The sequence below is a fragment of the Pseudoalteromonas sp. TB51 genome, assembly GCF_000498055.1.
GTDB classification, from domain to species: domain Bacteria; phylum Pseudomonadota; class Gammaproteobacteria; order Enterobacterales; family Alteromonadaceae; genus Pseudoalteromonas; species Pseudoalteromonas atlantica.
Window position 1 is genome coordinate 1 of sequence record NZ_AUTO01000235.1, and the last position, 57,413, is coordinate 57,413.

Annotated in this window: 55 protein-coding genes and 3 pseudogenes (1 of these 58 running past the window's edge); 27 read left to right on the plus strand and 31 right to left on the minus strand. The window is 40.5% G+C overall.

Annotated features, from left to right (window positions below):
- Window positions 1-835 (plus strand): NAD(P)-dependent alcohol dehydrogenase (locus L650_RS0113145; protein ID WP_029773404.1); only part of this gene is annotated, 835 nt, incomplete at its 5' end.
- Between the two features lie 69 nt (window positions 836-904).
- Here the strand turns inward: L650_RS0113145 and L650_RS0113150 are convergent.
- A complete protein-coding gene (locus L650_RS0113150) occupies window positions 905-2,107 on the minus strand; it encodes an MFS transporter (protein WP_029773405.1) in 1,203 nt (400 codons plus the stop codon).
- Window positions 2,108-2,477: 370 nt separating this feature from the next.
- Between L650_RS0113150 and L650_RS24855 the strand changes: the two are divergent.
- From L650_RS24855 to L650_RS0113160, 3 genes and pseudogenes are all read left to right on the plus strand, one after another.
- A pseudogene (locus L650_RS24855) lies at window positions 2,478-3,248 on the plus strand (PAS domain-containing protein); the annotation flags it as partial.
- 108 nt (window positions 3,249-3,356) lie between these two features.
- A pseudogene (locus L650_RS24860) lies at window positions 3,357-3,779 on the plus strand (methyl-accepting chemotaxis protein); the annotation flags it as partial.
- Between the two features lie 98 nt (window positions 3,780-3,877).
- Window positions 3,878-6,007 carry a TonB-dependent receptor plug domain-containing protein gene (locus tag L650_RS0113160; protein WP_029773407.1) on the plus strand — a complete coding sequence of 710 codons (2,130 nt, stop codon included), beginning with the start codon at window positions 3,878-3,880 and terminating at the stop codon, window positions 6,005-6,007.
- A 42-nt stretch (window positions 6,008-6,049) separates the two neighbouring features.
- Here L650_RS0113160 and L650_RS23830 read toward each other — a convergent pair whose 3' ends face one another.
- Entirely contained in the window at window positions 6,050-6,223 is a 174-nt protein-coding gene (locus L650_RS23830) for a DUF2986 domain-containing protein (protein ID WP_085065494.1), read from the minus strand.
- 215 nt (window positions 6,224-6,438) lie between these two features.
- On the opposite strand from L650_RS23830, the gene L650_RS0113170 reads away from it, so the two are divergent.
- Window positions 6,439-7,926 (plus strand): dipeptidase, encoded by a 1,488-nt coding sequence (locus L650_RS0113170; protein ID WP_029773408.1) that lies wholly within the window; start codon window positions 6,439-6,441, stop codon window positions 7,924-7,926.
- 74 nt (window positions 7,927-8,000) lie between these two features.
- Here L650_RS0113170 and L650_RS0113175 read toward each other — a convergent pair whose 3' ends face one another.
- Window positions 8,001-8,786 carry a putative porin gene (locus tag L650_RS0113175; RefSeq protein ID WP_029773409.1) on the minus strand — a complete coding sequence of 262 codons (786 nt, stop codon included), beginning with the start codon at window positions 8,784-8,786 and terminating at the stop codon, window positions 8,001-8,003.
- Between the two features lie 145 nt (window positions 8,787-8,931).
- Here L650_RS0113175 and L650_RS0113180 point away from each other — a divergent pair, with 145 nt between their 5' ends.
- Window positions 8,932-9,213 carry a 2TM domain-containing protein gene (locus tag L650_RS0113180; RefSeq protein WP_223230584.1) on the plus strand — a complete coding sequence of 94 codons (282 nt, stop codon included), beginning with the start codon at window positions 8,932-8,934 and terminating at the stop codon, window positions 9,211-9,213.
- A gap of 58 nt (window positions 9,214-9,271) precedes the next feature.
- Here the strand turns inward: L650_RS0113180 and L650_RS0113190 are convergent, their stop codons facing one another.
- The 3 genes from L650_RS0113190 to L650_RS0113200 all read right to left on the minus strand — a co-directional run bounded on the left by L650_RS0113190 (window position 9,272) and on the right by L650_RS0113200 (window position 11,497).
- Entirely contained in the window at window positions 9,272-9,709 is a 438-nt protein-coding gene (locus L650_RS0113190; RefSeq protein ID WP_029773410.1) for an OsmC family protein, read from the minus strand.
- 146 nt (window positions 9,710-9,855) lie between these two features.
- Window positions 9,856-9,993, minus strand: a complete 138-nt coding sequence (locus L650_RS23835) for a DUF2256 domain-containing protein (RefSeq protein WP_024034255.1) — start codon at window positions 9,991-9,993, stop codon at window positions 9,856-9,858.
- Between the two features lies 1 nt (window position 9,994).
- Window positions 9,995-11,497, minus strand: coding sequence for a cryptochrome/deoxyribodipyrimidine photo-lyase family protein (locus L650_RS0113200; protein ID WP_029773411.1), 1,503 nt, complete (start codon window positions 11,495-11,497; stop codon window positions 9,995-9,997).
- A gap of 84 nt (window positions 11,498-11,581) precedes the next feature.
- Between L650_RS0113200 and L650_RS0113205 the strand changes: the two genes are divergently transcribed.
- From L650_RS0113205 to L650_RS0113220, 4 genes are all read left to right on the plus strand, one after another.
- Window positions 11,582-12,190, plus strand: a complete 609-nt coding sequence (locus tag L650_RS0113205) for a flavin reductase family protein (protein WP_029773412.1) — start codon at window positions 11,582-11,584, stop codon at window positions 12,188-12,190.
- Between the two features lie 71 nt (window positions 12,191-12,261).
- Window positions 12,262-14,190, plus strand: coding sequence for an alpha/beta hydrolase family protein (locus L650_RS0113210; protein ID WP_029773413.1), 1,929 nt, complete (start codon window positions 12,262-12,264; stop codon window positions 14,188-14,190).
- Between the two features lie 262 nt (window positions 14,191-14,452).
- Complete coding sequence (locus L650_RS0113215) at window positions 14,453-15,907, plus strand: ATP-binding protein (protein ID WP_029773414.1); 1,455 nt, start codon at window positions 14,453-14,455, stop codon at window positions 15,905-15,907.
- A 9-nt stretch (window positions 15,908-15,916) separates the two neighbouring features.
- Window positions 15,917-16,591, plus strand: coding sequence for a response regulator (locus tag L650_RS0113220; protein WP_029773415.1), 675 nt, complete (start codon window positions 15,917-15,919; stop codon window positions 16,589-16,591).
- An 18-nt stretch (window positions 16,592-16,609) separates the two neighbouring features.
- Here L650_RS0113220 and L650_RS0113225 read toward each other — a convergent pair whose 3' ends face one another.
- Window positions 16,610-17,464, minus strand: a complete 855-nt coding sequence (locus L650_RS0113225) for a PA4780 family RIO1-like protein kinase (protein WP_024034251.1) — start codon at window positions 17,462-17,464, stop codon at window positions 16,610-16,612.
- A 254-nt stretch (window positions 17,465-17,718) separates the two neighbouring features.
- Between L650_RS0113225 and L650_RS0113230 the strand changes: the two genes are divergently transcribed.
- Window positions 17,719-17,994, plus strand: a complete 276-nt coding sequence (locus L650_RS0113230; RefSeq protein ID WP_004587403.1) for an EF-hand domain-containing protein — start codon at window positions 17,719-17,721, stop codon at window positions 17,992-17,994.
- Window positions 17,995-18,005: 11 nt separating this feature from the next.
- A complete protein-coding gene (locus L650_RS0113235; RefSeq protein ID WP_029773416.1) occupies window positions 18,006-18,449 on the plus strand; it encodes a hypothetical protein in 444 nt (147 codons plus the stop codon).
- A 128-nt stretch (window positions 18,450-18,577) separates the two neighbouring features.
- On the opposite strand, the gene L650_RS0113240 is transcribed toward L650_RS0113235, so the two are convergent.
- From L650_RS0113240 to L650_RS0113260, 5 genes are all read right to left on the minus strand, one after another.
- Window positions 18,578-19,879, minus strand: coding sequence for an MFS transporter (locus L650_RS0113240; protein ID WP_029773417.1), 1,302 nt, complete (start codon window positions 19,877-19,879; stop codon window positions 18,578-18,580).
- A gap of 4 nt (window positions 19,880-19,883) precedes the next feature.
- Window positions 19,884-21,824: a putative bifunctional diguanylate cyclase/phosphodiesterase gene (locus L650_RS0113245; RefSeq protein ID WP_029773418.1), complete on the minus strand. Its 1,941-nt coding sequence runs from the start codon at window positions 21,822-21,824 to the stop codon at window positions 19,884-19,886.
- Between the two features lie 146 nt (window positions 21,825-21,970).
- Window positions 21,971-22,810, minus strand: coding sequence for a glutathione-dependent disulfide-bond oxidoreductase (gene yghU / locus L650_RS0113250; RefSeq protein WP_004587400.1), 840 nt, complete (start codon window positions 22,808-22,810; stop codon window positions 21,971-21,973).
- A 90-nt stretch (window positions 22,811-22,900) separates the two neighbouring features.
- Complete coding sequence (locus L650_RS0113255; RefSeq protein WP_024034245.1) at window positions 22,901-23,482, minus strand: rhomboid family intramembrane serine protease; 582 nt, start codon at window positions 23,480-23,482, stop codon at window positions 22,901-22,903.
- 104 nt (window positions 23,483-23,586) lie between these two features.
- Window positions 23,587-24,270, minus strand: a complete 684-nt coding sequence (locus L650_RS0113260; protein WP_029773419.1) for a type 1 glutamine amidotransferase domain-containing protein — start codon at window positions 24,268-24,270, stop codon at window positions 23,587-23,589.
- Window positions 24,271-24,434: 164 nt separating this feature from the next.
- Between L650_RS0113260 and L650_RS0113265 the strand changes: the two genes are divergently transcribed.
- The gene (locus tag L650_RS0113265) at window positions 24,435-25,358 is read left to right on the plus strand and encodes a LysR family transcriptional regulator (RefSeq protein WP_029773420.1); all 924 of its coding nucleotides are present in this window, start codon (window positions 24,435-24,437) and stop codon (window positions 25,356-25,358) included.
- A gap of 12 nt (window positions 25,359-25,370) precedes the next feature.
- Here the strand turns inward: L650_RS0113265 and L650_RS0113270 are convergent, their stop codons facing one another.
- The 5 genes from L650_RS0113270 to L650_RS0113295 all read right to left on the minus strand — a co-directional run bounded on the left by L650_RS0113270 (window position 25,371) and on the right by L650_RS0113295 (window position 31,091).
- Window positions 25,371-26,105 (minus strand): dienelactone hydrolase family protein, encoded by a 735-nt coding sequence (locus L650_RS0113270; RefSeq protein ID WP_029773421.1) that lies wholly within the window; start codon window positions 26,103-26,105, stop codon window positions 25,371-25,373.
- Window positions 26,106-26,182: 77 nt separating this feature from the next.
- Window positions 26,183-27,514: a glycerophosphodiester phosphodiesterase family protein gene (locus L650_RS0113275; RefSeq protein WP_029773422.1), complete on the minus strand. Its 1,332-nt coding sequence runs from the start codon at window positions 27,512-27,514 to the stop codon at window positions 26,183-26,185.
- Between the two features lie 55 nt (window positions 27,515-27,569).
- Window positions 27,570-28,433: a carboxylate/amino acid/amine transporter gene (locus L650_RS0113280; RefSeq protein WP_029773423.1), complete on the minus strand. Its 864-nt coding sequence runs from the start codon at window positions 28,431-28,433 to the stop codon at window positions 27,570-27,572.
- A gap of 103 nt (window positions 28,434-28,536) precedes the next feature.
- Window positions 28,537-30,672: a M3 family metallopeptidase gene (locus L650_RS0113290; RefSeq protein WP_029773424.1), complete on the minus strand. Its 2,136-nt coding sequence runs from the start codon at window positions 30,670-30,672 to the stop codon at window positions 28,537-28,539.
- A gap of 212 nt (window positions 30,673-30,884) precedes the next feature.
- Window positions 30,885-31,091, minus strand: a complete 207-nt coding sequence (locus tag L650_RS0113295) for a hypothetical protein (protein WP_004587392.1) — start codon at window positions 31,089-31,091, stop codon at window positions 30,885-30,887.
- 197 nt (window positions 31,092-31,288) lie between these two features.
- On the opposite strand from L650_RS0113295, the gene L650_RS0113300 reads away from it, so the two are divergent.
- The 6 genes from L650_RS0113300 to yegD all read left to right on the plus strand — a co-directional run bounded on the left by L650_RS0113300 (window position 31,289) and on the right by yegD (window position 38,245).
- The gene (locus tag L650_RS0113300) at window positions 31,289-32,152 is read left to right on the plus strand and encodes a mechanosensitive ion channel family protein (protein ID WP_024034237.1); all 864 of its coding nucleotides are present in this window, start codon (window positions 31,289-31,291) and stop codon (window positions 32,150-32,152) included.
- A 410-nt stretch (window positions 32,153-32,562) separates the two neighbouring features.
- On the plus strand, window positions 32,563-34,827 hold the full coding sequence (locus L650_RS0113305; RefSeq protein WP_004587390.1) for a TonB-dependent receptor: 2,265 nt from the start codon (window positions 32,563-32,565) through the stop codon (window positions 34,825-34,827).
- A gap of 106 nt (window positions 34,828-34,933) precedes the next feature.
- The gene (locus L650_RS0113310) at window positions 34,934-35,233 is read left to right on the plus strand and encodes a hypothetical protein (RefSeq protein WP_004587389.1); all 300 of its coding nucleotides are present in this window, start codon (window positions 34,934-34,936) and stop codon (window positions 35,231-35,233) included.
- A gap of 53 nt (window positions 35,234-35,286) precedes the next feature.
- The gene (locus L650_RS0113315) at window positions 35,287-35,943 is read left to right on the plus strand and encodes an HAD family hydrolase (protein ID WP_029773425.1); all 657 of its coding nucleotides are present in this window, start codon (window positions 35,287-35,289) and stop codon (window positions 35,941-35,943) included.
- A gap of 33 nt (window positions 35,944-35,976) precedes the next feature.
- Window positions 35,977-36,819, plus strand: coding sequence for a DNA ligase (locus L650_RS0113320; RefSeq protein WP_029773426.1), 843 nt, complete (start codon window positions 35,977-35,979; stop codon window positions 36,817-36,819).
- 61 nt (window positions 36,820-36,880) lie between these two features.
- Complete coding sequence (gene yegD / locus L650_RS0113325; RefSeq protein WP_029773427.1) at window positions 36,881-38,245, plus strand: molecular chaperone; 1,365 nt, start codon at window positions 36,881-36,883, stop codon at window positions 38,243-38,245.
- A gap of 10 nt (window positions 38,246-38,255) precedes the next feature.
- Here yegD and L650_RS0113330 read toward each other — a convergent pair whose 3' ends face one another.
- From L650_RS0113330 to L650_RS0113340, 3 genes are read right to left on the minus strand one after another with little or no spacing between them, the layout of a single operon-like run.
- Window positions 38,256-38,720 carry a methylglyoxal synthase gene (locus L650_RS0113330; RefSeq protein ID WP_004587385.1) on the minus strand — a complete coding sequence of 155 codons (465 nt, stop codon included), beginning with the start codon at window positions 38,718-38,720 and terminating at the stop codon, window positions 38,256-38,258.
- A gap of 60 nt (window positions 38,721-38,780) precedes the next feature.
- Window positions 38,781-39,422: a LysE family translocator gene (locus L650_RS0113335; protein ID WP_029773428.1), complete on the minus strand. Its 642-nt coding sequence runs from the start codon at window positions 39,420-39,422 to the stop codon at window positions 38,781-38,783.
- Window positions 39,419-40,612, minus strand: coding sequence for a multidrug effflux MFS transporter (locus tag L650_RS0113340; protein WP_029773429.1), 1,194 nt, complete (start codon window positions 40,610-40,612; stop codon window positions 39,419-39,421). The genes L650_RS0113335 and L650_RS0113340 overlap by 4 nt, the downstream gene beginning before the upstream one ends.
- 183 nt (window positions 40,613-40,795) lie before the next feature.
- Between L650_RS0113340 and L650_RS0113345 the strand changes: the two genes are divergently transcribed.
- Complete coding sequence (locus L650_RS0113345) at window positions 40,796-41,269, plus strand: hotdog fold domain-containing protein (protein ID WP_029773430.1); 474 nt, start codon at window positions 40,796-40,798, stop codon at window positions 41,267-41,269.
- Between the two features lie 7 nt (window positions 41,270-41,276).
- Here the strand turns inward: L650_RS0113345 and L650_RS0113350 are convergent, their stop codons facing one another.
- From L650_RS0113350 to L650_RS0113365, 3 genes are all read right to left on the minus strand, one after another.
- A complete protein-coding gene (locus tag L650_RS0113350; RefSeq protein WP_004587381.1) occupies window positions 41,277-41,768 on the minus strand; it encodes a polymer-forming cytoskeletal protein in 492 nt (163 codons plus the stop codon).
- Window positions 41,758-42,921: a M23 family metallopeptidase gene (locus tag L650_RS0113355; RefSeq protein ID WP_029773431.1), complete on the minus strand. Its 1,164-nt coding sequence runs from the start codon at window positions 42,919-42,921 to the stop codon at window positions 41,758-41,760. Before L650_RS0113355 ends, L650_RS0113350 begins: the two co-directional genes overlap by 11 nt.
- A 138-nt stretch (window positions 42,922-43,059) precedes the next feature.
- Window positions 43,060-43,374, minus strand: a complete 315-nt coding sequence (locus L650_RS0113365; RefSeq protein WP_029773432.1) for a YebG family protein — start codon at window positions 43,372-43,374, stop codon at window positions 43,060-43,062.
- Between the two features lie 345 nt (window positions 43,375-43,719).
- Here L650_RS0113365 and L650_RS0113370 point away from each other — a divergent pair, with 345 nt between their 5' ends.
- Window positions 43,720-44,016: a ComEA family DNA-binding protein gene (locus tag L650_RS0113370; RefSeq protein WP_004587378.1), complete on the plus strand. Its 297-nt coding sequence runs from the start codon at window positions 43,720-43,722 to the stop codon at window positions 44,014-44,016.
- An 11-nt stretch (window positions 44,017-44,027) separates the two neighbouring features.
- Here the strand turns inward: L650_RS0113370 and L650_RS0113375 are convergent, their stop codons facing one another.
- A complete protein-coding gene (locus L650_RS0113375; RefSeq protein ID WP_004587377.1) occupies window positions 44,028-44,330 on the minus strand; it encodes a DUF6170 family protein in 303 nt (100 codons plus the stop codon).
- Between the two features lies 1 nt (window position 44,331).
- Window positions 44,332-44,850 (minus strand): disulfide bond formation protein DsbB, encoded by a 519-nt coding sequence (gene dsbB / locus L650_RS0113380; RefSeq protein WP_029773433.1) that lies wholly within the window; start codon window positions 44,848-44,850, stop codon window positions 44,332-44,334.
- A gap of 522 nt (window positions 44,851-45,372) precedes the next feature.
- Between dsbB and fadR the strand changes: the two genes are divergently transcribed.
- Together fadR and L650_RS0113390 are read left to right on the plus strand one after the other, a co-directional pair.
- Window positions 45,373-46,086 (plus strand): fatty acid metabolism transcriptional regulator FadR, encoded by a 714-nt coding sequence (gene fadR / locus L650_RS0113385; RefSeq protein WP_004587375.1) that lies wholly within the window; start codon window positions 45,373-45,375, stop codon window positions 46,084-46,086.
- 234 nt (window positions 46,087-46,320) lie between these two features.
- A complete protein-coding gene (locus L650_RS0113390; RefSeq protein ID WP_004587374.1) occupies window positions 46,321-46,926 on the plus strand; it encodes a peroxiredoxin in 606 nt (201 codons plus the stop codon).
- A 92-nt stretch (window positions 46,927-47,018) separates the two neighbouring features.
- Here L650_RS0113390 and L650_RS0113395 read toward each other — a convergent pair.
- Together L650_RS0113395 and smpB are read right to left on the minus strand one after the other, a co-directional pair.
- Window positions 47,019-49,622: pseudogene (locus L650_RS0113395) on the minus strand (TonB-dependent receptor).
- A gap of 378 nt (window positions 49,623-50,000) precedes the next feature.
- Entirely contained in the window at window positions 50,001-50,480 is a 480-nt protein-coding gene (smpB, locus tag L650_RS0113400) for an SsrA-binding protein SmpB (RefSeq protein ID WP_004587371.1), read from the minus strand.
- A 145-nt stretch (window positions 50,481-50,625) separates the two neighbouring features.
- Here smpB and L650_RS0113405 point away from each other — a divergent pair, with 145 nt between their 5' ends.
- Together L650_RS0113405 and L650_RS0113410 are read left to right on the plus strand one after the other, a co-directional pair.
- On the plus strand, window positions 50,626-51,063 hold the full coding sequence (locus L650_RS0113405; RefSeq protein WP_024031816.1) for a type II toxin-antitoxin system RatA family toxin: 438 nt from the start codon (window positions 50,626-50,628) through the stop codon (window positions 51,061-51,063).
- Complete coding sequence (locus L650_RS0113410; protein ID WP_029773434.1) at window positions 51,063-51,380, plus strand: RnfH family protein; 318 nt, start codon at window positions 51,063-51,065, stop codon at window positions 51,378-51,380. The genes L650_RS0113405 and L650_RS0113410 overlap by 1 nt, the downstream gene beginning before the upstream one ends.
- 64 nt (window positions 51,381-51,444) lie before the next feature.
- Here L650_RS0113410 and L650_RS0113415 read toward each other — a convergent pair whose 3' ends face one another.
- Window positions 51,445-51,804: an outer membrane protein assembly factor BamE gene (locus L650_RS0113415; protein WP_004587368.1), complete on the minus strand. Its 360-nt coding sequence runs from the start codon at window positions 51,802-51,804 to the stop codon at window positions 51,445-51,447.
- Window positions 51,805-51,911: 107 nt separating this feature from the next.
- On the opposite strand from L650_RS0113415, the gene L650_RS0113420 reads away from it, so the two are divergent.
- Window positions 51,912-52,226: a GIY-YIG nuclease family protein gene (locus L650_RS0113420; protein ID WP_004587367.1), complete on the plus strand. Its 315-nt coding sequence runs from the start codon at window positions 51,912-51,914 to the stop codon at window positions 52,224-52,226.
- On the opposite strand, the gene L650_RS0113425 is transcribed toward L650_RS0113420, so the two are convergent.
- The 3 genes from L650_RS0113425 to ilvC all read right to left on the minus strand — a co-directional run bounded on the left by L650_RS0113425 (window position 52,212) and on the right by ilvC (window position 57,027).
- Window positions 52,212-53,390 (minus strand): tetratricopeptide repeat protein, encoded by a 1,179-nt coding sequence (locus tag L650_RS0113425; protein WP_029773435.1) that lies wholly within the window; start codon window positions 53,388-53,390, stop codon window positions 52,212-52,214. The two genes, L650_RS0113420 and L650_RS0113425, sit on opposite strands and share 15 nt — an antisense overlap.
- 80 nt (window positions 53,391-53,470) lie before the next feature.
- On the minus strand, window positions 53,471-55,390 hold the full coding sequence (locus L650_RS0113430; RefSeq protein WP_024031820.1) for a methyl-accepting chemotaxis protein: 1,920 nt from the start codon (window positions 55,388-55,390) through the stop codon (window positions 53,471-53,473).
- A gap of 164 nt (window positions 55,391-55,554) precedes the next feature.
- Complete coding sequence (ilvC, locus tag L650_RS0113435; RefSeq protein WP_029773436.1) at window positions 55,555-57,027, minus strand: ketol-acid reductoisomerase; 1,473 nt, start codon at window positions 57,025-57,027, stop codon at window positions 55,555-55,557.
- A 139-nt stretch (window positions 57,028-57,166) separates the two neighbouring features.
- Here ilvC and ilvY point away from each other — a divergent pair, with 139 nt between their 5' ends.
- Window positions 57,167-57,413, plus strand: partial view of an HTH-type transcriptional activator IlvY gene (gene ilvY / locus L650_RS0113440; protein WP_029773437.1) — the beginning only. Its footprint extends 659 nt past the window's final position; 247 of the gene's 906 nt are visible here — the first part of the coding sequence; its start codon is at window positions 57,167-57,169; its stop codon lies beyond the right edge, outside the window.

The window sequence follows — 57,413 nt, forward strand, 5'->3', positions numbered from 1 at the left end:
CAGCGCTGTTAAAAACTATGAAAAAGGTGACACGGTAGCGGTAGGCTGCATGGTTGATTCATGCCAAAGCTGCAAACAGTGTGATAACGGCGAAGAGCAATTTTGCCAAGAAGGCATGGTAGGCACATACGCAGGTAAAGATAGAGTAACCGGCGAGATGACCCAAGGTGGCTATTCTAAACATATTGTTGTTCGTGAAGAATTTGTACTATCAGTCCCTGAAAATTTAGAGCTTTCGCGCGTTGCCCCTTTATTATGTGCAGGTATCACTACTTACTCTCCATTACATAAGTGGGGCGTTACAAAAGGCAGCCGTGTTGCCGTTGTAGGGCTTGGTGGCTTAGGTCACATGGCTGTTAAAAATGCCGTAGCCATGGGCGCGAGTGTAACAGTGGTTGGGCGAAGTGAGTCTAAAAAAGATGACGCAGTAAAACTTGGCGCGCAGCATTATTTAGTGTCGACTGACGAAGATGCAATGAAAGCGTCGCAGTCGACTTTTGATATTATTATTGACACCGTACCTGTTAAGCACGATTTGTCTATTTACACACCCTTATTAGACATAGATGGGACGCTAGTTATTGTTGGGCAAGTTGGCCCCGTAGAAGAGCTAAACACTGTGCCTCTTTTAATGGGTCGCCGCCGCATCGCAGGCTCACTGATTGGTGGGATAGAAGAAACCCAGCAGATGCTAGATTTTTGTGGCAAAAATAACGTATTGCCAGAGTGCGAAATGATTAATATTGACCAAATAAACACCGCGTATGAGCGAATGGAAAAATCAGACGTACGCTATCGTTTTGTTATTGATATGGCGTCGTTAGAGGCCCAGTAAGGTGGGTGATTAAATCCCCTTGTTAAAGTAAAAGAGCGGCTAATTGTATTAGCCGCTCTTTTTATATGCTTAACAGGTTTGTGCTGCGGGCTGTTGTTTATTAAGTTGCAAGTAGCTTAAAAACCACATTACTAAGCCGCCTAAAAACAACGCCGCTGCGACATAACCTGTTTGGTTAGGCGCTGCACCTTGTGCAATAACAGCCCCGCCAACCCAAGGGCCGATAGCATTTGCGGTGTTAAATGCGCATTGTACTAATGCACCAATCATTGCATGGCCCTCTGGGGCTACATCCATTAATAAAGATTGAATAAGCGTTGCCAAACCCACACTGCAACCAATAAAAAATATAACCGCATACAGCATCCAAATATTGTAACTTGCGCTAACGTAGGCAATTGCAAATACGATGGTGCACACCAGTGCAAGGCCTGTGGTTTTAATGGCAGATTTATCGGCCGCTTTACCTAATATGTAATTACCTAACGTACAACCAATACCAAACATCACCATAGCGATAGAAATAGTGTAAGGGGCTGTTTTAGTTACATCTAAAATTGTATCGGCAATGTATGTATAAATACAAAACACGCCGCCAAAGCCAATAATAACAATACCTAAAATAGACCACACCAGTTTATTTTTAAGTACGCCAAACTCATTAAGTAAGTTAGATGGCTTAGCGTTATCAATATTTGGCACTACTTTGTATACAAATATAAACGCAATAAACGCTAAAACCGCAGCGCCACCTAAGCAATAACGCCAGCTTAGGTTTTGCCCCACCAAGGTAACAATAGGCACGCCAACGATGGTCGCAATGGTTAAGCCCATAAATACTTTTGACATAAAGCTCGCGCGTTTACCCGAAGGGGCAATATCGGAGGCAAGCAAAATAGCGGCACCAAAGTATGCGCCGTGAGGTAAGCCACTTAAAAAGCGAAAAATAACGAGCTGCTCTAATGAGGTTGCTAATGCACTCAAACCATTAGAAATACACATTAGGCTTAAAAAAATCAGCAAAGCTTTGCGTTTTCGCATATTGGCCGTTGTAAGCATTAATACCGGCGCGCCTACCACGACACCAATAGCATAGGCGCTAATTGCATAGCCACTTTGCGAAGGGGTTGAGCCAAACGTTTCACTGATCAGCGGCAGCATAGGCATCATTGAAAATTCTGATAATCCTAAAATAAACGTACCTAGTGCTAACACTAATAAAATAGCAGTTTTATTTAACTGATTAGATGCCGACGCAACATCTGCACTCATAGAAGATCCTTTAACTTTGATTTTAAAAATAGTGAATAGCCACACATTAACTGTGTGGAGAGTAAACATATATTAGGTGTGGAGTGTGTCAGTGAGATGGCTATTTTAAGTTAAAAAGTGTACTACGTCATGTATAAAAAATAGTATTTTTGGCTTGTTTTACTTTTGTTAATTGCTATAAAGTGTTACTTATTAGATTAATTTATAAAAAGTTTTTACAAAGCAACTCACTAGCAAGCTTTTAATTGCTCGCAGAAAAACTAAAAAACACCTATATTTACAAAGTTGTTACATTTATTGCTAGCTTACATATTATTTTTATATTTGTTCGTTATTGTCATCCTATTATTATTCCCTAAAGGTTTAACACATGTTTGGTCTACGAAAAGATAACGCCAAAGTTGAAGAATTGGAACGTCAACTCAATGAAAGTAAATCAGTACTATCCGCTATTTATAACCATGTAGCGTATATTGAATTTACACCCGAGGGAAAAATTTTAGACGCTAATGATCTTTTTTTAGATACCGTAGGCTACAAAAGAGAAGAGGTAATAGGCAAGCACCACCGGATGTTTTGCGATTCAGACTACGCTAAGTCGAGTGAGTACAGCGAATTTTGGCAAGCGCTGCAAGGGGCAAACTCAACAAGCGGTACCTTTATGCGCTTTAACGCTAATGGCGAAAAGCTATGGCTAGAGGCTACTTATTTTCCTGTTGAAGTAAACGGGGTGGTTACTAAGGTTATTAAAATAGCGTCGGATATTACAAAAAATTATGTACAGCGAAAATCTCAAGAAGCGCTCACCGAAGCGCTTGATAAGGCGCTGGCTACAATAGAATTTAACCCCGATGGCACCATAATTAAAGCAAATCATAACTTTTTATCTACGGTGGGTTATTCACTTGCAGAAATAGTTGGCAAGCATCACAAAATGTTTTGTACTGACTCTTTTTATCAAAATAACCCTCGGTTTTGGGAAGAGCTAAGCGATGGACAGTTTAAGTCGGGTAAGTTTAAACGCATAACCTCTGATGGCTCGCAAATATGGCTAGAGGCAACTTATAACCCCATTTTAGATAATAAAGGCAAAGTGATAAAAATAGTGAAGTTTGCCTCTAATATTACCGATCGCATAAAAGACAACGAAGCCGTTAGTGAGGCCGCACAAATTGCGTATGAATCGGCGGTGTCGAGTGCGCAAACTGCAAAAACGGGCTCAGATATATTACATGATGCAATTGCAAACTCAGATGCAATTGTAAGCCAAGTACTTAAATCGGTTGATTTAATTAAAAACCTGAATGAGCAGTCAGCAGTTATCGGCTCTATTGTTTCGACCATAAGCAGTATTGCCGATCAAACTAATTTATTGGCGTTAAATGCAGCTATTGAAGCCGCCCGAGCGGGCGAGTACGGGCGCGGCTTTGCCGTGGTAGCCGATGAAGTTAGGCAGCTTGCAGCAAGCACCAGCAGTTCAACCAACGAAATTGCAACCGTAGTTAAAAACAACCAAGAGCTGACTAACGATATTTCAAAGCAAATCACCTCTGTCTCTGATTCCTCAGAGCAAGGCCGAGAGCTAATAGCGAAAGTCTCAGAAGTAATTCAAGAAATAGAACGCGGCGCAGATGCTGTTTCTGCAACAGTGTCTAAGCTTAACGCGAGTTAAGTGGCAGTAAGTTCTCAAAGTGCGACATTTTGTCGCGCTTTAAACTTGTAACTACATTATATAATTTATGCCATATATAACAGTGGCATAAATTATAAATGGCTCATATTCAACATATCCAACACACTTATTTATTCTCTCCGTTAACACTTTTATTAACTGGCCTTTTATCTCCTGCAGTATTTGCAGATGATAACACTTTAGAAATTATTGAAGTGCATGGACAGGTACACAACAAGCACTTATCGCTTGGTTCGTCAGAGGCAATGCTTAGCAATTTAGGTGTTGATTTTTCGGCTGCGGGCGGGGTGTCTAACTTACCTATTTTAAATGGTTTAATGGGCGATAGAGTAAAAGTACTGGTTGATGGCGCAGAGGTTACTGCAGCGTGCGCTAATCAGATGAACCCGCCTCTTTCTTACGTATCAGCTAATCAAGTAACGGCTTACAATGTAGTTGCTGGTGTTTCGCCAGTGAGTGCTGGTGGCGATAACATTGCAGGTGTAATAAGCGTTAACTCAATTTCACCACAATACAGCGAAAATACTGAGCTTGCATGGAACTCAGCCTATGTCTCGGCTAAGTACAGCAGTGTTGATAACGGCCAAAAGCTAGGTTTTGGAGCACGTTTAGCAAGCGATACTGTGAGCCTTAATTACCAAGGGTCGTTTAGTGATGCCAACAGCTACAAAGATGGAAAAGGTAATGTGGTACTTGATACATTATATAGGGCTCAAAACCACAGCCTAACTGGCGCGATACGTGACGATAAACAGCAAGTTGTGATAAAGCTTACGCATCAAAAAATACCGTATCAGGGTTTTGCTAACCAGTACATGGATATGACTGATAACACCAGCTATGGCGCTATTACCCAATATAAGCGCAGTTTTGAAAACAGCGAGCTAGAAGGGCAAGTTAATTGGCACAGCGTTAAACACGAAATGGGTTTTTTTAGTAAAGAAAAAACCGGCATGATGCCCATGAAAACAGATGCAAAAGACATAAGCACACAGCTTAAATGGCGCCTTACACTTGATCAAAATAGCTCATTACTACTTGGACAAGAATATTATAATTACCGCATTGATGATTGGTGGCCAGCGATTGAAGGCTCAACCATGATGGGGCCAAATGATTATATAAATATTAATAACGGTAAGCGTGAGCGTATTGCCTTATTTGCAGAATATGAAAGCCAAATCAATAACAAGCTCTGGTTAAATACGGGTATAAGGGTTGAGCGTGTTAATACACAGGTTGATGAAGTACAAGCCTATAACGATGGCATGATGAATACGGGTAGTATGAACGCAATGACAACTGCCAATAATGCGCTAGCTGCCAATGATTTTAACAATGCCGATAGAGATAAAACCGACACCTTAGTTGATGTAAATGTATTAGCTAATTATCAATTCACACTTTATGACGAGCTACAATTAGGCCTTGCCCGTAAAAACCGAGCCCCTAATTTATATGAGCGTTACAGTTGGGGTGTAAGTAATATGGCAAGCACAATGATTGGCTGGTACGGCGACGCTAATGGTTATATTGGTAATCCAGAGCTTGATGTAGAAACCGCAAATACCATTAGTGCAACGTATTCAAAAACAGCTAAAGATGATGCTTGGCGTGTAAGTGCTAATGTGTGGTACACCGATGTAAACGACTACATTGATGCAGATATTGTACGTAGTTTTAATAGTTATGGGTTAGCAAACACATCACGTAATATTTTGCAGTTTAGTAATGTTGACGCCACACTTTATGGCGCAAAGCTTGATATAAGTAAGGCACTTTATCAATCAACACAGTTTGGCGAATGGGTATTAACAGCAAACGTTACAAGTACCCGTGGTAAGCGCGACGATACTAACCAGCCGCTATATCAAATTAAGCCATTGCATACAGCGCTCTCATTAAGCCAGCAAATAGGATTATTTGAAAATGCGCTGTCGTGGGAGTGGGTGGATACAAAATCACGCGTTGATGTTAACCGCTTAGAAAACCAAACCGTTAGTTACAGCTTAGTTAATATAAGCTCTAAAGCTTCTTTTGATGCGCTTACGCTGGGTATTGAGGTGGTAAACTTATTTGATACGTTTTATCAATTACCCCTAGGCGGGGTAAGTATTGCAGCGCTTAAGCAAGGTAACAGCACGGGGTTTACTCAATTAGCTGGGCAAGGGCGCTCATTTAATATAAGTGCCAGTTACGCATTTTAAACCCATATAAAGCGTTGAGAATATGCTGCTTGGCGCTTTAGTTTAATCAGGTGTTGGCGTAACTTGCTCGGCGTTGGTTGTTTGCTGCGCCTCTAAAGCTAGTTTTTCACGCTCTGCTTTTGATACATACGCCGGTTTATTACTTTTATGCAATTTAGCATTAGCACGTTTATCTTTTTTCTGAAATTTGGTGACGATTTTTTTGCGGCGGTTCATTAGTACTAATACTCTGATTAATTAAGGTCGCGCATTATACAACCAATGCAATGTAAGCCGCTATCTAAATTTAAAGCGCGATTGTTGTAACCCTGCCGCAAAGGCCTATTTAATACTATTGCTTGGCGGTATAATTTAGCTTTAATGCCAATTTAATTATTTAAGCGATTTATTATTGCGCATTGGTAGTAATGATTCATACAAAAGGATACGTTTTGAAAAAGTTAGCTTTGCTTTGCAGTGCTTTATTTGCTTTTAGCGCACATGCACAATTACATACAAATATTGATAGTGTTGCCAATTACGCTGTTAATACTTATCAACAATCACAAATTCACACGTTAACTAATTTAGTGGCTTTTCCTACGGTAAATAAAGAGTCGATACCCGCGCCACAAAATCCTGACTTTATTAATTTTAAATCTGTATTAAAAATGAAAGCTGCAGAGCTTGGGTTTGATTACCAAGACCTAGGCTACACCGTGCTTATAGGCATGGGAGATCAAAACGAAAAGGTTACCGTTGTAACCCACGGAGACGTACAACCTGCCAATGCCAGTAAGTGGAAGCAAAGCCCATTTATTATTGATACCTCAGAGCCTGGCAAATTAGTCGGGCGGGGCACAGAAGACGACAAAGGCGCAATAGCCACCGCACTATACGCCATGAAAGCGATTAAAGATAAAGGCATAGAGCTTAATAACCGCATAGAGTTGATGATTTACCTAGCGGAGGAATCTGACTGGGGCCCGCTTACTGAATTTATGAAAACCTACGAGCAGCCAAAATACGCCGTAACCATTGATGCATCATACCCAGTTGTAGTAGCCGAGAAAGGCTGGAGCTTAATTGCTCCTACTTTTAATGCTACCTCAAAACAAACCGGTATGTATGTGAGTGATTTAGCGGGCGGCGCGTTTAAAAGCCAAATACCAGAAGATGCAAGCTTAGTGCTGCATAACGCAAGCGCTGTTGTTATTAACTCATTAAAAGCTAAAGCTAAAACACTTAGTGAAGTTGAGTTTAACTTCGAAGAGCAAGCTGAAGGCTTAAAAATAACTGTAAAAGGGGTGTCTGCGCACTCATCAGAGCCAGAGTCGGGCGTTAATGCTATTGCACACCTGAGCGAGGTATTTAAAGACGTCGCACTTGAAAATAATAGCGATGGGCAGCTTATAAAATTTGTAAATCAATTAATTGGTTTAGATATTCATGGTAAGCAATTTGGTAATATTGCCTACGAGCATGAATTCATGGGCCCAATGAGCGTAGCCCCTACCGTAATTGAACGCGATGGTAACGCACTAACGTTAGCCATTAACGCGCGCCGCCCAGTTGGTAAAGATGAAAACTTACTTAAAGCACAAATAAACAGCGCGATTAAGGAATGGGAAACTGCAAATAACGTAACGCTTACTAAAGTCGAGACCATTATTGGTACACCTATGCTGTTAGATAACGCACCGCACGCACAAAAGCTGCTCGATATTTTTAAACATTTTACAGGTGACGAACAAGCTGACTTTGTATCAATTGGCGGAGGCACTAACGCAAAATTATTTGATAATGCAGTATCGTTTGGCCCTTCAATGCCAGGCAAACGTTATACCGGCCACTCAGAGCATGAATTTATTACGCTTGAGCAATTAGCGCTTAATTTACGTATGTATACCGCAATGATGATAGAGCTAGGTAATATGTAAGCTATAGCTGTTTTAATATAAAAGCCGCCTTGTTTAACTGAAGTGACTCCAGCAAGGCGGTTTTTTTGTATTTACTAAAACTGAGCTACAAAACTGAGAGTGTATATATCGTAGCCATCGTTATCGGTGTAATTAGCTGTAAAATAGTAGTTATCGTTAATAAAGTATTTACCTTCAACAACTAAATCTGAGTCGTATAAACCAACGCCTACTGCAACATGCTTATTAAAGTAATAATTTGCCAACACATTAAAAATTGAATCATCACCAGCATCGAGATAGTCAGCATTTATAGTAAAGTAGCGTTCATCGTAAAGGTGAGCAAAGTAACGTGATGATAAGTCCCACGACTCTATTTCATCATCCGTCTCAACAGTAAAACCAATGTAGTCGGTGTCATTAATTTGGTGGTTATATTGCGCTTTAAATAAATAAACTGTGTCACCATATTCATAATCTATCATACGTGCAGATACTTTTAGCGAATCAGCAAATAAGTAACCTATGCCAAGTGAGTAGGTATCAGTATCGCCAATATTAGGCAACTCTATGGTTGCAAAAGCATTACCGTAAAAGCCTTCTCCAAAAATCCCTTTTCTACTAAAACCATCAGAATTAAAGTAATTTAAGCCTATATTACTATCTGTATCTAGGTAGCCATAATCATCCCATACTCCCGAGCTTTGTTGCTCTTCAAAGTAATAATGCGTAGATAATCCGTACACATTGTCGCTGTAATAGCGAGAATCAATTTTTGCGTAGTTAATTGTATTAAACCATTGCTTTGATGCTGATTGTTCGGCGTTTACTGATGCTGTACAGCTAAGTGCAAGCAAAGAGAGTGGCATTAAGTAGCGCATAAGTATCCTTTCTTAAAATTAAATAGGTGTATCTAGAAAAGGTATTATATTAAATACTCTTTAAAATACATTTAAATAATTGTAAGTAACTGTATGTTTGTATAAGTATTTGTAGAGATGCGCTTGAAGGGGCTGCTATAAATTGATGACTAATGTCATATTAACTGATGACAAATGGCACCTTTCAGGCTTTAAAATTAAGGCAATAATAACCTTACATTTTAAGAGGAGAGCAAACATGAATACACCAGCATTTTTTGATAATTTAAAACGTTACTTTGTGGCTTTGGTATTTTTGACCGCGATAAACTTAATTACATCGCCAAATAATTTATGGGTAGTTTGGCCTGCTTTAGGGATGGGTATAGCACTGCTAAATGAGTTATTAAACTCAAATAACTCAAAAAGGGTTAGGGATGAGTGTTAAGCCAAGTAACAGGTTACTTGGCTTAACGCGTAAAACCGTAAGGTTTAAAAATTACGTTTTATGCGGTTGAGTCGAGCGTTGCGTTTAGGGAGATTTCGGTATTAAGTAGCTTTGAAATAGGGCAGCTTTTTTTAGTTTGCTCACACAATGCCTGAAATTGCTCGTTAGCAATATCTTTAATACGTGCGTTTACTTCAAGCGCTATATGGGTGACTGCAAAGCCGTCATCAACCTCATCAAGGCTTACGGTGGCTTTAGTATCAATTTTATCGGCTTTAAAACCGGCATCGCCAAGTGCAAGCGAAAGCGCCATACTAAAGCAGGCACTGTGCGCAGCTCCCACTAATTCTTCTGGGTTAGAGCCTGGCTCGTCTTCAAAGCGAGTATTAAAACCAAATGGTTGTTTATCAAGTGCGCCGCTTTGTGTAGAAATACTGCCTTTACCTGTTTTAATATCGCCTGACCAGGTTGAGTTTGCCGTTTTTTTAATCGTCATCATCTTCTCCTTGCGTTGCATGTAAGCTTTTCAGGCTGAGTAAGTGCTATTTACATAAAACACCTAAATACAGCCTTAAAAGCCGAGTTATTCATACCATTGCAAAATAGACGCCAGCTCACGCATAGCATAAAGGATTAATACCTTTACTTTTTATTACGTTTACAACGCTCTGAGCAGTAAATAACGTTATCCCAATCGCGCTGCCACTTTTTACGCCACGCAAAAGGCTTGTTGCAAACAGGGCACATTTTTTGTGGTAAGTGGCTTTTTTTATGTGCCATATTAATTACTTTTTGCGGTGTTTTTTTGTGTGCGAGTAAGCCCTACATGCTTTTTTAATATGTTAGGAATTGCACGTTTAACATCGGCGCGCTCGCGATATTGCCATAAACGTTCGCGCGCTTGTTTGGAGGCTTGAGTTAAATCAAGCATGGGCTCGGGGTAGTCTTCACCCAGTTTAAAGTCGTTAAACAGCGCTTCCATTGGTGTTTGTTGCCAAGGCTCATGTAAATATTCTATCGGCAGCTTTTCAAGTTCGGGGCACCATTTTTTAATAAAGGCGCCGGTTGGGTCTTGATCTTCAGATTGCTTAATTGGGTTGTAATGCCTAATGGTGTTAATACCCGTAACTGAGGCCTGCATTTGTACTTGTGGGTAATGAATGCCAGGTTCAAAGTCTAAAAAGTAATTTGCCAAAGGTAAGCTTGCCTGCTGCCAGCTTATATTTAAATGATGAGTTACAAAGCTAACCAACATAGCGCGCATTCTAAAATTAATATAGCCCGTGGTTTTTAAACAGCGCATACAGGCATCAATAATGGGTATACCCGTTTGGCCTTGTGCCCAGCGCTCAATATCGTGTTGTACGTTGTCATCATTTCTATATGGGAACTGATGATACCCCGCATTGAGCGCTTTAAATTCCATCGTACTCTCACTTTCAAATTTTTGCATAAAATGGCAGTGCCAATGCAAACGCGATACAAATGCAGCAAGCGGGCGCTTCCAGCCTTTTTTGCTTGGGTGTTTTGCATGGTATGCATCAATAGCGGTTTGATAAACCTGTTTAAGGCTAATATTACCCCACGCTAAATAAGGCGAAAGCCTAGAGCAATGAATACGGCTTAAGCTGGGGCTAGATATGCCTTTTTGATATCCCTTACCGCGCTCAGCAAAAAAGCTTTGCAATATTGTGTGTGCAGTTAAAGGCCCACCTATTTGAAAGTTGTCATCATTTTGCGTGTAGCTGTCGGGCAATTTAGGTGTTTGGTAGTTATTAAGTGTAATGGTTTTTATGTTTTTCCAATTAGGAATAGCAATAGGAGCCTGCATTGTTTGTTGCCAGCGTGCGTTCCAATCTTTACGGTTTTTTTTGCCACGAATAACGCCGCCCGTTTGTGACTCAAGCCAGTTAACTTTGTTAGCTTTACACCATATAGCAACGGCTTTATCGCGCTCAAAAGTATTGTTTAAGCCAATTTCTTGATGGCTAAATATGTTTGCTATTTGGTATGTTTGATTAAGCGTGTTTAACAGTGTCAGCATGTCTTGGTTAAAAATATACAGCGTTGCTTTGTAGCGAGTTAGTTGCTGATTTATTTCGCCTATTGATTGATAAACAAAACGCCAATGGCGCGCATTATAATGTGCATCCTCAAGCATTAGTGGCTCAAAGTTGTATAGCAATAAAGTGGGTAAATCATCACTAAACGCATTTTTAAGTGGTTGATGGTCGCTAAGGCGTAAATCGCGTTTAAACCACACTATGTTTATTTTTTCGCGCATATTTAAAAAAGTGGCTGCAGTTATGAAATACTGTACGCAATACAGCGCTTTTACGATTTGCAGTACGACGTATAAAGGAAAATTATGTTTTTAGATTTAACGCAAGACACGCAGCACAATGTTTACTCGTATTTAGTGGGGGGTATTAGCCCACGGCCTATTGCTTGGGTAAGCACACTTAGTAAGGAGGGGATTGCTAATATTGCCCCTTACTCTTTTTTTACAGTGGCCAGCTGTAACCCGCCAGTGCTGAGCGTGACCCAAGTAAACCCACGCGACAAAGCCAATAAAGACACGCTTTTAAACCTTCAAGCCACTAACAACTGCGTGGTTAATATAGTCAGTGAAGAGCTAGTAGAAAAAATGAATCAAAGCTGCGCTAATTATCCACATAATGTGAGTGAATTTGAGGCGGCAAATATTGAAACAATCGCCAGTACACACGTAACATCCCTAGGCGCCGCAGCGGCTAAAGTAAGATACGAGTGCACCTTAAGAGACGTTATTCAGATAAGCGACGAACCAGGTGGCGGCAAAGTTATGCTACTCAACGTGGTGGGGATTTATATTGACGATAACGTGTTAGTGAATGGCTATATAGACCCCTCGCGTTTAAACAGCGTAGGTAAAATGGGTGGAGACTACTTTAGCTCTACTAAAGATAAATTTGTACTAAAGCGGCCACAATTGTAAAATAACAGATTAACTTTATACACTTACTGTTAACTCATTAAGCGTTACTTATAAAAACAAATGGATATTGAATGTCTAAACTTTACCTCACTTTAGTATTTGCCCTACTTAGTTTTAGCTGCCTATCAGCCTCTGATAAAAAGCTACCCATAGAAGCGTTTGCAGGCTTAAAAAGCATAAGCCAAGTTAAGCTCTCACCAGATGGAAATAACATTGCATATGTTAGAAACCTTGATGGCGATTTAGTTTTAATGGTGCAAAGCCTTACAACAGGTAAGGGCAAGCCGATTATTAAATCTGATAACCACACTGTATTTTTTGACTGGTTTAGTTGGGCAAATAATGATGTGTTGTTATTGGGCGCACGATACATTAAATATCAATTTGGTGGGGTTAAGTATGCGTCTACATTAATGTATTCGTATAATCTAAGTGATGATAAAGGAATAAAACTGGCGTTTAGAGCAAACAACACGCGTGATGAAAAGCAGCCTCAGTTTTCTGACCGAATTATTAGCTTTTTACCGGAGCAAGAAAATAAAATACTCGTGCAGGGCGATTTTAAAATAGCCAATACCCCTGCGGTGTATGAACTTGACCTAACTACCTTACGCAAAAAACAAATACAACGTGCTCGTGCAGATGTAACCAGTTGGTTTGCTGATAGACAAGGCAAGGTTCGTATTGCTAAAAAAATGGATGAAACACAATTTACTTACGAGCTGTACAACGAGCAAAATGAGTCGTGGCAAACACTATTTAGCTACGAAGTATTTAGTGAGCAAAGCATTTCGATACTTGGCTTTGATAAAGACCCTAACTTTTTATACATCACTGCGCTACATGAAGGGCGTGATGCATTATTTAAGCTTAATCTATCAACTAACAAACGTGAGCTCATTTTTAGCGACGACAAGTACGATGTCGATGGCGATATTTTTTACTCCCGTAAAACTGGCGAAGTGGCAGGCTTTACGCATTCGCATTTAGAAGATGGTATTGCGTATTGGGATGAAGACTTAGATAAGCTACATCGCTCTTTACGAGCATCACTACCTAAAGATTCATTTGAAATGGATATTGTTAGCACCAGCGACGATCAGCAAAAATATGTACTGTATGTCAGCTCAGATAAAACATCAGGCGCCTACATGTTAGGTGACAGAAAGCGAGGTGATTTAACATTTTTTGCAGACGTTTACCCACACATTAACGAAAGCGTATACGCCGGTAAAGAGCACATCAGCTATAAAGCACGTGACGGGCTTATTATAGAAGGCTACTTAACGCTGCCTGTTGGCTATGAGAAAGGCGATAAGTTACCCACTATTATATTTCCACATGGTGGGCCTATGGCGCGAGACTATGCAGGCTTTGACTATTGGACTGCGCTACTGGCATATAATGGTTATGCCGTGTTACAGCCTAACTTTCGTGGCTCAAGTGGTTATGGTTATGACTTTTTAATGCAGTCGATTCAAGGTTTTGGTTTAGCCATGCAAGATGACTTACAAGATGGAGCTAACTGGTTAATAGACCAAGGGATTGCTCAGCCAGATAAAATTTGTATTGGTGGCGCAAGCTATGGTGGATATGCCGCCTTAATGGCTGTTATTAAACACCCTGAAACATTTAAATGTGCGGCAAGTTTTGCAGGGGTAACTGACCTTGAGCATATTGTGAGTAAAGCCCGACACTTTACAAACAAAGACATAGTACGAAAACAGTTTGGAACAAATAGCGATAAGTTAGAGGCCAATTCGCCGGTCAATTTTGCTAAATCAATCAACAAACCTGTTTTACTTGTGCATGGTAGCGACGACAGTGTTGTCCCTATTTACCATAGTAGAGAAATGGAAGATGAACTAGATGACGAAGATAAAGATGTTACTTACATTGAGCTAGAAGATGGCGATCATTACTTGTCTTATCAGCCGCATAGAATTAAAACGTTACAAGCGTTTCTCGATTTTTTTGATAAGCATTTAAAAAACGATTAATAACAAAGGCGACTTAGGTCGCCTTTTTAGAGCGTAATTTTTTATATAATGCACATTGTTTGCACTTTTACTTGTTAACGTTATACGTTGTTATTAAAGGCGCTATTTATAAGTCGCTATAATAGAACACGCAATTAATACAATTGTTATTACAGGCTATTCTTAAAAGTGCTTAGAGCTTTTAATAATACGTTTTAGCAGTAAAAAAATACGCAATAAATAACAGCTCAAATGCTTTTAGAGTCAGGTTTATAAAAAATAAATGAAAATTCACAACAAACTTTTTTTAATATTATTTAGCTTCACCTTTAGCATTATTGCGGGGCTTGTTGTGCTTATTCAGTACAGTATTGGCCAAGGTATTATTGATTTTGTAAACGCCAAAGAAGTAAAAGCATTAGAGCCATTAGCGGTACAGCTGGCTAATAAATACGCGCAAACTCCCTCGTGGGATAAAATTATAGGTAACGATCAGCGCTTTTTAAGGTTGGTTGAATCGCAATTGCAATCAAGCCAGTTTTTACCTAGTTTACGCGATATGCCACAGCGCTCAGAAATTCGCGGCGAACGCAGACCCAGACCCCCACAGCATATGGCGCAACGAGATCGACGCCCACCGCCCGAGCATGCCGCGCACTATGCACTACTGGATGAAAAACAGCAGCGTATTTTTGGCAAATTATTTGAGGATTTAAAGTACATTAAAACGCCCATAGAGCTTGAAGGTAAAACAATTGCTTACCTTGCTGTTTCAAAAAGAAAAAGCCTAGCAGATGGGTACGAGTTGGATTTTTTAAAGCAACAAACTAACTATTTATGGCTTATTGCGTTAACCGCAGGGCTACTTACCTTAATGTTGTCTTTTTTACTGGCAAGGCATTTAGTTGGCCCTGTAAAGCAAATTGCCAGTGGTATGCATAAGCTAACCAAAGGGCAGTACAGCACCAAACTTTTATTAGATAGGAAAGACGAGCTGGGCCAGCTTAGTGAAGATTTTAATACCTTGGCCTTTACGCTCGCTAAAGATGAGCAAGTACGTAAACGCTGGTTAGCTAATATTTCTCATGAACTAAGAACGCCAATGAGCATTTTACTCGGTGAGCTCGAAGCTATGTTGCTTGGGATACGTGAACCAAATAATAAAAATATTAGTTCTGCTAACGATGAAGCGCTGCATTTAAAGCGCTTGATTGACGACCTACACATGTTAAACAGCGCCGAGCTAGGCGGCATGCATTACACCATGCAACCTACCGACGTAGGCTTTTTACTTAACTCCATAGAGCAAAAGTATCACGTTATTTTTGAGCAGCACGCTATTAATTTTTACCTTCTTAATAGTGCTAACAACACCACAGTAAACGCAGATAAAACACGTATACTGCAATTGCTAGATAATATCTTAATGAATGCGGTGCATTACGCCCAGTGCTCAACTATTTCTTTAAGTGCCAATAACGTAAATATTAAAGGCCAAGCCTATTTAGAGCTTATAATAGAGGACAACGGGGTAGGCGTTGAGCAAACGCATTTATCGCACTTGTTTGAATATTTATACCGTGTAGACAGCTCTCGCAATCGCCAAGAGGGAGGCTCTGGTTTAGGTTTGTCTATTTGTCAGCATATAGTTAAAGGTCATAATGGCGAAATATCAGCCGAAAAAGCCAGTATGGGCGGGCTTGGCATTGTTATTAAATTACCCTTATTAGTTCAGTAGAGGATAAGTATGAGTGAGCAAATACTCATTGTTGAAGATGAAATAAAACTTGCCAATTTAATGAGCGACTTTTTAACAAGTCATCATTATCAAACGCACCTTATTCATCATGGTGATGAAGTACTTAGCTGGCTTGAAAGTAATAAGCCAAGTGTTATTTTATTAGATATTATGTTGCCAGGGCAAAGCGGTATAGAGCTGTGCAAAGCGATAAGAAAGTTCTCTAATGTGCCCATTATTATGGTTTCGGCAAAGGTGGAGGAGATTGACCGGTTACTCGGACTTGAACTGGGCGCCGATGACTACATTTGCAAACCGTTTAGTTATGCTGAGCTGGTGGCGCGAGTTAAAGCAATTTTAAGACGTGTTAATACCACAAAAGAGCCGGTAAATAATGCCATGACACTGGATGAAAGTACTTACAGTGTAAATTATAAAAATAGCAGTATAGAACTAACTAATTTTGAATTTCAGCTATTTAAGCCTTTGTATTCTAACCCTAACAGAATCTATTCACGCGATAGCTTAATGGACACCATGTACGCAGACCAACGTATAGTTAGCCACCGAACTATAGACAGCCACATAAAAAAGTTACGTAAAAAGCTTGATGAAGTAACGCAAACCGACAGCGTTATTCAGTCGGTTTACGGTGTGGGCTATCGGTTTGTTCACCCTCAATAGCTAAACGTGAGCGCAGTTTTACTCATCGTCAGCGTTTTTAATACGCTCTAAACGGTCGAACTCTTCGTATTCGGCCGCTTGTATTTCATCGAGTACCGCATCTACGTCTGCAGATTCGTTACTGTCTTCAAATTCTCCGCTTAGCACGGTGTTTGGCGTTAAGCTGGCCTCTTCAAACAGTGCCCACATTTCTTTAGCGTAATGGGTGTTTAATAGGCTAGGTGCAAACTGCGCATAATAACGACGTATGTTGTTTACATCGCGCGTAAACATTGCTTGCGCACTGTTATTGGCTGCGGCGTTTACAGCTTGTGGAAGGTCAATAATTACAGGCCCTTTACTATCAACAAGTACGTTAAATTCTGATAAGTCACCGTGGATAATACCAGCGCACAGCATTAATTTAATATAATGAACCATCATACTGTACTGCTCAATAGCGTCTTGCTGTGTAAGGGTCACATGCCCTAACTGTGGAGCAACATCTCCGTCTTCATCACATACAAGCTCCATTAACAACACGCCATCAATACAGTAATAAGTATCAGGAACTCTGACGCCAGCGCGTGATAAACGTGAAAGCGCGTCTACTTCTGCATTTTGCCAAATTTCTTCTTCTAGTTGCCGCCCATAACTTGAGCGTTTACCCATGGCGCGGGCTTGGCGTCCGCCTCTTACTTTTCGGCCTTCTTGATACTGAGCTGCCTTTTTAAAGCTGCGTTTAACGGCATCTTTGTAGACTTTAGCACAGCGAATTTCGCCACCGCTGCGCACCACAAATACATCCGCTTCTTTACCGCTCATTAAGCGACTTATCACTTCATCAATTAGGCCATCATCAACGAGTGGCTGGAGGCGTTTAGGTATTTTCACTGCGATACAACTAGAAAAATTGGAAGATTAAACATGTATGTTAATAAGTCCTTAGTATGTTAGCTCTCAAAACAGGTGTTGAAAGTGGTTTTAAGTAATTAGTTATCACAATAACCGAAATACCGAATAAGGTAAAAATAACATGATAAAAATCGGATTTATTTTTATTTCCTTATTGTTTGCACAATGTTTGCATTTTTTAAGCGTACTTTATATTCATACCCTTTATTAATATTTAACCCAAGGTGACCACGATGAAGCATTTTTCTACTTTTGCCGTTGCTGCATTATTATCAATGGCTTTTTCAGCCAATGTTGCAGCCAGAGGCGGTGATAACCCACCACCTAAACCTGACTTTTCAAGCATAGATGCAGATGGTGACGGTGTGATTAGCCTTGCAGAATTTAGCGAAAGTGCGCCACCGCAAGGCGATGCGCAAACTATTTTTGACGAAATAGATGCCGATGGGAATGGCGAAATTAGCGAACAAGAATTAAGTGAACACAAGCCACCACGCCGTGCACGTTAAAGGAGATAAATATGATCAACAGTATTGGTAGCTCAGCGAGTTTTATGACTCAACAATCTAGCCAAGTAAGCGCTTTAACTTCAGAGCAAACTGAGTTTGTTAAAGAAACACTTGCAGAATTTGATGCACAAAACCTAAGCACGGAAGATGCGCAAAGTATTCAAGCCGCTTTTGAAGAGCAGGGGATCTCGCCTACAAAAGAGTTGGCTGATTTAATGAGCGAACTTGATTTTGACGCTAAAAGTATTGGCGATGCAGGACGCCCTGAAGGGCAGCGCCCGCCGCAAAACTCGCTAGAATCTGTTGATACTGACGAAGTGGTTAGCTACTTAGATGAGTTATTAACTGAGTATTCAAGCCAGCTATCTGATGAAGATAAAGAATCAATTCTTTCATCGGTACAAGAAAAATTTGGCTTAAGTGAAGGTGATTCACTGCTAAATGTAACTGCTTAGGTGTTATAACTTGAGGTAAAGCTGACTGTTTATCCTTAGGTCTTAAGTCCAAAGCCCGGCAATTATTTTGTTGGGCTTTTTTAATATACCAATTCGCTTAATTGATCACGTATTATTGCGCATTGGTATTACTCCGCTTGAGGCAAAAAAATCGCGCTAATAGCCCCTAACAAACCGAGCAGGCTATACAACAAAATAAGCTGTGCGGTTGATAAAAATGCTTCTAAAAGCCCTATACTGCCTAACATTAAAAGCAAAATGCCTATTACAGTATTACTAACCGACACGTAATCAGTGCGTTTATTGCCTTGTGCCATATCTACTAAATAGGTTTTACGCCCGAGCCGCACGCCTTGATGAGCAATGCAAAGCAAAAAATAAAAACCAGGTATTACCCAAGCATATTCAAACAGCTGGCTATACCATGTAGCTATTACAAACACGCTCACGCCGTTTATGGTGACAAGCAACGCACTGATCACAAGCACCTTTTGGCTAGAAAAATCGCTGAGTCTTCCCCATATTGGCCCAGAAATTAAACTTGCTAAGCCAGACACGGCTAAAAATACTGCCAATAATGAAAATTCAAACTGCTGAGAGCTTGCTAAAATAATATAAAAAGGCGCGCTTAGGGCTGAGCAAAGTAAAAAGGCGTGGGTAATTACAAAGTGTGCAAATTGTTTATCTTGATAAAGCAGCTTTAATTTACTTAGCGCATTTAAAAAGCCATTTTTACCGCCTTGCGTCGCCCCTTTGTATTCGTTTATGCGGCTATAAAAAAGTGCAGCAACAACCCACAAAACAGCGCCTAAACACAGCGCAATTAATACCGTATTTTGCTCTTTTTGCCCCGAAAAAAACCACATCATTAAACCAAAAGTGAGTGTTGCAAAGCCGGCAATACTTGCCGCCAGGCCACTAATATTGCCCCGCTTCTTTTTAGGAATAACTTTACCTAATACATCTTTAGCGGCAATAGAATTAAACCCGCGGGCGAGGCTAAAGAGCACCAGCAGAGCTAAAATTGCATAGCCAGCCTCAGCGCCTTCTAGCACAAATGAAACACCAACCATAGCGCCAATACATACCGCTTGTGCAAATGCACCGCAAACCCATACCCACTTTCTTACTGAGAGTTTACGGATAATATTGGCTATCGCTAATTGTGGTAATAAAGAGCCCGATTCTCTTATAGGCACCAGCCACGCTATAAACGCGCTTGGTACGTTTAAGCTTTGCATTAACCAAGGCAGAGTTATTTTAGGGTTGAGGAGGGCATCGGCAAATTTACTAAAAAGCTGACTTGTTAATAAAAGAATAAAATTACCGGCCACTTCTTTGCAGTCATCTTCGTTTATGTCTTTACAAGCGCGTGCGTCTTCATCGTTGTTAAGGCGTTTATAGACTTGCTCTTTAGTGAGTTTTTTCATACTGCTAGCTACACAATTTGTTTTGCTCTTTGAGGTACGAATCTACAAAGTGTTGTTCCATAGGTTTAGAAAAGTAATAGCCTTGTAGGTGAGACACACCAATTTCTTTTAGCATGTTGGCTTGCTCTAGAGTTTCTACACCTTCAGCGACTACTATAAAATCTAGTGTTGAGGCCATTTGCACAATCGCATGAATTATACTTAAGCCTCGCTTATCCATATTTTGAATGAAACTTTTATCTATTTTTACTATGTCTACACCAATATCTAACATGCTCGACAAGGATGAGTACCCAGTACCAAAGTCGTCAATAGAAATACAAAACCCTTGTTTTTGCAGCTCTTTTACTGCTGCTAAAAAGGTGAGCTTATCCTCAGCAAACACAGATTCAGTGATTTCAAGGTGCAGGTTTTCTGGCTTTACGCCGTATTGATCAACGATATTTACAACCTTAGTGACAAAATCAGGGTCTTGAAGTTGTATTACAGATACATTAACGCTAACAGCAATAGGGGGTTGTACGTTTTTAAACGTGCAAGCTTGCACACACGCTTGTTCAATCACCCATAAGCCAAGTTCGGTTATGAGGTTGTATTGCTCGGCAATGGCAATAAATTCATCAGGAAATATCGCTTCGTCATTTAATTGCCAGCGTAAAAGTGACTCAAACGAGGTCACCTTCGCTGTTTGGCTATCCACAATAGGCTGAAACACTAACCGCAAGCCGTTGTCTTTTATTGCACTTGCCAAGCGCTTACTGAGTAATTGTTCGCGCTCTTGTTGGCGCTTTAAGTCGTTGTTGTAAATATTTACGCAGCCTTTGGCAATACGTTTTTGATGGTACATGGCTAAATCTGCTGAACGAATTAACGCGCTTAAATCGCCCTCATGCTCAGGAAATAACGCTATGCCAATAGTGGCAGATACCCAGCTTTGGTATTTATATCGTTCATGCTCGGCACGAATGCTTTTAATAACCTTTTTGGCAAAATCAAATAAGTCTTGTTCATCCTCATAGGTTGTTAAAATTAAAAATTCATCTCCGCCCCAGCGGCATTTGTATAAGTGGCGGGTGCAAACGTTAGTGAGTCGCTCGGCTATTTCTTTAAGTACTTGGTCGCCAACTTTATGACCCATAGAGTCATTAATTTGCTTAAAGCCATCTAGGTCTACAAATAGTAAAGCGAGTTTTTCCTCGGGATGATCTGCCAGTTGTTTATTTGCCACTTTTAAAAAAGCGGTGCGGTTTAATAAACTTGTTAGTGGGTCAGTATTTGATAAACGGTAAATTTCTTCTGTGCGTGTTTCTACTTTGCTTTCCATTTCGTTAAGTAATTCGCGGTTTTGATTTCGTAATTTTATGGCCGTTTGGGTAAATGTGGCCGACTTATAAGAAGAGGCGACCATAATTGCCGAAAAAGTAATGCCCAAAAAGCCTAATACATAGTGGTAATAGTCATCAGATAAGGTTAGTACTATAGAGTAAGGCATTAATAAAATAATGCTGTAACACACCGAGGTAAAGCGACTACCCGAGAGCAAATTGGCTGAGCCTCCAGCAAACGCCGACAAAATAGCTATTGTGGTGGTAATTTCAACGGTGGATGAGCTTTTATGAAACCACAGTGCGTAACATGACCACGAAATCGCGGTCGCTATACACCCCACCGAAAAGCGTTTTAAAAAGCTATTTGCATTAAAAGGCTGGTTAACTTCTTTGGTGTAGTTAAAGTAAATAACATCCATTAGCCTTGCTGCTAAAACAACCAGCATAAAAAAAAGCCAAATTATTTTTTCTTGATTTGTTCTCTCATCCGTTAGGTCAAATGCAAATACAAGTACAAAGCTAACTAACGCCGAAACACCAATGCCAGATAAAGCATTAGAATATAAAAGTTTTACGGCTTCTCTGCGTTCATCACTATTTAAATTTTTATATTGCACTCATTAAAGCCTTATGAAAAGTAATGCGGGTAAAGCAGGTTACATTTTATAAAAAGACAATAATAAATATAGTTTAATGACAGGGAAAATGCAGATTTTAAATAAAAAAATGCCCATAACACAATGTCTTGTTATGGGCTGTTAGATTAAAAGTCGCTGGCGTTATGTCGTTCGCTAAGTTGCTCTTCTTCAGGGCCCCAGGTGCGATTAACACGTTGACCACGTTTAACAGCGGGGCGCTTTGCTATTTGCTCTGCCCAGCGCATTACATGAGTGTAAGAGGCAACATCTAAAAACTCAGCGGCGTCGTATAATTTTCCAAGCACCAACGAGCCATACCAAGGCCAAATGGCAATGTCGGCAATAGAATATTCACTACCCGCCATGTATTCGTTTTCACTTAAGTGGCGATTTAATACATCGAGCTGGCGTTTAGTTTCCATAGTAAAACGGTCTATTGGGTATTGCATTTTTGTTGGTGCGTAGCTATAAAAATGACCAAATCCGCCACCTAAATAAGGCGCTGAACCCATTTGCCAAAATAGCCAATTACGGCACTCGGTCTTGGCTTTAAAATCTTTTGGGATTAGCACATCAAATTTTTCTGCCAAGTATTGTAAAATTGAACCCGACTCAAAAATGCGTGTTGGTGGCGTGGTAGAGTGATCCATTAGCGCAGGAATTTTAGAGTTTGGATTAATATCAACAAAGTCTGAGCCAAATTGGTCGCCTTCGCCAATGTTAATTAAATAGGCATCGTAGTCGGCATCGGTTAGGCCAAGCTCTAATAACTCTTCAAACATAATGGTCGCTTTTTGGCCATTAGGCGTGGCTAATGAATAAAGTTGAAACGCATGCTTGCCAATGTCTAAGGTTTTGTCATGAGTGGCGCCGGCAATAGGGCGGTTAATATTAGCAAATTTACCACCACTTTCGCTGTCCCACGTCCAAACTTTAGGCGGCGTGTATTCGTGTTCATTACTCATAAATAACCTCAATTTAAAAATGTAATTAATTTATATACTCATAGATAACAAGCTGGGGGCGTAAAAAATTAATTAAAGGCAATGAAAAAATTATCGTGCTTTTAATTTATCTGCTTTGGCAAGTTTATACCCTAAAAAGAACCCACTTAACGCACCAAAAAGGTGACTTTCGAACGAGACATGAAAGCGTTGTGGTAGCACGCCCCAAATAAATCCGCTGTAAAGCACTGCCACTACTAGGGCAATAACAATAGACTTAAACGAGCGCCTAACCACGCCATAGCACAGTATAAATCCCCATAAACCATAAATAACGCCGCTTAATCCAACATGAAAACTACTTCGACCAAAGGCCCACACTAATAGCCCGCCAATTAACGCAGTAAATATAAACACGGTATAAAAGCGTTTTACACTGTATTGGCAAATTAGCCAGCTTAGTACAGCAAAAGGCAACATGTTGCTAGCAAAGTGCCACCAGCTGCCATGTAAAAATGGGGCGCATAAAATACCGATTAACCCTTGAACGCTGCGAGGGTAAATACCTAAACCATTAAGCGTAATGCCAGGTAAACTATTGATCACTTGTAGTATTAGGCATATAAAAACTACGCTAAATATTGCAAATCGCGTACTGGTTATCAGTGAAGATGATGATGGGGTAGTTGGCATATAAACGCTTTAGTAGGATTGTTTTGTACCAGTATAGGAGTATGTTTTCGCTATTAAAAGCGATTTAATAAGCGCGGCGTTATACGCCGCGCACAGGGGTTATTTTAACCTAGTTTAGTTAATAGTTTTTTCGCAGCAAGCTCTGAACTTGCTGGGTTTTGGCCTGTAATCACTAAACCATCTTCGAGCGCTAATACGCCCCAGTCGTCGGTTTTTTGATAATCGCCGCCTTTTTTAATGAGTTCATCTTCAACTAAAAATGGCACTACGTCTGTTAATTGCACGGCGGCTTCTTCTGAGTTAGTAAAGCCTGTTACTTTTTTACCAGCTACCAGCGCATTGCCCTGTGCATCTTTAACATTTAAAAAAGCGGCACTTGCGTGGCAAACAGCCGCTACTGGCTTTTGCTCTTTTACAAACTTTTCAATAAGTGAGATTGAATCGCTGTTATCTACTAAATCCCATAGTGGGCCGTGGCCGCCTGGGTAAAATACTGCGTCAAAGTCGCTGGCGTTTACTTCACTTAACTTTTTGGTGTTTGCCATAAGTGTTTGTGCTGCGCTGTCGTTGTCATAGCGCTTTGTTGCATCGGTTTCAAAGTCTGAAAGCGTGCTGGTTGGGTCAATCGGCGGTTGGCCACCCGCAGGGGATGCAAGTGTTACCTCTGCACCAGCATCAACAAATGCGTAGTAAGGTGCTGCAAATTCTTCTACCCAAAAACCTGTTTTTTCGCCTGTGTTGCCAAGCTCTGAATGTGAGGTAAGTACCATAAGTATTTTTTTAGCCATAACAATATTCCTTCGATTAGTGAGTAAATTAAAGCTTGGTGTTAACCAAGGTGCTGTAATAACTATATGCACTTAAAAGGATTTAAACAACGATGATAAATTTAACTTTATTGATTTAATTATTGATACAATTATTGGGTTGAATAATCATTGGTGGGTTTGTGATGAAAGTGTCGTTTGAGCAACTTAAAAGCATGGTGGTATTTGCGCAAATTGTCGAGCAGGGCAGTTTAACCGCGGCTGCAAAGCAGTTGGGGTTAACGCGTGCGGTGGTAAGTTATCACCTTAAAAAATTAGAAACGCAATTAGAAGTTACGCTACTAAATCGCTCAACCCGCACTATGGCGCTAACTGAGGCGGGCATTGCGTATTATGAGCGCTGTAGAGTGATCACAGAGCAAGCAAACGCAGCTAATCAGCAAATAGAAAACATTAAAAGTGAGCCACAAGGAGTATTAAAAATTAGCTGCCCTGTTAATGTAGGCATGCAACTAATTGTGTCTGCAATTAATACGTTTAAACGCCAATACCCCAAAATTGAAATAGACCTGCAACTAACCGATGATGTGGTTGATATAATAAAAAACGGCTTTGATATTGCTATCCGTGGGGTCGCTTTAAGTGACTCAAACTTACAAGCCACTAAACTAACAACCATGAGTACCTGTATTTGTGGCTCAGCTGAGTATTTTGAACACTTTGGCAAACCTAAAACGCCAGCTGAATTAGCCTTGCATAAATGGGTGGTGTACCAGCTTAGCAGTAAAACATTAACCCTTAGCAAAGAGGGCAAAAAATACGATGTAATACTTCAAGGCGGTATTAGCACCAATAATGCCGCGGCGCGTACCGCGTTTGTAGAGGCCGGACACGGGCTTGGGCGCATTCCGTTGTATGATGCGTGGCCTAAAGTGCAAGCAGGGCTGTTAGAAATAATTCTAGATGATTATAAAACAAAAGATATTGAGCTTTATGGCGTGTTTCCACCTGGGGCGGCAGGCTCCAAAAAGCTCAGGTTGTTTATTGATTATTTAAAAGCATATTTTGTTAAACAACATACTGCACTGGGCATGCTAAAAAGCACGTAAAACCGCACTTAATTACAAAGTACGATTAAATAATGCAACCGCTTGCTGGTACATAGTAATTGCAAGCGCGGCATCGTAACGCTCGCCCTCATCACGCATAAACGCATGCTGTGCGTTTACTTCTTGCCAGTGATAGTTAATACCCGTGGCTACACATTGCTGGTAAATTTTACTTCGGCCTTGTTGCGGTACATGCGGGTCTTGCTTACCCCAAATAAAGTGTATTTCACCTTGAATATCAGCCATGCGTTCAAACGAATTGTTACCTGCATTAGCCGTTAAGGTATCACTATGAATATCGGTGGCGTATAAACAAAATGCGGCTTTTATGTGTGGGTTTAATGCGGCTCTGTAAGCTAAATGCCCACCAATGCACACACCCATGGCGCCTACTGTGCCAGTGCAGTAATCTTGGCTTTGTACAAAGTCGATGAGTGCTTGTGTGTCGCTGTCGTGGTGCTCAAGTGGCTTTTGCCATTTATCGGCATTGCCTTTATCTTTACCCGCGTCATCGTACGCAAGTACAGTACCAATCGGGTTTAGCTCATGAAATACCTCAGGCACTAACACAACAAAACCATGGCTTGCTAAAATAGCAGCGCTGCGCGCAATAGGTGCGGTTTGCTGAAAAATTTCAGAGTAAAAAATAATACTTGGATATTGGCCAGCTGCTTGTGGGCGGTAAACGGTAGTACGCATTAAGCCTGTTGGGGTGGGTAGGTCGGTATTATGGTGTTGGATTATCATAAAAGCGCTCAGTTAAATAATTAATAAGGTTATGGTAACTGAGCGCAAAAAAATAAACGACCACTGATACTGGTTTTTTAAATGCTTGCAGGCATTTTATTACAACTTGCGTAGTAGCTTACGGTCGCGGGCCAATCCGAAAATATACCCATAACCCCAACATCCTGCGCGAGTACATCAACCACCGTCATCATGTCGCCATCGTTATCGATAACATCGGCGATTGATTGATAGTAGTAGCCACCGCCCTCGTTAAGAGGCCCCGAGCGCTCAAGGCTCCATGCTATCAGTTCAAGCCCTGCAGCTTTTGCGTCAATGGCGTATTGTGAGGGGACAATATTACTTTCGTTGTCTATGGTGAGCATCATCCAAATAGGGGGCGCTAATATTTTAACGCCATCGGCTACTAGCTCTTCCATACTTGGTTGCCATGTTGCAGGGTTACTTGGATCAAAGCCCGCTTCGCTGTCACGGCCATCTAAATATACGCTTTGATTTGCAAAGTCGGGGTTGTTATTTATCCAATATTTCACATCATCGAGATTAAACGATTGCGGGTACACATCACTGCTTGGTACGTCCAATTGCGTGTACTCATCAAGCATTTTTTGCGCGTATTGCTGTTGTGTCATTCCCTCAAAAGGCATGCTCACTTGCGGAGATTTTAGCTCTGGGGTCATTTTTACACCCAAGCTTTTAAATAACTCAATACTTTGTTTATGAGTTACTAATGTTCCACTTGTGGCGTATAAATCGGTGCGCCAGCTGGGCGTGCCCTGCATATATTCACCAACAGTAGTGGCTTGGGTGTTGGCGCCATCCATTTTACCTTCAAGCGTTAAAAATTCGCTCAGGCTGATATCACTTGTGCAGCATTTAGCGGTGGCAGGCGTGCCACTGGCCGCGTTAGCTGGAGTAAAAGGCACACTGCATTTAGCGGCAAGTTCAGGAATGGCTAATATATTGGTGGTGGTGTGCAAATCGCACTGAGAGTGGCGACACACGAGCTCTTTGTCGCTGGTAAAGGTTACATCGCACTCGACAATACCTGCGCCCATACGCGCCGCAGCTATATAAGACTCCTTGGTATGCTCAGGGTATTGCATTGGCGCACCACGATGACCAATAGAAAAATCTGTACGGTAAAATGGCCCATCCGTACACGATTCTAATTTTGTTTTTAAATCGCTCTGTGCCATATCGTTAATAAGGTAGTCGGGACGAGTACCTAATTGAATATCAGGCGCCTCGCCTTTTGCAACTTCAACAATTACAGGCGTCGGTACTTCAACAACCTCAACGGTGGTATTGGTAACGACTACGTCTTTTTCTACAATTTCGACATCGTCGTCGCAGCCGCTCAGTAGTGCAAGTATTACTGAGCTTGTTATTAGGGTGAGATGTTTCATGTTTGTTCCTTAACGTTATTTTATTCAACCCTAATCGCATTCAATGACAAATTAGCTACAAGGATGTGACGTTCTGTTTATTTGTCCCTATTTGATTAATTACCAGTGCTGCTAACATGATTGCACCCCCCATACTTAAGCGCATAATGTCGGCATTTTTATTCCATATAAGCACGTTAACAATAATACCGGCAGGAATAAGCACGTTGTTCATAACGGCTAATGCTCCCACATTTACTTTTGTTGCTCCTTTGTTCCATAAAAAGTAACCAAGGCCCGAGGCAACAATACCTAAATATATTAAAATACCCCACTGGGTAGGTGTACTCGGCAATTTGCTTGTATTGCCAAATAAAGCGTAGCAAGCACTCGCCACCACTAAGGCGCCAATAAAAAACCAACCAAATACGGTTTTGTCATCCAACTGATTAGTGGCCATTAAACGTTTATAAGTTACTTGTCCGGTGGCAAAACTAATATTGGCACCCTGAACCAGTAATAAACCGATGATGAAATGACTATTGAGGCTTTCCCAGCGAATAGTTACCGCGCCCAGTACGGCAATAAGCGCAACCGCAAAAAAGCGAGGGTTAAAATGCTTATTAAATGCATCGTTTAAAAGCGTTATATAAAGCGGCGTCATAACGGTAAAGAGCAACACTTCGGGTACGCTTAAAAATAAAAAGGAGTGGTAGTAAAAGCTGTACATAACACCTAGTTGCACAGCGCCTATCAGCATCAGCTTAAGTGCGAGTGGTTTTGAGGTAAGTTTAGGTTTTAAAAAGGGTAAAAAAACCAACGTGGCTAATGCAACTCGTATTAATACGCTAAACCACGCATCAACTTGGCCTGCTAAGTACACACCAATTAAACTAAATGAAAAAGCCCAAAGTAGGGTAACTGCAAATAAATAGCCCATAATTGTCGTTTTTTATAATTTATAGTGTGGTTAGTTTATCTGTTATAAACAATAAAAGCCCGCAAGCGGGCTTTTATAAGGTTAAAATTAATAAACGAGGTTATTAATCAACTAAACCACGGCGCTTAAGAAGTGCGTCTGTTGTTGGTTTTTGGCCTCTAAACTCAATGTAGCTTTGCATTAAGTCGCGGCTGTTACCTTTTGATAGGATTTCTTCACGGAACTTGTCACCGTTTTCACGGGTTAGGCCACCGTTATTTTCCATATGTGCAAACGCATCGGCTGCAAATACTTCAGTCCATAGGTAGGCGTAGTAACCTGCTGAGTAACCACCGGCAAAAGTATGGCTAAAGTAGTTTGATTTATAACGCGGTGGCACTGGGTAGTAATCAATACCGTGTGCTTTTAGCGCATCGCTTTCAAACTTTTGAACATCACTGATTTTTTTATCAGAACCAAATGAGTGCCATTCCATATCAAGTAAAGCAGCTGCTAAGTATTCAGTAGTACCAAAGCCTTGGTTGAATTTTTGCGATGCTAGTACTTTATCAAGTAATGCTTGTGGAATTGGCTCACCTGTTTTGTAATGCTTAGCGTAGTTAGCAAGTACCGTAGGTTCAATCATCCAGTCTTCATGTGCCTGTGAAGGAAATTCAACAAAGTCACGTGCTGTAGCAGTACCCGCTAGGCTTGGGTATTTAACATTTGAGAATAAACCGTGCGCAGCATGACCAAATTCATGGAACATAGTCGATACTTCGTCGAAGGTCATTAGCGTAGGCTCACCTTCAGCTGGTTTTGGAATGTTTTGTGCATTGTAAATAACCGGTTTAGTGCCTTTTAAGCCGCTTTGGCTTACGTATGCACTCATCCATGCACCGCCACGCTTACCTTCGCGTGCGTATGGGTCCATGTAAAATAAACCAATAGCGCTGCCATCTGCGTTAAATACTTCGTACGCTGTTACATCTTCGTGGTAAACAGGTAAGTCTTTACGCTCTTTAAAGGTGATACCGTAAAGCTTGTTCATTGCGAAGAATAACCCATCATGGATCACAGAGTTCATTTCAAAGTAAGGCTTAACTAGCGCAGGATCTAGGTCGTACTTTTCAGCACGTACTTTTTCTGCGTAAAACGCCCAGTCCCATGGCTTAAGCTCAAAGCTTTCGCCAGAATCGTTAATTACTTTTTGGATAGCGGCCGCTTCTGCTTTGGCTTTTTCAACAGCTTTTGGTGCAAGGTCATCTAAAATGCCGTACACGTTGTCGGTTGTTTGTGCCATACGCGAAGTCATTACATACGATGCCCAATCTTTAAAGCCTAACAGCTCTGCTTTTTGTGCACGCAGGTTCGTTTCTTCAATAATGATAGGGCCGTTAGTTTTAGCAGCACGGTTTGTAGAGGCTTTAAAAATTTGCTCGCGTAGTTCACGGTTTTCAAGGCTTGATAAGATAGGCTGCTGAGTGGTATTAACCAAGGTGATCATGTAGCCGTCTTTGCCTGCTTTTTTAGCTGCGGCTGCAAGGCCTGCAATTTCACCTTCAGATAGGCCAGCAAGTTTAGATTTGTCTGTAACAACAATAACGTCTTCTTTAAACGATTTTAAAATGTTTTGAGAGAACGCAGTAGATAGCTCTGCAAGCTGAGCGTTTATTTCACGCATTTTTGCTTTTTCAGCATCGCTTAACTTAGCACCGGCTTTTACAAATTGCTTGTAGTAGAAATCAACTAAGCGTTGATCTTCAGCGTTAAGCGCATCTTTATTGTCGTAAATAGTTTGTACACGCTTAAATAACGCACCATTTAGGTAAATGTCATCAGAGTGAGCAGATAATTCCGGCGCCATTTTTTTGCTTATACGTTGGTATTCGTCATCTGAAATTAAACCCGATAGGTTGTAAAAAGCAGCAGATACGCGGTTTAACAACTCACCAGACTTTTCCATCTCAACAAGTGTGTTTTCAAATGTTGCTGGTTCTGGGTTGTTTGCAATAGCTTGAACTTGCGCAGTGTGCTGAGCAATACCTGCATCAAAGCCTGCTTCGTAGTCTTTTGTACCAAACTTATCAAACTCTGGTGCCATATATTGTAATGGGCTTGGTTTGAATAATACATTGTTTGCGTTCATATCTTGCACTTGTGCTGCGCTCTCTTTAGCTGTGTTCTGAGTTTCGTTAGATGAACAAGCAGATAGGATTAGGGCACTAGCAATAGTAGTGGCGATCAGTGTTTTACGCATAATAACTCCATAAAAAGATGAGCCGAAATAGGCTTTTCGAGTCGAAAACCCAGTTAACTTATCAAATTTTGGCGTTTATACAATAAAGTTTATCGGTATTAAGCGGGATTTAAACGCAAATTAGCTACTAAAAATGCGATTTGGAGGTAAAAGTAGCCTTAAAAATAAACGTAAGGCTACTTAAATATTGTATTGTGTGTGTTTTTTAAAGGCTAGTTATAGCCAAGAACAAAGCGTTTTTCAGAACCAAAGCTATTAGATTGCTGGCCAAATTCTTTATTAATAGTAGCAAGTGTTTGTTCTTGCTCAGCAAGAAGGCACAAAATTTTATTGCGGTAATCTAGGCTGCTTTCAAACAAATTTAAATCTACCTGCGGCTGCAAAGTAGCGAGTCTTTGATTTAGAGTAAGTTGTGACATATGTAATCTCCAGTGCTTGTACACTATTTATATAGCACTCGGTGCAATAAAGAGTTAATAAATTGTTTAAACAAAAACGTTAAACCTATTAACTTAGCGTTTTAACACTATTATGCCGTGCTAAGCTTAGCGAAGACTGAACCACACTCATTTTTACTGAACAAATAACAAACAATAAATAATACTTTGGAAAATACATGACGCTCGAACACATTCAACATTATCTCAGCTTGGTTATTTTTACCTATAACGACGTACACATCACTGTGGCTAAGGTTATACAAGTTCCTTTAATTTTATTTGCTATGTGGTTTGTAGTAACGCGCATTGGCAAACTTATTAAAAAAACACTGCTGGCCAAAAAAATCAGCCAAGACGCGGTTCATCTATTTACGCGTATTTATTTTATTTTGAGTATCGCAATATTAATTTTCACCTCGTTAGAGGTTTTAAGTATTCCGCTTACGGCCTTTGCATTTGTATCAGGGGCCATAGCCATTGGGGTTGGATTTGGTGCGCAAAACATTATTAATAACTTTATTAGTGGCTGGATTTTAATGTGGGAGCGGCCAATTCGTATTGGGGACTTTTTAGAAGTAGGTAATGCAAAGGGCGTAGTAGAAACTATTAATACGCGCTCTACCCGCATTCGCCGTAACGATGGTGTGCATATGTTAATCCCTAATTCGCAACTATTAGAAAACACAGTGACTAACTGGACCTTAATAGACGGTAATGCCCGCTCCTCGGTTAGCGTAGGTGTTGCTTATGGCAGCGATGTATTGTTAGTTAAAACGTTAATTCAACAAGTGCTTGATGATCATGATGCGATACTAACAAATCCAAAAGCCTCTGTTTTATTTGACGACTTTGCTGATAGCTCACTGGTATTTAATGCAATTTTTTGGGTTTGTGCAGAGTCAGAAACCATGCTCAGAAAAGTACGTAGTGATATCCGTTTTAGTATCTATGCTGTTTTTGAAAAACATGATGTGGTGATTGCGTTTCCACAGCGCGATATTCACATTGATGGAGAAATTGCGTTAAAGCGTACTCAATGAATTTAGCCTTTAAAAATTTAGCAAGCATTAACGGGTTTTAACTGCGCGTTTCTAGTTTGGGTTTATTTGTAAAAATACGCAGTTTGCTACTTTAAAGCGGCTTTTGAAAGAAAGGACATATGTCCGCATTATTAGTCTTTTGCATCTAAAAGCGGGTAAAAAAGCTATAAAATGAGGTTAAATGTTGCAAAAAAGTTTACTTTTTTGTACATATTTATGCAGTAAATTTGTAATACGATGGTATAATCTTCATCGTTCGTTCAGCCTCATTACTCCGTTTTTGTACTCTCGGTGATGAGGTCCGCGCGCCATAAAGCTAGACGCGAAAAATTGTACGAGCCCGCAATGAATACATTGCGCAACACAAAAAACCGTTGAACAAGAGTGCATACAAAAGGTTTATACCCGACATGAAAGCAATCAAAAAAACTGCAATAGCGACCATAATTAATGCTGCTTTATTATCTGCAGCTGGTACCTCTGTTTCTACTCTTGCTGCTGAAGAAGAAACTGCAAAAAAAAATAACCAATTAGAAGTTATTCAAGTTACTGCTCGTAAACGTGTAGAAAATGCACAAGAAGTGCCTGTTGCTGTATCTGCATTACAAGGTGATAACCTTGATGCTTATAGTTCTGCTGGTATGGATATTCGCTTTATGAGTGCGAAAATCCCAAGTCTTTCAATCGAATCATCGTTTGGACGTTCTTTCCCTCGTTTTTATGTTCGTGGTTTGGGTAATACCGATTTCGATCTTAATGCTTCACAACCTGTTTCATTAGTTGTTGATGAAGTGGTTCAAGAAAATGCCATTTTAAAAGGCTTTCCAGTATTTGATGTTGAGCGTGTAGAAGTACTACGTGGTCCACAAGGTACTTTGTTTGGCCGTAATACGCCGGCTGGCCTAGTTAAATTTGATACTGTTAAACCAAGCCAAGAATTTGAAGGTTACGGTGCTGTTTCTTACGGTAGCCGTGGCGCTGTAGATACTGAGGGCGCTGTAGGTGGTGCATTAACTGACCGTTTATCTGCACGTGTTTCTTTGCTATGGCAAGATAAAGATGATTACATCGACAACCAAGCGCCTGGCTTTGAAGCGAAAGACGAGCAAGGCGGCTACACAGAAAAAGCAGCGCGTATTCAGTTTTTATACGAAGGCGATGACTTTACGGCTCTTCTAAACTACCACACGCGTGACTTAGACGGCTCACCAATTGCGTTTCGTGCAAACGTTATTGAATCAGGCTCAAACGATTTAGTAGACAACTACGAGCATGATGTTGTTTATCAAGATGCCGCTGTACGCAATACCCAGCAAGTTGAATCTGAAGGCGCAAGCTTAAAGCTTGAGTGGGATATTAGCGATGAATACACGCTAACCTCTATTTCAGGTTGGGAAAGTGCAGAAATATACTCACGTGCCGACATTGATGGTGGTTACGGTGCTGAATACATTCCTGATTACATGGGCCCAGGTTTAATTCCGTTTTCTTCAGAAAGTGCGGATGGCATTCCAGAGCAAGATCAGTTAACGCAAGAGCTTCGCCTTGCTAGTAACTTCAGTGGTGACTTAAACTACCAAGTTGGTCTTTTTTACTTTGATGAAGAGCTTACAATCGAAAACTTTAGTTACGATACGTTCTCTTCACCTGCTGGCGCTTTAAACGGTTATGTTCAGCAACAACAAGATACAACTGCATGGGCTATTTTCGGCTCAGTAGATTACATTTTCTCAGATAAATTAAAAGTAACTGCGGGTCTTCGTTACTCTGATGACGAAAAAGATTTTGTTGCAGACCGTACTATTAGCCCAATTGGCGGTGGTGCTTTATACGTAGAACGCAGTGTAAGTGACAGCCACGTAAGCTGGGATTTATCTGCAAACTACAAAGTTAATGACGATGTAAACTGGTACAGCCGTGTAGCAAACACGTTCCGCGCGCCTAGCTTACAAGGTCGTATTTTATTTGGTGATGACGTAACAACGGCTGAATCAGAAACCGTTACTTCGTTCGAAACCGGTATTAAATCAGACGTTCTTGATGGCCAAGGCCGTGTAAATGCAACGGTATTTTACTACACAATGGACGACCAACAGCTTACTGCTGTAGGTGGTGGTGCTAACTTTAACCGCTTAGTTAACGCTGATAAAACAACAGGCTACGGTTTTGAGCTAGATACAGAGTGGGTATTAAGCGATGAGTTTAATGCAACATTTAACTTAAGCTACAACAAAACTGAAATTAAAGATGATGAGTTAGCTGTAGCTACTTGTTTTCAATGTACAGTTAATGACCCTATCAACGATGCTGGTTTAGCCGTGCTAGATGGCAACAGCTTACCGCATGCGCCAGAGTGGATCTCTAACTTTACCCTTCGTTATACGAAAGAACTTGAAGATGGTAATTTCTTCGCATTAGGTGATATTTCTTACCGTAGCGAAATTAACATGTTCCTATACGATTCAGTAGAATTTGAAGGTAAAGCATTAACAGAAGTAGGTTTACGTGCAGGCTACGAGTGGGCTGAAGGTGACTACGAGTACCAAGTATCTGCATTTGTTCGTAACTTATTTGATGAGCAACAAGCAATTGGTGCGGTAGACTTCAATAACAATACGGGTATTGTTAATGAAGAGCGCTACATTGGTGCTGAATTTAAAGTTAACTTCTTCTAAAGATAACCTTAAATTTTATTAATTTTTAAAAGCCTGCCTCGTGCAGGCTTTTATGTTTTTATAAAGCTGGTAAAGTAGCGTTAATTAACTTTGATGAGATAGAAAAATGGCTGGATTTTGGAACTACCGTGTAATTTTTTGTGAAGCAACGAAAGATGAAGCAGCGCAATACCAAATACACGAAGTAGAATATAACTTAAATGGCAAAGTAACTAATTGGTCAGAAACAGGCGCAGCACCTTTTGGTACAACGCTAGATGAGTTAGCAGCTGATGCCGATCGTTTAAAAACGGCGCTAGAAAAACCAGTACTTAAGGTTGTGCGCAAAGCCCGAGGCTACGAGCTGGTTGATGTTGAAACCGGTGAGGAAGCATTTGCTGAGCCACCTGCTGGCTTAACAGCATAATATTATAAAGGCGCCTAGGCGCCTTTTTTAACGTCAAAATTTAAGGAATGAGGATGAGCTTAAACGCAGTATTGTTTGATATGGATGGCACGCTAGTTGACTCTGAAAGCATGCACTTTGAGTGCTGGAGCCAGCTGCTTGCACCCTACAATGTAAGTTATAACGAAGTGGAGTTTTGTCAGCGCTTTTCAGGGCGCCCAACGTTAGAAGCAGCAATTGATATTAAAAATGAGCATAATTTAGCCGTCAGTGCACAGTTTTTAGCAGATGAAAAATATCGATTATTTGGTGAATACGTAAAAACTAATTTACCGCCTGTTATGCCTTTTACTAAGCAAACCTTACACGCTGTTAAAAACAGTGGGCTAAAAATGGCGTTAGTTACCGGCAGTGCTCGTAGCGAAGCTATGCCTATTTTAAAAGGGCTAGGTTTTTATGAGTTATTTGATACTGTAGTGACAAAAGACGATGTAACAAATCCAAAGCCAGCAGGCGATCCTTATCTTTTAGCGCTTGAACACATACATGTAGCCCCAGAGCATGCAATTGCTGTTGAAGACACCTTTACGGGCGTTTGTGCTGCAACTAATGCACAGGTTAGAGTCGTTGCGATTGCAAATCATCATACAATTGACCATGACTTTAGTAAGGCGACGTACAAAATGGCTGACCTAGGTGAGTTTTGGCAGTGGGTCGAATCTCAACTATAGTTATAGCCTTATTTTATTTGCAGGGATGCAGTAATGGCTCAGCTAAAGTACTTACTTTTCATTGTCATCTTTATTGGCTCATCGCTTGTTTTTGCGGCGCAGCCTCAGGTGTTATTGGCAAAAGTGTATGATGAATCTAAACATGGCAATATTAGTGAATACCTCGTCAGTGAAAAATTTGATGGTGTAAGAGCAATATGGACGGGCGATAAATTTATTACCCGTAAAGGAAATGCGATTAACGCTCCGAATTGGTTTACGGCGCCATTACCAAATGTTTGGTTAGATGGGGAGCTGTGGATAGCGCGCACTCAATTTTCTTTGGTCAGTGGGATTGTAAGAACTAAACGCCCCAGTAATTCAGATTGGCACGCTATACGCTATCAAATATTTGATATGCCAGACTCAACCCTTCCTTTTAGTGCGCGTTATAAAAACTACCAAGCCTTGGTAAAACAAATCAATAAGCAGCATATAACTGCAGTTAAGCAACACCGCTTTACTAGCACAGCCCAATTAACAGCGTACTTTGAAGATTTAACTAAGCAAGGGGCTGAAGGGGTGATGCTGCATTTAGCCAATGCTAAACATAAAAGCGGGCGCAGTAATACATTATTAAAGTTAAAGCCCTATCTTGATGCTGAAGCGGTTGTGATTGCACATTTACCGGGTAAAGGAAAATACACCGGTATGTTAGGTGCATTAAAAGTAAAAACACCTCATGGGCAAATATTTAAAATAGGCACGGGCTTTAGTAATAAACAGCGCCAAACACCTCCGGCTATAGGCAGCACGGTAACGTATCGGTACCACGGGTTAACAAAGCATGGCTTACCACGTTTTGCGAGCTTTTTAAGGGTGAGGGAGGGTCATTAGCGTTTATAATTTTGGCAAAGTATGCTAAATTGCGCGGCCTTTTTCTAATGTATGGTGAAGTATGTTTGTAGGTTTTGATTACGGTAGTTCTAATTGTGCTATGGGTGTTATGGAGCAAGAGGAAGTACAGTTAGTGCCACTTGAGCAAGGAAAACATTATTTACCTTCTACTCTTTATACACACCACAGCGCATTAGTTGTCGACTTTGTGGCAAAGCATGTAAAAGGCACAGCCCACGAGCATGACTTTTTAACGAAGCGCCAAGCTTTATTAAATACACTCCCGCGTATTAAGTCAGATCTTGATTTACAACCTACAGATGAAACGCTTTTTATTGGCCGTGAAGCCATTAGTGAATATGTGCAGTTTCCTGAAGAAGGCTACTTTGTAAAATCACCTAAATCGTTTTTTGGTGCCACAGGCTTAAAGCAAGGGCAAATCAATTTTTTTGAAGATATTGCTACCGCAATGATTTTAAAAATAAAGCAACGCGCAGAGCTTTCACTTAAAACCCCACTTACGCAAACGGTTATTGGTCGTCCAGTTAACTTTCAGGCCGTTGGCGGTGAGCAGTCAAATCAGCAAGCTGTAGGTATTTTAGAGCGCGCAGCTAAGCGTGCGGGCTTTAAAGATGTGGAGTTTTTATACGAACCGCTTGCAGCAGGGATTGATTACGAAAGTAGTTTAGTGGAAGACCAAAAAGTGCTGGTTATTGATATTGGTGGTGGTACCAGCGATTGCTCGTTTGTACAAATGGGGCCAAGTTTTAGAGGTAACAGTGAGCGCGATAATGACTTTTTAGCCCACAGCGGTAAGCGAGTTGGCGGGAATGACTTAGATATAGCGCTTAGTTTTCATGGTTTAATGCCATTGCTTGGTTTAGGCAGTACCTTTAAATCGGGCCTACCTTTACCAAACCAACCTTTTTGGCAAGCCTGTAAAATTAATGATGTAAATTTACAAAGTCAGTTTTATAGTGAAAGCCACTATCGAGAACTCACTGCCCAATTACGCGATGTCAGTGCACCTGCGCTTTTCAAACGCTTAATTCATCTACAGCAAAATAAACAGGGCCATCAGTTAGTACAGCAAGGTGAGGCGGCTAAAATAGCGCTTTCATCGGCAGATGCTTTTGATTGCGATCTTCGCTTTTTAGATAATGACCTTAGTAAAAACCTATCGGTTAGCGATTTAGCGGTTGCAGTAGAAAGTAGCATTAGCCAAATAGTAACGTTAGCAAAACAAGCAATTACCGATGCAGGAACCACCCCAGACGTTATTTATTTAACAGGGGGGAGTGCGCAGTCACCACTTATTAAAGCCGCGTTAAGTGAGCATTTAGGTGATATTAAAATGCTAAATGGCGATCACTTTGGAAGTGTAACGGCTGGCCTAACAAAATGGGCCAGCATGCTTTATAAGTAGCTTAAAGGATTTAAAGACTGATTTGTCGGGTTGCGAGGTATTTTTCGTAATCTGGCAAAGTACGTTCAAGCTCAGTGTCCATTAAGGGCGAGCTTAATAACATGTCGGCGCTGACTTCATTACAGGCCACGGGAATATTCCAAACAGCAGCTAAACGCAGTAGTGCTTTAACATCAGGGTCGTGTGGTTGCGATGCCAACGGATCCCAAAAAAACACCAGTACATGAATTTCGTGCTCGGCAATTTTAGCTCCTAGCTGTTGATCGCCCCCCATAGGACCACTTAATAGCTGAATAACCTCTAGCCCGGTGGTTTTTTCGATTAAATGGCCTGTGGTGCCAGTACCGTATAAGGTGTGTCTGCTTAAGGCTTCTTTGTGTTTTTCGCACCATAATTTCAGCGCGGCTTTTTTACCATCATGCGCAACTAAGGCAATATTTTTATTAGCGGGTAGCGATTGTTTTTTTTGTTCCATGCTGCATCTTATTTTGTTGAGTAACCAAGGCTTTGGTTAAGTAATACCAATTTAGTGTAATTAGTATAATAAATTAATGGCCAGTGCAATAAATACCATGCCGGTCACTCGGTCTATCCAAAGTTGGCTATGTGGGTATTTTTTGAAAAATTGCGCTATTTTGTCGCCAAAGTAAATATACGTACAGTCAATTGGGAAAGCAAAAATAGGGTAGAGCAGGCCAAAAAATGCTAATTGAAACGTTGCCGATGATAAGCTTGGGTCTACAAACTGCGGGATAAAAGCAATAAAAAATAACGCTACTTTAGGGTTTAATACCTCGGTCATCATGGCCTGAAACATGACGTTTGGCTTTTTACTGGTGCTTACATGAGGCTTATCATCACTAGCGCAATCCACGGTCTTTGGCTGCGAAAAAGTGCTTCTAATCATCACAAACCCTAAATAGCACAAATACGCCGCGCCTAAGTACTGTACTGCGCTATAAGCGGTGGGCGAGGCTTTTAATACCGCGCTTAATCCAATAACAGCAAAAAATGTGTGTATTACTCCACCTAAAGCAAAGCCAAATGCGCTTTGCATACCTGCCGCTCTGCCATTGGCAAATGTTTGCGCCATTAAAAATGCGTTTGATGGCCCAGGGGCCACCGCCATTAAAAAGCTCGCCAGTAAAAATGATGCTAAAAAATCAGGGTTGATCATGTATTAACCGGGTGCAATGTATGGGCTTTTTTACTCATTAAAATTAGCCAAAGTGGTGCCAGTAACAATAAATGAAAAGCAATTAGCCAAGGTGTGCTAAGGCCTAAATATTGCGTTAAAAACACAAGCACACTAGCGCCACTCATTTGCATAGCACCAATTAAAGCAGAGGCTGTACCGGCTTGTTTTGGAAAGCGCGATAACGCCATACCGGCCGCAGAGCCTAAGCTCAGGGCAAAGCCAAGTGCTGCAATTAAAATAGGTAGCATAAGCGCAATGGCCGATTCTATATGGCTAAGTGCAATCATTAATATGCCAGATGACACCAATACTGTAACCCCAACGCGCAGGGCTTTTTGGCTATTACGTTTAATATAAATGGGCGTAATAAAGCTGGCTACAATACTTAATACGGCATTGAGCGTAAACCAAAAAGTAAAGTCGGCAACAGTGCCCCCTAAGTGCGTAATTATCCACCCAGGTGCCAAGGTGACATACACAAGAATTGCCGACATGGCGACCATACACAGTAAGCTATTAAATAAAAATATCGGTGTTTTTAATATTGGCACAAAGCGGCGTAAGTCCAATATATGCCCTTGGTAGTGACTATCAGCAGGGCGGGTTTCTCTAAATAAGGTGAGCGTAATGACTAGGCCCGCTAACGCAAATAAGGTTAAAAACATAAAGTTCATGCGCCAGCCAAATTGCACGGTAAGCCAAGCACCTAAAATAGGCGCAAGCGCAGGAATAAAACACACTATTCCATTTAAATAGGTAATCATTTGCCCGCTACGTTCGCTGCCGTATTTATCACGTACAATAGCAAAAGCAACAACAAACGTAGCACATGCGCCTAACCCTTGCAGAGCGCGTGCAAACATTAATACAGCAAAAGAGGGCGCCATGTAGGCAAGCAAGGCAGAGCCTGCATACAAGCTAACACCTACAACCGCTACCGGCTTTCGGCCAAACTTATCAGCAAGCGGCCCTGCAATTAATTGCCCTAAACCCACAGTAAGCATAAAAATAGCCACTGTTTGCTGAACCTGTTGTTCGGTTACGTTAAATTGCATGGCAATAGTTGGAAAAGCGGGAAGATAAATATCAATTGCCATAGGGCAAAATATTACGAGTAACGCTAAGATGAGTAATAAAATTAAGTTAGGTTTAGCGGGCTGTGTTTGCATTAGGTCTCCTTTTGCTGGCTATTTTAGGTGCCCGCATATAAAAAAGAAAGGGCTTATGAGTGAGCCACGCTTTATTGTGATAAATATTTCATGACATTAGGATTAACAGCACAGTGAATTGCGCTTTTTTTAACTGGTCTGATGTGTTAATTTGAATTTATAAACACAAAATGGGAAATAACAATGAGTAATAAATCAGCCCTTTTAAAAACCTGGCTTAAATTTAAACGCTTACCTTTTGGCAATTGGCTGTTTAGCAAAGCGGTATGCATAAAAGCCCCGTATTTTGGCTCAATGAAACCTTACGTGCTCGATTTAAGAGAAGGGCACTGTAGCGCTGTCGTAAAAAACCGCCGTAGTGTGCATAACCATATTGGGACTATTCATGCTATTGCACAATGTAACTTAGCTGAGCTGTGCGCTGGTGTAATGGTAGATGCCACCGTGCCTTATAAAACGCATCGCTGGATCCCAAAAGGAATGACGGTACACTATTTAGCAAAGGTTGATACCGATGTAACTGCTATTGCAGAAATCGACTTGCCTCGCCAATGGGTAGATAAAGAAGATTTAGTGGTGCCAGTTAAGCTTTACAATACCCGCAATGAACTGGTGTTCACTGCAGATATTACGATGTACATAACCGAAAAAAAGTAATGAGCGCTTAATTAGATTTGGCTTTATCAGCGGCTTGCTTATTAACAAATGACAAGTCGCTATCAGCATCATCAAGCAAAGTTTTTACTTCTTTAGCCGGCTTTAAATCTTCGCTAATAAGTTCCGGTTCTTCTTTTTCAAAGCGCTGTTTTAAGCTGCCTTCAATAATGGCTCCAGCATCAATACTTAGTGTATCGTGAAAAACATCGCCATGTACGTGAGCGCTGCTTTGAATATTCACTTCACTTGCGTTTAGTGAGCCAATAATTTTGCCTTTTACAATGACACTTTTAGCTTCAACCACACCTTCAACAATGCCGGTAGAGCCAATTACCAGGTGCTCTGCCTTTATATCGCCATCAATTCGGCCATCTAGCTGCACTTCGCCTTGGCTGGTAAGTGTGCCAGTTAAGCGCACATCTTCAGAAATAATAGAAGGGGTATGATTTACTCTTTTTAACGTAGTTTGACTACTTGGTTGCTTTTTTTTACCGAACACGAGAAAGCGCCTTTGTTATTTTTAGAGGATTGACATGTTTGCCATCGAGTAACACTTCATAGTGTAAGTGGGTGCTGGTACTTCTGCCAGTACTGCCCATTAATCCAATTACCTCATTTTTAGCAATTGTTTGGCCTTTTTTCACTTTAATTTTATTTAAGTGGCCAAAACGGGTGACCAAGCCATTTTTGTGCTCTAGCTCGATAAAGTTACCATAGCCGCCATTTTTACCAGCGCGCAATACACGTGCATCAGCAGGGGCAAAAATTTCGGTTTTATGCCAGCCGGCTAAATCAACACCTTTGTGAAAAGCGCGGCGGTTGTTCATCGGATCTTTACGTAACCCAAAGTTGCTCGAAATATAGTATTTAGCCGCAGGCAAGGGCAGTGAGTTAGGCAGCTCTGTTAAAAAGTTTTCAAGGTTGTTAAGTAATAATAGCTTATCAACAATGGCTAAAAACTGCCCTGGTATTTTAGTTTCGTCAAATACATCTAACGGGCCACCTTGCGCACTGGTTTGTGCGCCCAGTGCTAAATGTTGTTCAAGGGCTGATTCTAAGCCTGCGCCTTTTAACATCGCTAAAATTGCATCATGGCGTTTATTAATTTGCGCATCAATAAGCGCAAAATTATGCTCGTAGTATTTATTTAAGCGCTCGTAACGTGCGGCAAAAGTGATTGGCGTTAGAAGGCTGGCATGTTTGTCTTTCGGCTCTTCATCTACAAGTGGTTCATGAAACTCGCCTTTGTCTTGATTAACAGGCGACTCAAGTTGTTCTTCTAGTTTTATTGTCTCTTTACTAATAGATGCGGGGAGGGATTCAATCATACCTTGCAAAAGTGCTTGCTTTTGCTCTAGTACAGCAAGTTGTTCTAATTGCTTAGCGTGCAGTGCTTTTTGTTCTTGGACCTGTTTTTGCCACGCTTGTTGTTTGTCAATTTGGCTTTGTTCTATGTCGGTAATTTTATTTGTTTGGCTATAAACACGAAAACTAGAAATACCGACCCAAGTAATAGTGCCTAAAATAAGCAGTACTGTAAAAAGCTGAAACCAAGGCGCCAAAACAACATGCTTAACTTCGCCATTTTGACGAATAAGCAACTGACGGGCTGGGAAAAATTTTTGGTAAAAAGACTTAATAAATACTGACATGGCACATAAACACTCGCTATTAACCGGATTAATGTATCAATTTCAGTCTAAAAAGCCAGAGAAAATTTGTAACTGTTCAAAAATTAATAAAAAAGGGCTGCTATTTAGTAGCAGCCCTTTATTTAAAATAGTCGCAAATTAGCTAGCTTGTTGCTCGTCGTTATCTTTTATTGATGTTACGTTGTCGGCTTTTTTAGCTTTAGCTGTACTTTTTGTTGTGGGCTCTTTTGCGCCTTTTAACACCGCCATAAAGTCATCTTTACTCTTTGCAATTTCAAGCGCAAGCGATTCAACCTGTTGCTCGCTCAGTGGCACATCTACTTTTTCCAGCATTACTTCAAGCGATTCTGCTATATCGAGCATTTTGTCATAGGCATCCGCTTCTTTTTTAGTAGTAAACGTCATTCGCTCAACTCCGTTTCGTTCTACAACATATTTAACAACAACAGCCATGATCTCTCCTGCTTGATTGCGTGGTAATGTGGTTACTGACCCGTAGGTCACTGTTTTTATATACAGTAAATGTTTGTGTGTAAAATTGCAAGCATTCGGTACATTTTTAGCTTGTCATCAATTTGACAAAAAAGCGTAACTTTACTTTAGTTAAGCAATCACTTGTTGTACCAGCTGCATTTTAGGTTTTCGGATTTAGGTGATTATGCACTGGAAATAATATAAGTGATGCGCGTTGCTCCTTATTTAACATTATTTCCTCAAATAAAAATTAAGCACATGTTTAAAGCCAAATTAGCCGTTTAACTATAACGCTTTGGTATAAACAAAAATAAGGAATAACAAATGAAAAATCTATTAACGCTACTTATTATTAGCTTTTTAAGCTTTAGCGCGTTTACCCACGCTAACCCTGTTGAAGATAAGCCTATGGTTGAAATGCCGCAAGCGCCAGTTATTAATATTAATAGTGCCGACTCAGAAATGCTGGCCAAGTTGCCTGGAATTGGTAAGAAAAAAGCGCAGGCTATTGTTGATTACAGGGTTGAAAATGGCGAATTTGCCCAGCTGAGCGATTTAGCTAACGTAAAAGGAATAGGTAAAAAGCTTGTAGCTAAACTAGAAGGAAAAGTGTCTTTATAATAGGCAGGGCGCTAAGCGCCCTGTGAATACTGCTCAAGTGCTTTGGCTAAATATTTTTTAGCAAAGTTTATTTCAATCGGGGTTGTTAAAAGCGGGTAACACAGGCCACCTAAAATTAAAAAGGGAATGAGTTCCCACCCTTTAAAAACAGTAAATAATAAAAACAATGGGCTGAGCAATATCAGCTTTACTATTCTTAATAACACTCTATCGGTAGCAGGTAGCATACTTAGCGCAATAGCAACAACGGCTTGTCGCTGCCTCACTTTAAGGTGCTTTAGTTCAGGCAGCTGACTGGTAAAAAACGTAAACATATTAAATAGTCTTTTTAGTAAGTAAGCGAGTGGTAACAATTACAAAAAGCGTGATAGTAATTAACGCAAATAGTATTTCCATCCATGCTGGCATACTTAATCCCGCAAATTGCCAATCGATATTACCGCAATCCCCTGTGGCTTGAAAAAAGCTTGGGATCCATTCATGCAATGGCATAAATGAAGGAAAGTTTGGCTCAAACTCACAGCTAAATGCAAAGGGATCGGTGGTTGTTTGCATTTCAATGTGCTCACGTGCAATAAAGTAACCCCACACACTTGATACACCCCACACTAAATAAGCGATAGCGCGTACTAATTTACTTTGTGGTTTAGTTGCGCCAATAATGCCTGCCCCTAATAAGCCTAATACCGCAGTTCGCTGGTAAATACACATAATGCATGGAGCAAGGCCCATCTGGTATTGAAAAAACAGTGCGGTGACTTCTAATAAAAATACAATGCCTGTAAATAGTAGCCATGGAGTTCGTTGAGTAGGGAGTTGTGCTAGCCAGTTCATAAAAAATCCGCATTGAAATAAGACGTTGAATTATGTACTAGGATAAAGTAACGAGCAACAAAAAGGGTAAAAAAGCTACCGAAGTGGCTTTTTTTAAGATGAAATTAATAAGCGGTTATGGCCAATCCTATTTAGGGAAAGGTTAAGCTTAATTTGCTAAGTGAAGATGTAATATAAGATTGGTTCGCTAAAAAGGCTTGTTTAAACGTCACAGTGAACAGGCTCTGCTGTATGCAATATTTTGAATGTGCTTGTTGCCGCACACGGGAATTATTGTAGTAATGTAATGGTGAAGCAAAAACAGCAATAGCATTAATGTACCTACTATGAATAGGGTTAATTTATTTAGCAAATTAGACCTAATTTAAGCATGTTGAATTTTATTATTTACTATTGCGAAATTTTCAGCGGTTGGTTGGCACTTATATCAACGAGTTTACTTGTTAGTTATATTTCATCTGGTACAATCTGTCAGTTATTCGTATAAAACGATGAGTTGTGATTAATTCGAGTGGGAATTGAATGAGAATTTTTAAAGCTAAAAGCCCAGCAGGATTTGCTGAAGAGTATATAGTTGAATCTATCTGGAACGGCGATTTCCCTCCAGGTTCAATTCTACCTGCAGAGCGTGAGCTTTCTGAGTTAATTGGTGTAACCAGAACAACCTTACGTGAAGTACTGCAACGTTTAGCACGCGATGGCTGGCTAACTATTCAGCACGGCAAGCCAACCAGAGTGAATAACTTTTGGGAAACATCGGGTTTAAACATACTCGAAACGCTGGCGCGCTTAGATGAAGACAAAATGCCAGAGCTGACCGATCAGTTATTATCTGCACGTACTAATATTAGTGCTATTTATACCCGTGCAGCGATAAAGCTTAACCCTGAGCGTGTTATTGAGATTTTATCAAAAAGCGATGAACTTGAAGACACTGCGCAAGCTTTTGCAGATTACGATTACAAAGTACACCACGAATTAGCTGTCGCTGGTAATAACCGCATTTACGTACTTATACTTAACGGTTTTAGAGGGTTTTACTTTAAAATTGGTTGTCATTATTTCTCAGACGCAGGCACTCGCCAGTTAGCACGTCAATTTTATAAAGACCTAACAGTATTGGCTGAAAACCGTGAGCATGATGGCGCGATTTCAATGATGCGTAAGTTTGGCCATCAAACCGGTGAAATCTGGCAAAATATTAAAGGCGATATGCCTTCCGATATCATGGATTAGCCCATTTTTAAAACCTGCAAATGCAGGTTTTTTATAGGCGTAATAAAGTTTTAATATCTGTTCGGTATTTTCGATTGTGCACATCGCTAAATACGATTGTTCTTTTTTCCTTATTAAATTTAAAATGCCACGTAATTATGTGTTGGCGCTATTGTTTTTTAATTTTTAGCGCCCATATAAGTATCAGCATTGCGTATGCAATCGACAACAAACTCAAAATATTTGGAGAATAAAATGGGTGTATTAGTAGGCCGCCAGGCACCAGACTTTACCGCTGCAGCTGTACTAGGTAATGGTGAAATTGTAGATAGCTATAACCTTCATGAAACAATTAAAGGTAAAAAAGCAGTAATCTTCTTTTACCCACTAGATTTCACGTTTGTATGTCCTTCAGAACTTATCGCATTTGATAAGCGTTACGAAGAATTCCAAAAGCGTGGCGTAGAAGTAATTGGTGTTTCTATCGATTCACAATTCTCACACAACGCATGGCGTAATACTGCTGTAGCAGACGGCGGTATTGGTAAAGTTCAATACGCACTAGTTGCAGATGTTAAGCACGAAATTTGTAAAGCATACGATGTTGAGCACCCTGAAGCGGGCGTTGCATTTCGTGGATCTTTCCTAATCGATGAAGAAGGTAACGTACGTCACCAAGTAGTGAACGACTTACCACTTGGTCGTAACATCGACGAAATGATCCGCATGGTTGACGCGCTAGCATTTCACAGCGAAAACGGCGAAGTATGTCCTGCTGGTTGGGAAGAAGGTAAAAAAGGTATGGACGCAAGCCCTGAAGGTGTTGCTAAGTTCCTATCTGAAAACGAAGGCGAGCTATAATTTAGCCCCTACGTTTTAATAAAAAAAACCGNCCGCCATATGGCGGTTTTTTTGTTTTTAGCATAGCCCATTTAATAATGGGCTATATTAAATTAAAACGAGAAGGTTACTTTAGTGTAGAAGTAACGACCACGAGGGTTGTGTACACCCGATGCATACCCGTAAAGGTCGGCATCGCCATCACCAATGGCAAATGGTGGCTCTTCGTCGAATACGTTATTTACACCAAGCGACACTTTAGTTGCATCACTAACACGGTAAGATGTTTGTAAATCTACCAATGCTTGCGAGTCAACCATACGCGATGTATTGCTATCAAAGTCTAAATTACCGTCAAAGTCTATATCTGGGGTATCTTCAAACTCGCCTACGTAGCTAATATTTACGTTGGTATTAAATTGGCCAATTTCCCAGTTAGTAGAGAAAATCCAGCGGTGCTCTGGGTAATTGTATTCACCCGTGTAATCGCGGCCGTCTTTTTCAAACTTGTTTTGGTACGCCCATTCTAAGTTAAATTTAAGTAAGCCTAAATCATCCAGCGAATGGTTGTAATTTGCTGATAAATCAACACCTGACACTTCTTGCGAAGAGACGTTTTCAAAGGTGCTGTATATTTTTTGAATGGTGCCTAAGCTATTACCACCACTAGGTGCTAAGCGTACACACACCGTGCTATCTTGGTTATTACACTCAGAGTTATAAATTGGGCCAAATTCTTGTTCATCAATTTTATTATCTTGGGTAATACTCCACACATCTACGCTTAAACCAAACTCAGCAGAAGGTGCCCAAATAAAGCCAACGTTCCATGATTCTGACTCTTCGGCTTCTAAATCAGGGTTACCAGCAAATTCAATGTTGTAATCTAGCGCGTCACAATCAAGGCCAGTTGCTTCACAGCGATAAGTATCTACAAAAAACTGACTTTCTTGTGATGGACCTAAACCTACTTGTGCAAGCGATGGCGCTCTAAACCCTTGTGCCCACGAACCACGAATGGTTATTTCGTCGGTAGGTGCCCAGCGTAAAGCGACTTTAGGGTTTGTTGTATTACCAAAGTCGCTGTAATCATCGTAACGGCCAGCGAGTTGTAGCTCTAGGTTTTCAGCAAGTGGGATTGAAAATTCCACATAGGCTGCGTATTGGTCGCGCTCTGCTGCAGCAGACACAGACTCAGTACCAAAAATTAAACCGCGCTGAAATTGGTCATCCGGTGTATCGGTTACATCTTCTTCACGGTATTCAATACCCGCGGCCATCATAACCACATCATCACCAAAGCTAAATGCTTCACCAGAGATGTTAGCGTCGAATGAGGTCATATGAGACTCACCGCGGCGAACTAAGCTTGTGGTAATTCTGTCAATGACTTCTGGGCTGTTATAGGTGCCACCAAATGGGTTGTAGTTACCGGCATCAATTTCTTGTTGTAAAAAGTCGGTGCGAACCCAACCTTGCGAGCGATCGCCTGTTTGAAGTGATTTACTACGGCCTTTTTGAACTGCAGCTTCCCAGCTCCATTCCTTAATTTCGCCTCTTAGGCCAGCTACAAAGCGAAGTGTGTCTGATTCAATATCCCATTGGCGAGCGCCTGCATCAACCGTACGGTAACGGCCAATTTGAATATCTTCACCAAACGGGTTGTTAGGGTGGCTAGCGGGTACTGTTAAACCTGCATCTTCATCTAGTGGAGTAGGGGCACCGGCTGCAACTGAGGTATTATGCTGCACTGCCATTTCTAAAAAGCCGGTAATACCATTATCAAAATTGTATTCAAATTGAGAAATAGCACCTACGCGCTCAGACTCAGGGGCGATGTAGCCAAATGGGCCGTAATCAAATAAACAACTACCGCTTGATGTGGCGTTTTCTGCAGGACAATCTGGGTCAATTGTTTTTACACCATCAACATAAAAGTAGCCTGGAAAGCCACGAGAAGAGCGAAAGTCTTCGCCGNCCGCCATAAGGCGATTGATTAGCGGTGCCTAAGCTGCCCATTTCATCTGACGAAAGCGAGGTGTTTTTAAAGTAATCAATAATAATTGAGGCGCTGCTTTTTTCGCTAGTTGTACCCCATACTAAACTTGCTGTTGTTTCTTCGTAATTAGGGCCATCGGTACCACCGTAGCCTAAGTTTAGTTCAACGCCATCTATGTCTTTTTTCAAAATAACGTTGACTACGCCCGCTACTGCATCAGAGCCATAAATTGCTGATGCGCCATCTTTTAAAATATCAATGCGTTCAATCGCCGATACCGGAATACTATTAATATCGACAAATGAGTTTGTTATACCTTCGGCAAAGGCACTAATAGCCACACGGCGGCCGTTGATTAGTACCAATGTAGCATCAGCACCTAAACCACGTAGGCTGACCGCGGCAGATCCATTTGCAGTTGAATCTTGGTTGTTGCCGCGTGTTGAGAAAGTACCGCTGCCTGNNNNCCTGCCACAGGCATTCTTTCGAGGAGTTGTTGAAGGTTATCGTAACCCATGTTTTCGATATCTGCTCTGCCAATAGATTGTACTGGCGAAGGCCCTTCGATATCGGTGCGTTTTATGCGCGAACCTGTTACTTCAATGCGTTCTACTTTTTTTGCTTCTTCAGCAGCATAAGCTGTTGTTGTAAACCCTGCTGAAAGTGCGATTGTAGCACCTGCAATTATGCTAGGTGTAAATGCAATTGATTGCTTCATCCTTAAGTCCTTGTTGATATGTTATAAATTTAGTTGCTTAACAAGCGCTGACATTAATATCATGTAACTTAAGTGTTGTCAATCTACACCCTTTGCGATTTTAGTATGAGTTTTTGTAGAGTATTGAGGGAAAAATATTCAATAATAGAAACAACGAAAAGGGATAGACAAGGCTAAATTACTCGCTTTGTACCATAAAATTTGCGCACTAAAATGGACAGGCATCTAAAGAAATTAAAAAAATAAATAAAGTGTAATAATTTATTTATATCACGCACAGGGATGAATTAAATAAAGCTGAGGGTAATTTGATCTGGTTGTTTTAAATTTAACCGGTGAGAAATTGAAAAAAACGCCTAAATAAATTAGGCGTTGTGTTTATACTTTATGTTTCATGAGGCGTTCTTTCTCACGCGACCAATCTTTATTTTTGCCGTCTTCACGTTTGTCATGCATTTTTTTACCTTTTGCTAAGTGAAATTCAAGTTTCACCCAACATTTTTTCCAATACATGGCAGTGGCAACAAGTGAGTAGCCATCTCGTTCAGTGGCACCGACTAATCTATCAAGCTCTTTGCGGCTTAATAACAGTTTACGGTATCGCATTGGATCGCAAATAACATGAGTCGAGGCGCTATTTAAAGGCTGAATTTGACTGCCTAATAAAAAAGCTTCGCCATTTTTAAGATGAATATAAGTTTCTGAGATGTTTACCTTACCAGCTCGGATACTTTTTACTTCCCAGCCTTGTAGTTCAACACCTGCTTCAAACTTGTCGTGTAAAAAATACTCATGACGCGCTTTTTTGTTAAGCGCGATGGTATTACTGTTCGATTTTGATGATTTGTTCTTAGCCATAGTGCCCTATAATATACGTATTAAGAGATGTTTTACATCGATTTTTTATATGTGCCTTTAAAATAATCTGGTGAACTTAAGACCATGAAAATTTGGGGAAACGCGCAAAGCTTGCTAAAATTCGCCCACACAGTTGGGAGTGAGTATGCCACAAATAGAAAAAAGTGCGCTGGTTATGTACAGCACTAAAGAGATGTTTGACCTAGTTAATGATGTAGAAGCTTATCCGCAGTTTTTACCTAATTGCTCAGACTCTAAAATCGTTTCGCAGCACAATAATAACATGACCGCGAGTTTAGAAATATCCAAGGCGGGTATAAAAAAGTGGTTTACCACTGAAAACACCTTTATTGACGAGCAAACCGTGCAATTAAGGCTGGTTGATGGCCCATTTAAAACTCTTAAAGGGCGTTGGCATTTTCAAGCGTTAGATAAAAAAGCCTGTAAAGTTGAGCTTAAGCTTGAATTTGAATTCTCTAGTAAGCTTATCGAATTGGCGTTTGGTAAAATATTTAATGATGTAGCTAAAAATATGGTTAGTGCATTCACGCAACGTGCAAAAGAAGTATACGGAGCAAGATAATGATTAGCGTTGAGATAGTTTTTGCATTACCGACTAAAGCAACCACATTAACGGTGGAAGTAGCGCAAGGAACCACAGCCGAACAAGCTGTTATTCAATCTGGGATCATTGAAAAGTGCCCTGAAATAGACCCAACAGCGCTTACTTTAGGTGTATGGAATAGAACAGTGAAAGCGCATTACGAATTAAAAGATGGCGATAGAATAGAAATTTATCGTCCACTAATTGCAGACCCTAAAGATGCTCGAAGAAAGCGTGCTGAAAAAGCAAAAGAGGAAGGCCGAGCAAATAAAGTTACCGGTGGGCGTCCTTTATAAAGGTCATTAATGTAGTAAATAAAAAAGGTGAGCTATGCTCACCTTTTTTTAATAACTAAAGCGTTTACTGCTCTAGCGGAGTATCAAAGTTTTCTGGTTGATCATAATCACCCGAAACAGCAACTAGTTGATCATTTTCAAATTTAACCAGCAACTCTTTATGCTGCTCATTATCGCGGCCTTTGTTAAAGCTGTACACATAACGCCAGGTACTATTATCAAACGCATCTTCTGCTATTGGACGACCTAATACATAAATAACTTGCTCTCGTGTCATGTTTACACGAAGCTTATCTACATCTGATTGCTCTAAAAAGTTACCCTGTGGGATATTGATTCTATATACCCAGCTAGAACAACCTGCTAAAGAGCTGAATGTGAGAGCAACGATAAGCCAAAGAGAAAAAGTTTTTAACGACTGCATTGTTAGTTGTGATCCTTATTTTTTATAATCTGCATGATACCGATTAGTCACTGAAGGTAAAACCCTTTTAAGAAATTGTTTTTAGTTACGAGGGTTAGGGCAACGTTTTGACCACAAACACACAAAAAAGTTTAAGTATAAATATAAGCAAAGCACACAAAGTACCCTCAACGTGGTATTTGTATATAGTGCAAACGCGTTTAGGCCACTGGTATACAGGTATAACAACAAATGTTGATAAGCGCTTAGCCACGCATCAAGCGGGTAAAGGCGCAAAAAATTTAAAAGGCAAAGGCCCTTTAGTTTTAATTCATCAACAAAAGGTGGGCTCAAAAAGCGAAGCAAGTAAGTTAGAGTGGCAAATTAAAAAATTAAGTAGGGCCCAAAAAGAGCACTACGTACAACAGCTAATGACTAAGTGAAGCTGTGGCATTTTTTAATGCTTTTAATTTATTACGATAGCGGGCTTTGTCATAGTTAAACTCGGCGTTTATACCCGCTAAACGCATATAATGTGTTGCCTGCTTTATATTGCCGGTAAAATAATATGCTCGCGCGAGGCCAAAGTGGCTTTCGTGTAACTTAGCGTCAATTTTATAAGCGCTCTTAAAATGCTTAATCGCTTGAGAGTAATTTTTAAGTGCCAGTTCACTATTACCCAATGATATATGGTAATACGGGTTAGCTTGGCGCTTTTTATTGAGCTGTTTTAGCATTTGCTGACCTTGTTTAGTGCGGTTACTTAAGGTGTACAGCACAGCGAGATTACCTATGGCAGTATGGTTATTTTTATCAAGCAATAAAGCATAGTTATATGCCTGTTCAGCTTCTTTTAAATAATTAAGCTGCCTAAATACAATACCTAAATTTCCCCAGCCACCACTGTATAATGGGGCGGCTTCAACGGCGGCACTAAAGTAGCTATAAGCTAAATTATAATTTTTATTTACTAAAGCTTGAGCGCCTTTATTGTTATAAAACATAGCCGTAACAAACTCTTTGCTTATTGGGCTGGTTTTAAAGCGTTGTTTTCTTATATTCGGGTCGAAGTCTATGGTTAACTGTTTATCACGTTGATAAACCATTGTGGCTGGTATTGTTTGCATAAGCGCATTGTCAATTGATAAATTAATATGCCCTGTCAGTAAATTAACCCCTTTATTCATTGCCCAATATTCAGGAATATGGACTTTTTGAAAGCGCGCTTTTATACCTAAATAATCGGCTAAGCTATACGCTAATATCGATAACGACAGGCAATTAGCATTTAAATTAGCGTAGGTTTGCGATGCACTCAATGTGGCGCCACTTTGATAGGTTAACGAGTTATCGCCGTTTTTTAATAAAAAACTTAAAATACTGTTCGCTAAGTAATGCGCGCTGCGCTTACTGGTTAGGTGGGTATCAAGTTGGGAAGTGATTGTTTTGTCGAGCTTAAATATGTCTTGCTCGGTTTCAACGTTAATACGGTTAAATGTTGGATGGTTTGCAAGGGCTAGCGGTGGTGGTTCACGCACCGGGGTGTTACATGCGCTTAAATATAAGCAACTACTTAGTAATAATGTGTTAAAACAAGATATGTTCATAAACCACCTCCAACATATTACATCTATAAGTGTAGATGCAATATGTTGGAGGTGGTTTATTAAAGTGTTACAAAACGTGTTTAGTGGTGTTTTTCAAAGGTGGCGACGAGTGCATCAAGCGCTTGAGCGCTATTTGCTAAATCGCGAATTGCTTGCTCGGTGTTTATTTGCTCATTCATAGCACGGTCACTAATTTCACTTATTTGCTCAATATTACGTCCTACATCAGCAACCACGTTACTTTGCTGCTCAGTTGCGGTGGCAATTAAGGTAGCCATATCGTTTATTTGATTTGCTGTTTCGCTTATCGCATCAAGCAATTCAACAGAGCTTTGCATTGCGCCTACGCTTTGTTGGGCTTTTTGCTTAGATTGACTAATATCGTTTACTACATCTTCAGAAATAGTGGTTAGCTCTTCAATCATTGACTGAATTTCGGTGGTTGATTGCGAGGTACGATTAGCAAGCGCGCGTACTTCATCGGCCACCACTGCAAAGCCTCTACCATGCTCACCAGCCCGTGCCGATTCGATGGCTGCGTTTAAGGCCAGTAAATTAGTTTGCTCTGAAATGCCGCGAATAGAGTCAACAATACTCGCTATATCAATTGTTTTTTTAGAAAGCAGTGTTACTTGCTCGGTAATGCCGTCAATATCAGTGGCAAGCGCTGAAATTGTAGCTTGGCTTTGCAGTACTTGCTGATGGCTTTGGCTGGTGTTTTCTTGACTGCTTTGCGTTAACTTGGCTGCATTAGCCGCACTTTGTGCTATTTCTTGTACAGTTGCGCCCATTTCGTTAATGGCTGCAGCTACCGAAATGGTTTGCTCTTTTTGATTATCAATAGACTGCGAGTTGTTTTTTGCTTGTTCAAATACATGATTAGAACTTTGGCGTATTTCTGTACTTTCGTTGGCGACTTGCTTTATGGCAGTTTCAATTTTATGAATAAACTGGTTAAAGCCATGGCTTAAATTGTTTAGCTCTGGCTGATTAGACTCTGGCAAACGGTACGCTAAATTAGCATCGCCTGATCCTAAACGTGAGAACAGCTCGGCCATATCCGAAAGCGGTGACGCTAAAGAACGTGCTAATAAGTAACTTAGCATGCTAGCAACGAGGGCTATCACTAGCGTAAATGTAAATATTTGCCACTCCAATGTACCTACAGTCGCAAATACCTCACTTTTAGGTACTTGGGCTAATACGTATAAGTCGGTATTGGCTATTGGCATGGCTGCTAAAAATGTGGCTTCGTTATTAAGTGATAATTCTGTAATTGCAAAACCAGAAGGGTTATACAAAGTACTATGAACATTACTGCCATAAAGTGTGTCTATGTTTACTTTAGCCACTTTATTTGCATCTTTATGTAACTGAATTAAGCCGCTTTTATCTGCAATAAACACAAAGCCAGTTTGCTCAATTTTAAATTGTTGTAATAGCTTTTGCATGTCGGTGATGCTTTTTGCAAGCCCCGCTAATCCAAGCCCATTTGTTTGTTGATGATTTACAAACATTTTTACATCAGTCGGGGATTCTTGATAAATACTGATTGAGTACGGATTATTTGAGTTGGTAAAGCCAAAAAACCACCCATCAGCCGCGTCGTTTTTAAGCACGCGTAAAAATCCGTGTTGGTTCCAATATTGTGCTGTATCACGGTTAGCCCACGACGCCGTTGCTAAATCAAACTGCTTTGCTACGCGGTTTAATTCTTTAAGCAGTAGTGTGTCGTCTTGGTTATTTGAGCGCGCCCACTCTAAGATAAATTCATTTGATGATAGTTGCTGTGCAGCACCTAGTAGTTCGTTTATTTCGCCACCAATTTGATTACTAATACTGTGTAATTTGCTGGGTAGCTCAGATTCAATCATACGTCGTTCTATAATATCTTCAGAGCTATATAAAGACGTTAAACCAATTAATGCAGCGACACAGATTGCAATGGTACTGCCTAAAATGGTGATTTTTTGAGTGATAGTTAGGTTTTTTATCGTCATATTATTTAACTTTACAACTAGGTAGATAGCCATGTTAGCACATTATTAATTAAGCGCTAATTATTGCAATATATCTAAAAGGGTATACTCGCTTTTTATTATTACTAGCACGAAAAAGCCCACAGCGTATGCATGTGGGCTTGGTTTCTAACAAGCGAAACTAGTTATACAATTTTCTTCATAGCTGACATGTAGCCGCGTAGTCTAGCGCCAACAATTTCAACAGGGTGCTCACGTAGTGCAGTGTTAATTTGAATCAATGTTTGGTTATCTACTTGGTTACTTTGCTCATTTAAGCCTTTACCAATAACATCGGTGTCGATGTTTTTCATAAAATCGGCCAATAATGGTAAACACGCATGGTTGTATAAGTAACAGCCGTATTCTGCAGTATCAGAAATAGTACGGTTCATTTCGAATAACTTTTTACGTGCTATTGTGTTGGCAATTAACGGTGTTTCGTGTAAAGACTCATAATAAGCCGACTCGTCAATAATGCCTGCTGCAGTCATGGTTTCAAATGCAAGCTCAACGCCTGCTTTAACCATAGCAACCATTAAAATACCGTTATCGAAAAACTCTTGCTCAGAGATTTCTACATCACCAGCAGGGGTTTTTTCAAAGTTAGTTTCGGCAGTTTCTGCACGCCATTTTAGTAAGTTTGCATCGTCGTTTGCCCAATCTTCCATCATTACGCGTGAGAAAGTACCGTCGATAATGTCATCTTGGTGCTTGTTATAAAGTGGGCGCATAATAACTTTAAGTTCTTCGCTTAGTTCAAACGCTTTTACTTTTGCAGGGTTTGATAAACGGTCAAGCATGTTAGTAACGCCGCCGTATTTAAGGGCTTCGGTAATTACTTCCCAGCCGTATTGAATTAGTTTTGATGCGTAACCCGCATCAATGCCTTTTTCAATCATTTTATCAAAACATAAAATTGAACCGGTTTGTAACATGCCACAAAGAATTGTTTGCTCGCCCATTAAGTCTGATTTAACTTCAGCGATAAACGATGACTTAAGTACACCGGCACGATGACCACCGGTACCCGCAGCGTAGGCTTTAGCTTGTGCTAAGCCGTGACCTTGTGGGTCGTTTTCTGGGTGAACAGCAATAAGAGTAGGTACACCAAAGCCGCGTTTGTATTCTTCGCGAACTTCAGAGCCAGGACACTTAGGAGCAACCATGATTACCGTAATGTCTTCACGAATTTGCATGCCTTCTTCAACAATATTAAAACCGTGCGAGTAAGCAAGTGTAGAGCCTTGTTTCATTAAAGGCATAATGGCAGTTACAACGGCCGTATGTTGCTTATCTGGTGTTAGGTTTAATACTACGTCAGCGCTCGGAATTAGCTCTTCGTAGGTGCCTACAGTAAAACCGTTTTCAGATGCATTTAAGTATGACTGACGACGCTCATCAATTGCTGATTGACGTAACGTGTACGATACATCTAGGCCTGAGTCACGTAAGTTTAAACCTTGGTTAAGACCTTGTGCGCCACAGCCAACAATAACCAGCTTTTTACCTTTAAGTGCATCAACACCATCGGTAAATTCACTTGGGTCCATAAATTCACATTGCGCTAATTGAGCTAACTGCTCGCGTAAAGGTAAGGTATTAAAATAATTCGCCATGTTAGTGTCCTATAATTCGTGTTTGTTAGATGCAAAGCGTATTTGCTTTGCTTAAACACACCATAAAAAAAAACTTTGCTTGCGTAAAATGATATATTTGCACTAAAGTATTTCAAAAAATGAAACGTAGAGGCATGTAATGGATCATAAGCATTTAAATTACTTTTTAGCGTTAGCTAAAACGCTCCATTTTGCCCGTGCGAGCGAGCTGTGCCATATAAGTGCACCTACTTTAAGTCGTAATATTAAGCAGCTTGAAGATGAGGTCGGCGTTGCTTTATTTATACGCGATAACCGAAGTGTAAAATTAACTAAAGAAGGGGAGTCGTTTATTGATTACGCCACCTCTACACTGGCTAATTGGCAGCGCTTTAAAGCGAATGTGA

What these genes read in the sequence shown, in the direction of transcription:
- L650_RS0113340 (WP_029773429.1), bottom strand. Translation starts at nt 40,612, where the DNA reads ATGCAAACACAGCCCGCTAAACCTAACTTAATTTTATTACTCATCTTA.
- L650_RS0113390 (WP_004587374.1), top strand. Translation starts at nt 46,321, where the DNA reads ATGGGTGTATTAGTAGGCCGCCAGGCACCAGACTTTACCGCTGCAGCT.
- L650_RS0113235 (WP_029773416.1), top strand. Translation starts at nt 18,006, where the DNA reads ATGATCAACAGTATTGGTAGCTCAGCGAGTTTTATGACTCAACAATCT.
- L650_RS0113280 (WP_029773423.1), bottom strand. Translation starts at nt 28,433, where the DNA reads ATGGGCTATTTATTTGCAGTTACCCTACTTTGGGCTTTTTCATTTAGT.
- L650_RS0113405 (WP_024031816.1), top strand. Translation starts at nt 50,626, where the DNA reads ATGCCACAAATAGAAAAAAGTGCGCTGGTTATGTACAGCACTAAAGAG.
- L650_RS0113370 (WP_004587378.1), top strand. Translation starts at nt 43,720, where the DNA reads ATGAAAAATCTATTAACGCTACTTATTATTAGCTTTTTAAGCTTTAGC.
- L650_RS0113355 (WP_029773431.1), bottom strand. Translation starts at nt 42,921, where the DNA reads ATGTCAGTATTTATTAAGTCTTTTTACCAAAAATTTTTCCCAGCCCGT.
- fadR (WP_004587375.1), top strand. Translation starts at nt 45,373, where the DNA reads ATGAGAATTTTTAAAGCTAAAAGCCCAGCAGGATTTGCTGAAGAGTAT.
- L650_RS0113190 (WP_029773410.1), bottom strand. Translation starts at nt 9,709, where the DNA reads ATGACGATTAAAAAAACGGCAAACTCAACCTGGTCAGGCGATATTAAA.
- yegD (WP_029773427.1), top strand. Translation starts at nt 36,881, where the DNA reads ATGTTTGTAGGTTTTGATTACGGTAGTTCTAATTGTGCTATGGGTGTT.
- L650_RS0113345 (WP_029773430.1), top strand. Translation starts at nt 40,796, where the DNA reads ATGAGTAATAAATCAGCCCTTTTAAAAACCTGGCTTAAATTTAAACGC.
- L650_RS0113270 (WP_029773421.1), bottom strand. Translation starts at nt 26,105, where the DNA reads ATGATAATCCAACACCATAATACCGACCTACCCACCCCAACAGGCTTA.
- smpB (WP_004587371.1), bottom strand. Translation starts at nt 50,480, where the DNA reads ATGGCTAAGAACAAATCATCAAAATCGAACAGTAATACCATCGCGCTT.
- L650_RS0113215 (WP_029773414.1), top strand. Translation starts at nt 14,453, where the DNA reads ATGAAAATTCACAACAAACTTTTTTTAATATTATTTAGCTTCACCTTT.
- L650_RS0113240 (WP_029773417.1), bottom strand. Translation starts at nt 19,879, where the DNA reads ATGAAAAAACTCACTAAAGAGCAAGTCTATAAACGCCTTAACAACGAT.
- L650_RS0113410 (WP_029773434.1), top strand. Translation starts at nt 51,063, where the DNA reads ATGATTAGCGTTGAGATAGTTTTTGCATTACCGACTAAAGCAACCACA.
- L650_RS0113200 (WP_029773411.1), bottom strand. Translation starts at nt 11,497, where the DNA reads ATGCGCGAAAAAATAAACATAGTGTGGTTTAAACGCGATTTACGCCTT.
- L650_RS0113330 (WP_004587385.1), bottom strand. Translation starts at nt 38,720, where the DNA reads ATGGAACAAAAAAAACAATCGCTACCCGCTAATAAAAATATTGCCTTA.
- L650_RS0113210 (WP_029773413.1), top strand. Translation starts at nt 12,262, where the DNA reads ATGTCTAAACTTTACCTCACTTTAGTATTTGCCCTACTTAGTTTTAGC.
- L650_RS0113150 (WP_029773405.1), bottom strand. Translation starts at nt 2,107, where the DNA reads ATGAGTGCAGATGTTGCGTCGGCATCTAATCAGTTAAATAAAACTGCT.
- L650_RS0113375 (WP_004587377.1), bottom strand. Translation starts at nt 44,330, where the DNA reads ATGTTTACGTTTTTTACCAGTCAGCTGCCTGAACTAAAGCACCTTAAA.
- L650_RS0113160 (WP_029773407.1), top strand. Translation starts at nt 3,878, where the DNA reads ATGGCTCATATTCAACATATCCAACACACTTATTTATTCTCTCCGTTA.
- L650_RS0113305 (WP_004587390.1), top strand. Translation starts at nt 32,563, where the DNA reads ATGAAAGCAATCAAAAAAACTGCAATAGCGACCATAATTAATGCTGCT.
- L650_RS0113275 (WP_029773422.1), bottom strand. Translation starts at nt 27,514, where the DNA reads ATGAAACATCTCACCCTAATAACAAGCTCAGTAATACTTGCACTACTG.
- L650_RS0113415 (WP_004587368.1), bottom strand. Translation starts at nt 51,804, where the DNA reads ATGCAGTCGTTAAAAACTTTTTCTCTTTGGCTTATCGTTGCTCTCACA.
- L650_RS0113300 (WP_024034237.1), top strand. Translation starts at nt 31,289, where the DNA reads ATGACGCTCGAACACATTCAACATTATCTCAGCTTGGTTATTTTTACC.
- L650_RS0113430 (WP_024031820.1), bottom strand. Translation starts at nt 55,390, where the DNA reads ATGACGATAAAAAACCTAACTATCACTCAAAAAATCACCATTTTAGGC.
- L650_RS0113205 (WP_029773412.1), top strand. Translation starts at nt 11,582, where the DNA reads ATGTTTTTAGATTTAACGCAAGACACGCAGCACAATGTTTACTCGTAT.
- L650_RS0113220 (WP_029773415.1), top strand. Translation starts at nt 15,917, where the DNA reads ATGAGTGAGCAAATACTCATTGTTGAAGATGAAATAAAACTTGCCAAT.
- L650_RS0113290 (WP_029773424.1), bottom strand. Translation starts at nt 30,672, where the DNA reads ATGCGTAAAACACTGATCGCCACTACTATTGCTAGTGCCCTAATCCTA.
- ilvC (WP_029773436.1), bottom strand. Translation starts at nt 57,027, where the DNA reads ATGGCGAATTATTTTAATACCTTACCTTTACGCGAGCAGTTAGCTCAA.
- L650_RS0113255 (WP_024034245.1), bottom strand. Translation starts at nt 23,482, where the DNA reads ATGCCAACTACCCCATCATCATCTTCACTGATAACCAGTACGCGATTT.
- L650_RS0113365 (WP_029773432.1), bottom strand. Translation starts at nt 43,374, where the DNA reads ATGGCTGTTGTTGTTAAATATGTTGTAGAACGAAACGGAGTTGAGCGA.
- L650_RS0113425 (WP_029773435.1), bottom strand. Translation starts at nt 53,390, where the DNA reads ATGAACATATCTTGTTTTAACACATTATTACTAAGTAGTTGCTTATAT.
- yghU (WP_004587400.1), bottom strand. Translation starts at nt 22,810, where the DNA reads ATGAGTAATGAACACGAATACACGCCGCCTAAAGTTTGGACGTGGGAC.
- L650_RS0113230 (WP_004587403.1), top strand. Translation starts at nt 17,719, where the DNA reads ATGAAGCATTTTTCTACTTTTGCCGTTGCTGCATTATTATCAATGGCT.
- L650_RS23830 (WP_085065494.1), bottom strand. Translation starts at nt 6,223, where the DNA reads ATGAACCGCCGCAAAAAAATCGTCACCAAATTTCAGAAAAAAGATAAA.
- L650_RS0113175 (WP_029773409.1), bottom strand. Translation starts at nt 8,786, where the DNA reads ATGCGCTACTTAATGCCACTCTCTTTGCTTGCACTTAGCTGTACAGCA.
- L650_RS0113310 (WP_004587389.1), top strand. Translation starts at nt 34,934, where the DNA reads ATGGCTGGATTTTGGAACTACCGTGTAATTTTTTGTGAAGCAACGAAA.
- L650_RS0113260 (WP_029773419.1), bottom strand. Translation starts at nt 24,270, where the DNA reads ATGGCTAAAAAAATACTTATGGTACTTACCTCACATTCAGAGCTTGGC.
- dsbB (WP_029773433.1), bottom strand. Translation starts at nt 44,850, where the DNA reads ATGAACTGGCTAGCACAACTCCCTACTCAACGAACTCCATGGCTACTA.
- L650_RS0113320 (WP_029773426.1), top strand. Translation starts at nt 35,977, where the DNA reads ATGGCTCAGCTAAAGTACTTACTTTTCATTGTCATCTTTATTGGCTCA.
- L650_RS0113180 (WP_223230584.1), top strand. Translation starts at nt 8,932, where the DNA reads ATGACTAATGTCATATTAACTGATGACAAATGGCACCTTTCAGGCTTT.
- L650_RS0113315 (WP_029773425.1), top strand. Translation starts at nt 35,287, where the DNA reads ATGAGCTTAAACGCAGTATTGTTTGATATGGATGGCACGCTAGTTGAC.
- L650_RS23835 (WP_024034255.1), bottom strand. Translation starts at nt 9,993, where the DNA reads ATGGCACATAAAAAAAGCCACTTACCACAAAAAATGTGCCCTGTTTGC.
- L650_RS0113335 (WP_029773428.1), bottom strand. Translation starts at nt 39,422, where the DNA reads ATGATCAACCCTGATTTTTTAGCATCATTTTTACTGGCGAGCTTTTTA.
- L650_RS0113265 (WP_029773420.1), top strand. Translation starts at nt 24,435, where the DNA reads ATGAAAGTGTCGTTTGAGCAACTTAAAAGCATGGTGGTATTTGCGCAA.
- L650_RS0113295 (WP_004587392.1), bottom strand. Translation starts at nt 31,091, where the DNA reads ATGTCACAACTTACTCTAAATCAAAGACTCGCTACTTTGCAGCCGCAG.